This is a genomic window from Spirillospora sp. NPDC048911 (assembly GCF_043198015.1).
Taxonomy (GTDB): domain Bacteria; phylum Actinomycetota; class Actinomycetes; order Streptosporangiales; family Streptosporangiaceae; genus Spirillospora.
The window spans coordinates 1,357,506-1,415,176 of sequence record NZ_JBICUD010000002.1 but is presented as its reverse complement, the minus strand read 5'-3'; the positions used below and the strand labels follow the sequence as shown (position 1 = coordinate 1,415,176).

Below are 57,671 nucleotides of genomic sequence, written 5' to 3'. Positions count from 1 at the left end.
CCACCGCCGCCACGACTGCCGCCACCGCCTCCGGCGGCGACGCGCTGCCGCACGGCGCCACGCCGGGCATCCGGTTCGAGAAGGTCGTCAAGCGGTTCGGCGACAACGTCGTGCTCCGCGAGCTGGACTTCACCGTCGCGCCCGGCGAACGCGTGACGCTGATCGGCCCGAGCGGGTCGGGCAAGACGACGATCCTGCGGCTGCTGATGACGCTGGAGAAGGCCGACGGCGGTGTCATCTGGGTCGGCGACGAGTCGCTGACGCACATGGACCGCGGCGGCAAGCGGGTACCGGCCAACGAGAAGCACCTGCACGAGATGCGCAAGCAGATCGGCATGGTGTTCCAGCAGTTCAACCTGTTCCCGAACATGAACGTGCTGCGCAACCTCATCGAGGGGCCGGTCCGGGTGCTCGGGCTGTCCAAGGACGAGGCCGTGGAACGCGCCCGCGGGCTGCTGGACATGGTCGGGCTGTCGGACAAGATCGACGCGCACCCGTCCCAGCTCTCGGGCGGCCAGCAGCAGCGTGTGGCGATCGCCCGCGCGCTGGCCATGCAGCCCAAGGTGCTGCTGCTGGACGAGGTCACCTCGGCGCTCGACCCCGAGCTGGTCGTCGGCGTGCAGGACCTGCTGCGCGACATCGCCCGCGAGAGCGACCTGACCCTGCTCTGCGTGACCCACGAGATGCACTTCGCCAAGGACATCTCCGACCGGGTCCTGATGTTCGACAGGGGGCAGATCGTCGAGGAGGGCCCGCCGGACCAGATCTTCGGCGAGCCCACCGAGCAGCGCACCCGGGACTTCCTCCAGGCGGTCCTGGCGACCTGATCCCCCGGGCCCGGGCCCCGCGCGTCCCTGTCGCCCCAGGGACGCGCGGGGCCCGATGTCTTCGGTTTCTGGCCCGCTTCCGTCTCGTCCGGGCCGAGCCGTTCTTGCAGCCTGAACCGCATGTCCCTCATCGATCGACCGGTCGCCGCGCCGGTCCGGCGGCCGCACGACCACCGGGCCTGGTGGATCGTCGCCGTGGCCGCGACAGCGATCATGGCCGCCGGCGCCTTCGGTACCCTGCCCGGCCTGCTCGTCGCCCCGCTCCACCACGAGTTCGGGTGGTCGCACGGCACGACCGGCCTCGCCATGTGGGTGAACATGGCGCTCAACGGCCTGATCGCCCCGTTCGCCGCGGCCCTGATGGAACGGTTCGGCCCGCGCCGGATCGCCGCCGCCGCCCTGCTCACCATCGCGGCGGGCGCCGCGCTGACCACGGTGATGACCGCGGCCTGGCAGTTCACCCTGTACTGGGGCGTGCTGATCGGGCTCGGCACCGGAGCGATGGGCGGGACGTTCGCCACGGTCGTCACCAACCGTTGGTTCGTGCGGCGGCGGGGGCTGGCCACGGGAATCCTCACGGCGTCGGGCGTCTTCGGCCAGTTCGTGTTCCTGCCCCCGCTGGCTTGGGTGGTCGAGCACCTGCAGTGGCGTGCCGGGACTGTCACGTTGGCGATGGCCGCGCTGGTAGTGGTCCCCCTCGCCTGGTTCTGGCTACGCGACCACCCGAGCGAAACCGGAACGACCGCCGGGCCGTCCGCTTCCCCGTCCGCTCCGCCACGCGCCCGGCCGTTCCAGGTGCTGCGCGGGGCGGCACGGACGCGGACGTTCTGGTTGCTGGCGGGCACGTTCGCGATCTGCGGCATCTCGACCAACGGGCTGATGTGGACGCACTTCGTGCCCGCCGCGGGCGACCACGGCATGGCCCCGACCACCGCGGCCTCGATGCTGACGCTCATCGGGATCTTCAACGTGGCGGGGACGGTCGCGTCGGGCTGGCTCACCGACCGCTACGACGCCCGGCTGTTGCTGGCCGTCTACTACACGCTGCGGGCGGGGACGCTGTTCGTGCTTCCCCAGCTGCTGGGGCCGTCCGTGCATCCCCCGCTGATCGCGTTCATCATCCTGTTCGGACTGCTCGACGTCGCGACGATCCCGCCGACGATCGCGCTGAGCGCGATCCGGGACCGCTTCGGCACCGAGGAGAGCGCCGTGGTCTTCGGCTGGACGCTCGCCGCCCACCAGCTCGGGGCCGGGCTGATGGCGCTGGCGGGCGGCCTCCTGCGGGACGCGCTCGGCACGTACACCATGGTGTGGATCTTCGCGGGCCTGCTCTGCCTCGTCGCCGCGCTCATGTCGGCGCTCGTGCCGGCGCCCGCGCCGGGGGCGGAGCCGCGCGCACGCTGAGCATCGGTGAAGATCGAAGGCATGGTGATCCATGGCTCCCATCTGGTCGCGGTCCTGGTCCGGCATGGCGTGATGCCGCTCGAACTCGGCATCGTGCACCAGCTGTTCGGCAGCGCGGAGTCCCCTGACGGCACGCCGCTGTACGACGTCGTCACCTGCGCGCCCGAGCCCGGGGACATCCGCACCGACGCCGACTTCACCGTCCGCGTGCCGCAGGGTCCCGACGTGCTGGCGCGGGCGGCCACGGTGATCGTCCCGGCCGCGCACGTGCCCGACGAGACCGAGACGCAGGGGCGCCTGGGCCCGGCGCTCGCCGCCGCGCTCGCCCGGATCCGGCCGGGCACCCGCGTCGCGTCCATCTGCACGGGCTCGTTCGTCCTCGCCGCAGCCGGGCTCCTGGACGGGCGGCGGGCGACGACCCACTGGCGGTCCGCCGCGCACTTCCGCGAGCTCTATCCGCGGGTGCGCCTCGACCCGGACGTCCTCTACACCGACGAGGGCGACATCCTCACCTCCGCCGGAGAGGCCGCGGGCATCGACCTCTGCCTCCACATGATCCGGAACGATCACGGCGCGGCCGTCGCCAACGATGTCGCGCGCCGCACGATCGTCCCGCCGTACCGGGACGGCGGGCAGGCGCAGTACATCCCGCAGCCCGTCGCCGAACCCGCCTCGCCCTCCACCAAGACCGCGCGGGCCTGGGCGCTCCGACACCTCGGCGAGCCCATCTCGCTGCCCGACCTCGCGGCGCTCGAATCGGTGAGCGTGCGGACGTTCACCCGCCGGTTCCGCGAGGAGGTCGGCGTCTCGCCCGCGCAGTGGCTGACCCGGCAACGAGTCGACCGGGCCCGGCAACTGCTGGAGACGACAGATCTCCCGATCGAACGAATCGCGTCCGACGTCGGCTTCGGAACCGCCGTCTCGCTCCGCCAGCACCTGCACGCGGCGGTCGGTGTGTCGCCGCGCGCCTACCGCCGCACCTTCCGCGGCCCAGGCAAGGCAGCGTCCTGAACGCCACTGTGCGCTAGATTCTGGCCATGCATGTCGTCGCCGTCCTCGCTCTCGAGGGCGCCGTCGCCTTCGAGGTGACGGTGCCGTGCCAGGTCTTCGGGTCGTCCATCGGCGACGACGGCGCCCCGCTGTACGAGACGCGGGTCTGCACGGTTCCGGGCTCGGCGATCACCACGGGCGTCTTCGGGCAGATGACGCTCTCGACGCCGTGGGGCCTGGAGACGCTGGCCACCGCCGACACCATCGTGATCCCCGCGCACGACACCTTCCTGGCCGAGCCGCCGGCGGAGGTGCTCAAGGCGTTGCGCGAGGCCGCCGAGCGCGGGGCGCGGATCGCCTCGATCTGTGTCGGGGCGTTCATCCTGGCCGCGACCGGGATGCTGGACGGCCTGCGCGCGACCACGCACTGGATGCAGGCGGCGGAGCTGAAACGCCGCCATCCGCGCGTCGAGGTCGATCCGGCGGTGCTGTTCGTGGACAACGGCTCGCTGCTGACGGCGGCGGGCGTCGCGGCGGGCATCGACCTGTGCCTGCATCTCGTCCGCCGCGACCACGGATCCGCCGTGGCCGCGCGGACCGCGCGCGGCATCGTCATGCCGTTGCAGCGGGACGGCGGGCAGGCGCAGTTCATCCAGCACGAGGACCCGCAGGACACCGGGACGGCCCTGCAGCCGACGATGGCGTGGATGGAGGCGAACCTGCACCGGCCGCTCACGCTGGACGAGATCGCCCAGGAAGCCGCGGTGAGCGTCCGCACGCTGACGCGGCGGTTCCGCGCGCAGGCCGGAACGACGCCGCTGCAATGGCTCCTGCGGGCACGGATCCATCGTGCGCAGCAACTCCTGGAAAGCACCGATCTGCCGGTCGAACGCATCGCGGCGGAGTCGGGCTTCGGGTCGCCGGTGACGCTGCGGGCACACTTCGCCCGCACGGTGGGCGCCTCGCCGCTCGCCTACCGCAACGCCTTCCGCGCCCGCCCCGGGCCCACCACGCCGAATCGCATTCGGTAAAGTAAGCGGTCACCTACTGGCGGAGTGTGACGGCGGTGATCCATGGTTGACGGAGCCGGCATCGTGGGGCTCGGCATGACCGAGCTCGGCCGGGTGTACGGGCGCAGCCCGCGCAGGCTGGCCGCCGACGCGGCCCGGCTCGCGGTCGCCGACGCGGGCCTGTCCCTCGGCGACGTGGACGGCCTGCTGGTCAGCCACGGCATGGGCGGCTCCCCCGGCATCGAGCTCGCCGACACCCTGGGGCTGCGCGACCTCCGGCTGCTCACCAAGATCGACTCTTTCGGCGCGACGGCGGGCGCGATGGTCTCGTACGCGGCGATGTCGGTGCTCAGCGGTGCCGCGTCCACCGTGGTGTGCGTGTTCGCGGACGCGCCGCTCAAGCCCGAGCAGTCGGCGGGCTCCGCCTACCACCGCGACGCGCCCGCGGGATCCGCCGCCGGGAAAGCCGAGTGGTACGGCTTCGGCGGCATGACGGCCGCGCTGGGCTTCCGCAGCGTCAACGCGTTCTACGCGCTCGCGGCGCAGCGGCACATGGCGCACTACGGCACCACGAGCGAGCAGCTCGGCGCGATCGCGGTCAGCACGCGCGAGTGGGCGACCCGCAATCCGCTCGCCCAGATGCGCGAACCCATCACCCTCGCCGACCACCAGAGCTCGCGGTGGGTCGCCGAGCCGCTGCACCTGCTCGACTGCTGCCTCGTCTCGAACGGCGCCATCGCCGTCGTCGTCACCACCGCCGAACGCGCCCGCGACCTCGCCCAGCCGCCCGTGCACGTGTGGGGCTGGGGCCAGGGACATCCGGGCCATCGCAAGGAACGCGGCAGCGAGTTCGGCCTGACGACGGGCGCGGCGACGTCCGGGCCGATCGCGATGAAGATGGCGGGCGTGACCGTCGACGACATCGACGTGTGCCAGCTCTACGACTGCTACACCTACACGGTCCTGGTGTCGCTGGAGGACTACGGCTTCTGCGCCAAGGGCGAGGGAGGCGCGTTCGCCGCGTCCGGCGCGCTGGGCCCCGGCGGGACGCTGCCGACCAACACCGGCGGCGGGCAACTGTCGGCGTACTACATGTGGGGCATGACGCCGCTGTCCGAGGCCGTGATCCAGGCCCGCGGACAGGGCGGCGAACGCCAGGCGGACCGCAACGACGTGATCCTCGTCAGCGGCAACGGCGGCATCCTCGACCACCACTCGACACTGATCGTCAGCCCGCACCCGAAGGGAGCCTGACCGATGGAGACGGGCACGGAAGCGGGTGGGGAGACGGGCATGGAGATCGGCGTCCTGCGGCGCGACGGCCGCACCGACCCGTTCTTCGACGGCACCGCCGCCGGCCGGCTGATGATCAAGCGCTGCGAGTCCTGCGACCTGTGGTTCGGGCCGGACGCGGGCAGCTGCCCCGGCTGCGGCGAGGAGGAGCTGACCTGGTCCGAGGCCGCCGGCGACGCGACGCTGGTCACCTGGACGGTCACGCATGGCCGTCCCGACGCGGACGGGAACACGCCACCGCCCGCCTACCTGGCACTGGTCGAGCTCACCGAGGGGCCATGGCTGCACGCGCGGCTGACCGGCGTGGACTCCGCCGTCCTGCGCGAGGGCCTGCCGTTGCGAGCAACCTTCGGGCATCCGGAGGAGGGAGAGTCATACGTCCTGTTCCAGCCCGCGTAATCGAACAAGAGCTATGGACCGAATGACGTTCGGCCCACTAGCGTCGGGGCATGCGTACCGAGGTGTGTGAGAGGTTCGGGATCGAGTTCCCGCTGTTCGCCTTCAGCCACTGCCGCGACGTCGTCGCCGCCGTCACCAACGCCGGCGGGCTCGGCGTGCTCGGAGCCGTCGCCTACACCCCCGACCGGCTCGAAGAGGAACTGAGCTGGATCGACGACCAGGTGGGCGGCCGTCCGTACGGCGTGGACGTACTCGTCCCCAGCAAGATCGACGAGTCGGCGGAGAAGGCCGGGCGCGGCGAGGCCGGCCTCGACGCCATGCTCGCCGCCGTCCCACAGGAGCACTGGACGTTCCTCTTCCAGCTGTTCGAGAAGTACGGGGTGCCGCTGCCCGACTTCGAGATGGCCAAGAGCACCCGGGACGCCAAGGGCGCGGGCACGCAGGTCACCAAGGAGGGCGCGACCGCGCTCATCGACGTGTCGCTCGCGCACCCCATCGGCCTCATCGCCAGCGCGCTCGGCACGCCGCCGCCCATCATGGTCGAGAAGGCCAAGACCGCCGGGATTCCCGTCACGGCGCTCGTCGGCACCGCCGAACACGCCCGGCGGCAGGTCGCCGCGGGCGTGGACCTCATCGTCGCCCAGGGCGGCGAGGCCGGCGGCCATACCGGCGAAATCTCCACCATGGTCCTGGTGCCCGAGGTCGTGGACACCGTCGCCCCGATCCCCGTCCTGGCCGCGGGCGGCATCGCGACCGGCCGCCAGATGGCCGCCTCGATGGCGCTCGGCGCCGCCGGCGTCTGGTGCGGGTCGGTCTGGCTGACCACCGAGGAGGCCGAGACGCCGCCGCACGTGAGGGCCAAGATGATCGCCGCCGGCTCCCGCGACACCATCCGTTCGCGATCCCGTACCGGCAAGCCCGCCCGCCAGCTGAAGTCGGCCTGGACCGACGAGTGGGAGGGCCCCGCGAGCCCCGGCGCCCTCGGCATGCCGCTCCAGATGATCGTCGCCGAGGGCGCGATGCGGCAGATCAACAAGGTCGCCGAGAGCGGCAACGAGGGCGCCCGCGAGCTGGCCAACTACTTCGTCGGCCAGTGCGTCGGCCTCATGAACACGGTCAAGCCCGCCCGCCAGGTCGTCTACGACATGATCGAGGAGTTCGCCGACGCCGTGGAACGCCTGAACACCATCACCGAGGCGGATTGAGGGGACGCCCCGGCCCCCGGTTGACCTGGTCGATGAAAAGACGGGCGAGCGCCTTATAGCCATTCGCCGTCGGGTGATAACTGCGCTTCTCGGCCGTCAGCGCCGAAAGATCGACCGCCAGCCCGTTCATGTACGGGTCGGCGGTGCCCACCTCATGCCCGGCGAACGCGCTGTAGGCGTCGACGAACTCCACGCTCCCCGGCGCCCGCGCGGCCACGATGCGGGCGTCGGCCTCGATGACCGCCTGCCGGAGGAGCTCGTTGAGATCGCGGGCGCGCCCGTTCAGCCACTGCTGGTCGGAGACGCTGATGTTGTCGCCGTCGGTGCCGGAGGTCTCCTTGAACGCGCGCGGGTAGCCGAGCACGATCACCCGCGCCTGCGGCGCCCGCGCGCGGATCACCTTCAGCACCCCGGGCAGTTCCTGCCGCAACGTGGCCATCCGATCGGCGATGTCGCGGCCCTGCTCCTCGCAGCCCTTGCCCCACGGCAGCTTGATCACGCAACCGGCGAGCACCTTGGAGAAGCCGACGTCGTTGCCGCCGATGCTGATCGTGACGAGGCTGGTGTTCTGGTCGATCCGACCGATCTGCGGCGGCTCACCCGACTTGCCCTGCATCACGTCACTCGTCGTCGCGCCGGAGCAGGCCCAGAACGCGCTCCCCCTGGCGAACCGGAACGCCTTGGCAACCGCGTGATAGTAAGCCTGCCCAGTCCGATGACACCGGTTGAGCGGATTCAGATCGGCCGCGAGATCAGCGCCCACCCCCGCCGAGTACGAATCGCCCAGCGCCACGTACGACCCCTGCACGGCGACCTGGGCGGGAGCGACCTGAGCGACACCCCGCACCGGCTCGGCCCGCGGCTCCTCGAACCGCGCCCGGCAGCCGTTGCCGTCCCCGAACGCCTCGCACCGGACGGCCGGCAACGCCACCAAGGGGACGATCATCGCCACCATCAGACCGACGAGCAGAGCGACCGCGAGCCCCCGATCGCCGAACCGCTCACGCGCCCGCCCGGGAAGCCCCGTCACCAGATCGCGCACGCTCGCCCGGCCGGACACTTCCTCAGGCGCCAGAGTGGAATCGTCCTCCGTCATCGCCCGCCTTCCGTCACCCGATTGTGCAGACGTCCGTTCACCACCCCAGGTTCCCGCCTTTACTTTGTAGATCAATGACTGGGGGAACACCGGCGGGGAATCTCACGTCCAAGGAGAACACGATACTTCGGGGGGATCATGCTGGCGGTTCTGACCGCTCTCGGACTGTCCGCGGCGGCCGGCCTCAACGCCTACATCCCGATCCTGGTGATCGGGCTGCTCGACCGCTACTCCGACGTCGTACACCTGCCCGCCGAGTTCGGCTGGCTCACCAACGGCTGGGTACTGTCGCTCCTCGGCATCCTTCTCGCCGCCGAGGTCATCCTGGACAAGGTCGCCATCGTCGACAGCCTCAACGACGCGGTCCAGACGTTCGTCCGCCCGGCCGCCGGCGGCGCCGTCTTCGCCGCCACCGACGCCGCAAACCAGCTCGACGCCTCCTTCATGGCGGACCACCCGTGGATCGGCTGGATCCTCGGCATCCTGGTCGCCTTCCTCGTCCACCTCACCAAGTCGTCCATCCGCCCGGTCGTCAACGCGGGCACGCTCGGCACCGGCGCCCCCGTCGTCAGCACGGTCGAGGACACCGTCTCCCTCGGCATGAGCGTCCTCGCGGTCCTGGCCCCGATCGTCGCCCTGATCTCCGTCGTCCTGCTGGCGTTCGTCGCCTTCCGCCTGCTCAAACGCGTCCGCCGCCGAACTCAGCCGAAGGTCACATAGGTACGCCAGAAGTCGAGCAACCGCCGATCCCCGAGGACCTCAACACCTTCACTCGGCTTGCGCTGATAAAGCACCAGCAACAGCTCCGTCAGCGGCCCCCGCACCGTCACGGCCGCCTGCCCCTTACCCCGCCGCCATGCAATGACATCGCCGGTGAGATCAACGAACCACGAAGCCTCGGGCGCCTCGAACGCCAGCGTGCGCCCCGGCCCAAGGAGCTCGCGCTTCCGGGGCGTGATCTCGAAGTGCAGCGGATGGGAGTCGAGCTCCATCCATTCGTCGAACGCGTCCACCAGAACATCCGACTCCGCCACGAACTCCACCCCCGCAGCCAGGGCGGCGTCGGCACGGTGAATGAGCGTCTCGTGGGCGAAACGACGGGCCCAGAACGAGGTGGTGCCCTGCCCGAACGGAACCCACAACTCAGCGTCCGGACCAGCAGCACGCAAAGCTTCGGCGAACCGCATGGCCCCCTCCACCAGCCACGCGGCGAGCAGTTCCCCCGAGTCGTCTCCGTCGACCTTGCGCACCTGGTCGTCCGGCAGCCACTCCATCGCCCGCTTACGAACGACTTCTTCGGCCCACCGGTGACCGCCCCCGATGTGCCGCACCAGATTGCCGAGACTCCAGCCAGGGCAGGAGGGCACAGGAGCCCTTAGATCAGCGCCAGCAACCCCGGCGACGAGCAACTCGGTCTGCGTGACGATCTCGGTGCAGTGACGGTAGTAGTCCACGGACCCTCCCAGCGCGATGCGGCCCAGCCACGGCGGCCGGACTCCGCCACACAACAGTCGGAGCCAAAACCGAGATCTCGACACCCCACACCGACCTTCTCCGGCCACCGCCCTCAGGTAGGTAGCGAATCCTCCGGACGGACGTCTGCAAGCTGGAGGCATGCGCCCGCCGCGGCCTGCCTGCGATCCGTAGCGCGCCCGTGGCCTGGGTGGACGGCCGGGGATGGGATTGTCTGAGTGCAGATGCTGGCGTTGCCGTGGCGCAGGTTTGCTCTGGAAGCTTGAACGATCGAGCCCGTTGAGCAGTTGTGGCTGTAGGCGTGCCTATAGGCCCGGTGCGTCGGTTGCGCCGGGCTACAGGCTGGATCTATGGGGTGGGGTCAGGCCGCGTGGTGATCGCCGCGCCACGGATTATCAGCCTGATCAACCAGTCTTCGTCTAGACCGTGCGGCCTTCCCCTTAGGCGGCAACACCCGATAGACGAAGAGCCCGTCCACACCCTCGCTGATCTCTATCTGCTCAGGGTTGGCGTGCTTCCACCGGTTATGCCACCCGCAGCACAACGCCAGCTTGTCGATATCAGTGGGGCTGTGACCCAACGCCCACCCATCGACATGATCGATCTCGCACAAGAACCCTGGCACTTCACAGCCGCGCACCGCACACGTGTCGTACAGGGTCTCCAGCACCTGGCGTTGACCAGGGTTCGCGATCCGAGCGGTGCGGCCCAGATACAGCGGCACCCCCTTCGACCCCAGGATCAGCGTGGAGATACCGGCGTTGAGCGCCAACCGCCGCACCTGCGCCGCCGGAATCGGTGTCCCGTCGCGCAACCGTCCCGGAGTGTCATCGCCGGTCAAGGTCTCCAGGCGGGCGATCACGGTGACGCGACTGTCCTTGTGCCCCTGCGACAACACAGCGGTCAACGCCGCAGCGGTACGTTCGGCCCGGTCCCGCAGATCGTCGCCCCCAGCCGGTTTGGCCAACGGCGCCAGCTTGCCATCGACGATGGCGGAGTCTTCGGGATTGAACCAGCCTTTGACATAACAGCCGCCGTCCAGCGACCGGGTCGCGACCAGCCACGACCGGTCGTACCCGCGCTTGATGTCCTCGGGTGGGGTTTCGGTGCCGTTGGCCTGGTTGATCTGGTCATGGATGGTGGCGGTCAGGTGCGCGAAGTGCCGCGCCGACACACCCCCGTCAGCCGCAGTCAACAAGATCTCTTCACCGTCGGCGCAGTCCTGGTCGCTGTCCAGCCGCTGGACCGCATCAGCGATCGCGGCGGCATACCCATACGACAGCGTCCCGGCTCCCAGCCGCTCCCGCACCCGGTGCAGGCGGTGCAGTTGGCGGGCCAGGGTGAGGCGTTCTTGGGCGCGGCCCTCACGCATCCCCATGTGGCACCGCAACCACGCTCGCGTGGACGCCAGCCCCCACTCTTTCATTTGCCCGGTCCGATCGACCACACCGATCAACTCAGCCAACGGCAATTCGGCGACATCCATGACCGCGGCGAGTGTTTCGGCGAGTTCCATGGCTTCGGCGCCGGTCTGGGTGCGGGGCCGGTGGGCGAGTGCAGTAATGATCGTGGCGGCGGATTCGACCAGTTGCTGGTCGGAAGCGGCCTCCAGGTTGCGGTCTGCCACGATCGAATGCATGCGTTCATTGTATCGCCATTAACGGTGTGTGACAAACCGTTTACATGATCGGTGTGGCTCTTTCTGGCCATTGATTTTTTGGAACCTTGAGGTGGGTTGTCGTCCCACGGTTGTGGCGTGGTTGAGGGCGGGTGGGTCAGAAATTAAGTCGGCTGATCTAGGCCGCTGGTTGAGCGGTGCCGAAATGACCGTTTGCGCACTTGTCTGGCTATTTGGGGGCTGCGGTCACGTTGGTTGCGGTCGCGGGAGTTTTGGCCATGCACAGAGGGGAGAGGCAGGCCGCTACCTGGGGTTGCGCGGAACCCCGCGCTCCGCGCGGCAACGGTTCGAACCTCAGCCACCAGGGCGCCCCACCGTCCGAACGCGCCCCGGCCGCCCCCTCCTTTCTTGTCGATGCCGCTTTTAGATCTCCAGCCCCATCCCACCCGCCAGCCGGGCGGATTGGTGCTTCAGAGGGGTGACCGACGCCGAAAACCCGCAGAGCGGAAAAGTATGTAGCAGTAACAGGAGATGCGCTGACCTGCAGGCAGACACAGACCCCAGGCCCGCAATCTTCTTTCGTCGCCGCCAAGTTCGAACCGAAGGCGCACCAATCCGCAGACGGGTGGCCGCCCCAGCCAAGCCACCCCCCCACGCATCCACGCATCCACCCATCCACCCATCCACCCATCCACCCACCGAAGGGTGAGGCAGACACGGTGCGGGCGCGGCGAAACGGGCAGGGTGAAAGTTTCCCGCCGGTGGCGAAAGTTTCCCGCCGGTGAAGGTACGTCCCTCGCGACTACCGTTTCCTGAGTTCCGCAGTCTCCAGTATCTCGGCCAGCTTTTCGCGGCCGAGCTGCCAGCCGACCAGATCCCAATGCGACCCTTCTGAGAAGACAGCCACTGGGACGCCTGGAGCATGAGCCGTCAAAGCGCTACGCAATCCATCGGCCCAGTACTGCCAGCCCCGCGCCTCCACATGCCAACTGACGGCCATCTCCAACTGCCCATGGGCGAGCTTATCGATAAGTCTCCGAACATCCGCCCGCTCGGAATCCTCAAGGTCTTGACGTTCAAGAGCCCTGTACAGCTTTTCGAGGTAGCGTTCAGGAGATTCCGGCGAGTACGGATGGAGACGCAACCCGACACATCTCACCATCCCCTGCAAGATGAAGGTGCGCCTCGCGAAGAGAACAACCGCGCTAACCTGATCCCACGGACAGAAACGAGGCCCGCTGTCTCCATTCGCGCCAAAATAAACGCCGGCTTCATCAACCCTCAGTGCGATGCCCCCACTTTTCCGCGACCGACGCACATGGATGATCGCCATGATAATAAGAGTCGGCGTCATGGAAACCAAGAGAAACAAGGACACGACAAACTGGCCGCCGTGATCACGTTCGTCCATCACCAGAAAGAGCAACCAGAAGAGAGGTGCCAGGCCAAAGAGGATCAGCAAGACCGCATGACTTCGCTGAAACCTGGCCACATAGTCCATCGAAGATCGCTCCCCCTCCCCGTGCGAGGACCGAGGTGCGAGGTGCAAGACACCAAGCCCTGTTGAGAGGCTCACCTGAGCACCGAGCGCATTAGAAGCACGAGTGTGCGTCAGAACGCTACAACATTCCTCAATTCAAGAACACCACTAACTGCAACCCCGGACATTCGCGAAGTTCACAAAGCCCGAGGCCGGCCACCATGCCTATCGCGCCGCCGAGAGCCCGCTGATCACGGGAGGTTGATGCGGATCTCGCCGCCGAGGCGGGCGCCCATTTCCAGGTCCAGGTCGTCGCCGCTCCAGAAGCGGCCCGGGTCGAACCAGTTGGGGCGGCGCCCCTTGGGCAGCAGACCCATGGACTGGTAGGTCACGGCCACGATCTCCGCGCAGAACGCGGTCTCCAGGTTGGGATCGCGTTCGGATGGACGGCGGAACGGGATCCGGCCGCGCACCCAGCGGGACGCCATCCGTGACGTGGACGGGAACGGCGTGCCGTCGAGCCTCGCGACCGCCCGCAACGCCGCGTTCTCCATCTCACGCGAGGCCGGCGGATCAAGCTGCCGCAGCCACGCGCGCTGACCGTACCGTTGAGCCCACACCATCACCGCGTCGCGCAGGTCATGCAACTGCGCGCCCCTGTGATGACCGCCGGACCACATGTCGGGCAGGGACTTGCCCAGCTCCGCATGCCACATCAGCGGCGGCAGATCATCGACCACGATGGCCATGCCGACATGGTTGACGGGGCTGTTGGTCATCGTCTGGATCGCCCGGTCGGCGACGGAGTGGCCCCGGAAGAGCCAGACGTCGCCGGTACGGGTCAGGTCGACCGCCTTGGCCAGCGGGATGCTCGTGCCGCTCATGGTCGCTAGCCTAGGCATATGCGTTGGTGGAAGGTGCTGGGTGTGGCCGGACTGGCCGGAGTCGCCGCGACCGGAGTCGTGATCGCGCGCAATGAACGCCGCCGTCGCGCCTACACCCCGGACGAGATCAGGCAACGACTGCACGCCAGAGTGAACGAGCCGCCAGAGTCACACTGATCATCGAAGCCCCAAGCACCCGAGCTGCGCCGCTCACCGAGATCCGACATCGCTCACCCGAGGTCCGAGAGCCAGAGCCAGAGAGCTACCGCTCACCCGAGCGCCATTGATCACCGAACCTCCACCCACCAGAAAAGCCCTGATCACCAGAGCGCCGCTGATCACCAGAGCAGAGCGACACCGCGCCGCTCACCCGAGGTCCGGTAACCAGAGCGACGCCACTCACCCGAGCGCCACTGATCACCAGAGCAAGGTTGCGCCGCCCACCCGAGGTCCGATAGCCAGCGCTACACCACTCACCCGAGCGCCACTGATCACCGAAGCTCCGCTCACCAAGGCGGCCCTGGCCACCAAAGCGGCCGTATCACCAGAGCTGCCCAGATCACTCACCAGAACGGCCCTGATTACCAGAGCAGAGCTCCGCCGATCACCCGATTCCGGGGAAGCGCATCCAAACGGTCGTACGGTCGCCGTCCGCCCGCAGACCCCAGCCGAGAGCGAGCGCGTCGATGATGCGCATGCCGCGCCCGTTCTCCGCGAGCGGCTCGTCCCGAAGATGCGGCCGGTGACCACCGGCTCCGTCATCGGTCACCTCGGCCACAAGCTCGCCCCGTTCAGCCGCGAACGTCACGGTGACCTTGCCGCCGCGTCCCGACTCGGTGTGCTCGATGCCGTTGGTGAACGCCTCGTTCACGCATGTCTGGACATCGTCCAACGCGGGATGCCGCTCCCCCAGTGCGTTCCGCGCGAAGCTCCGCACATGCCTCGCCGACCGTTCCAAGCCCGGCAGCGTCAACGTGGCGATGACCATCCGTTCGCTCATACCGCCCAGACTCATCGCGCAAGGCCGCTCCGGTCACACCTTTCGGAGGCCGCGTGACGACCAGTTTCTGGATTTTGAGTGGACGCCCTTTCGCCGACGAGTCCACTCCGGAGCGTGACAATCTGACCACATGTCGGAAGCGCCCCCATCCACCGTGCGCCTTCGCAAGATCGGGAAGGTGCTCCGCCAGCTACGAGAGGAGAACGGCCACACCCTCAAAACCGCCGGTCGCCGGCTTGAACGTTCCGGTTCGTCGCTCAGCCTCATCGAGAACGGCCAGCAGTCCCTACGCGCTCGCGACCTGGCCTTCATCCTCGACGCGTACGGAGTCACCGACCCCCTACGCCAAGGCCTGCTGACCCTCGCCGAACAACAGACACAAACACAGACCGGCTGGTGGAATGCCTTTAAGGACGTCGCGCCGCCACAAGCACTGGACCACGCATCTGTGGAGAGCGCCGCTTGTTACCTCCGCACAGTCGACACTCACTATGTTCCGGGACTCCTGCAGACTGCGGGCTATGCACGCTCGGTCATGCAGGCAGGCATGGTGGATACAGATTCGCACGTCACGGAAAGATTGATCTCGTTCCGCCTTGCACGACAACAGATCTTGCGCGCCGATGACCCTCCTCACCTCCACGTCCTCATAGACGAGGCGGTCGTGTGCCGCAGGTGGTCTGGAGCCCAGGTAATGCGCGCGCAGCTATGGCACCTCTACCGCGCGTCGTTGCAGGAACACATCACCGTTCAACTATTGCCGTTCTCCAGCACTGGCGATCCTGGAATCGACGGAACGTTCAACACGCTCCAGATTGGCAGTCCGGTCATCCTCAGTACGGTGTTGATCGACCATATCGGCGGACGTATGAGCCTGGAGAACGATGCTGACGTCCAGCGCCATCTGGCAGCCTTCGCACGTACCTGCGAGGTGGCGCTTTCACCGGACGATTCCCGAGCCGAGATCGAGAGAATAGCCTCACGTCTATGACCCAACTACACCTGGCTGGCGCCTATTGGCGTAAGAACAGCCACAGCGACAGCGGCGCGGGCACCTGCCTGGAAGCCGCCGCCGTTTGGCGGAAGAGCAGCCACAGCGGCAGCGGCAGCGGCACCTGCGTCGAGGTTGCGGCGGCCGATCGCGTCGTGGCGGTGCGGGATTCGACGGATCCGGACGGGCCGGTGCTGGCGTTGAGTCCGGTGGCGTGGCGGGCGTTCCTGGCCGAGGTTCGCGCGATCTAGCCCTTCTTGGCGTTCCGGATCATGTCGCGGACCTGGTCCATCATGGCCATGGGCGGGCCGGCGAGCATGTTCTTCGTGGCCGACTCGGTGCCGGGGTGCGGGCGCGTGGGCGCCATCGCCTCCGCCGCCCTGACGGCCGCGGCGAGTGAGCGGCGCTCGGCTTCGCTGAATTCGGCCTGGAGCTTCTCGAACTCGTAGCGTTCCTCGGCACGGGCGTGGGTGAGGACGTCCGTGCGCAGCTTGTCGAACTTGGGCATGAACTGCGGGTCGCCGGTGTCCATGCCGTCCAGTTCGGAGAGCAGTTCCTTCGCCGAGCGCTCCTCTTCGAGCCGGTCGGCCACGATCCCGTCGCCGCCGGGAAGGGTACGCCGCGCGGCCGGGTGCACGATCTCCTCTTCGGCGGTCTCGTGGACGGCGAGCAGCCGGACGAGACGTTCGAACGCCTCGCGCCGTTCGCCGGGCGCGCAGGTCCGGACCAGATCGAAGAGGTCGCGGATCTCCCCGTGCTGCTGCCGCAGCACGTCGATGACGTCCTGCTCCATCGCAGTGCTCATGTTTCCCCCGGTGGCTGAGACACACCGGGCCTACCCATGCCATACAACGGCCAATCTCTCGGCCAGGAATGTGCATATTTCTTGAGCTGCACGTGAATGAGCACGCGCGTCGGGTACGCGAGGGAGCAGTCATGCAAGTCATGCAAGTCATGCATGCGGAGAAGGGCCGGGGGAGCAATGTCTTTCAATCCGCTCGAACACAGGGGCATTCCGCTGGAACGCCAGGTGCGCAACTGGCGGGAGCTCGACGTCGAGCCGGTCGATCCGGATCGGAGCGATCCGTACACCAAGTGCCGGATCATCACGATGAACGGCATCGAGGTGGAGGCGATCATGTTCAGCCACCACTTCAACCGGATCTGCCCCGACCCTGAGATCAAGCGGCAGATGGCCGAGGTGCGCTACATCGAGCAGCAACAGCAGAAGGTCGTGAACTGGCTGCTGCCCGGCCAGGCCTCCGTCCTGGAGACGACGATCTCCTACGAGCAGGTCGCCGTCGACCTCACCGCGTGGATCGCGCGGATGGAACCCGACGCCTACCTGAAGCAGGCGTACGAGTTCGGCGTCCTCGAAGACTTCGACCACCTCTACCGGTACGCCAACCTGTACGAGATGATCGAGCACCGCAAGGCGGAGAAGATCGTCGGTGAGCTCACCGAGATCATGCCCGGCCGGCCGACCGTCGTGGAGCACCGGCATCCGGCCGACAACCTACGCGATCCGTATGACAAGAACACCGCCGAGCCGCTGTCCAAGCTGCATGCCTTGACCGTCATGTCGGCCGAGCAGCAGACGATGAACTTCTACATGAACGTCGGCCCGATGTACATGGAGCCGATCGCCCGTCAGCTCTACCAGGAGATCGGGCTCATCGAGGAAGAGCACGTCACGCATTACGAGTCGCTGGTCGATCCGGGTGAGACCTGGTGGGAACGACTGGTCAACCACGAATACAACGAGTGCTACCTCTACCACTCGTTCATGGAGACCGAGACCGACCCCAAGGTGAAGGCCATCTGGGAACTCCACCTCAACATGGAACTCGAACACCTCCGCCTGGCCTGCGACCTCATGCGCCGCCACGACGGCCGCGACCCCGAGAGCATCCTCGCTCCGCATCTGCCGCCGCCCGTGAAGTTCGAGCCCAACAAGGATTACCTGCGGGAGCTTTTGGCCACTCAGATCGACATAACGACTCTCGGCGCCGGTTATGTGCGCGAGGCCCACGAGCGGTTCGAAAAGATGCAGCAGGAGCTCATGGGCGGGGAGAAGCCGCCGAGCGAACGAGTCATCGACGACCACCGCCAGATGTTCGGCCACGAATACCGTTCCGAGCCCGAAGGCCCGCACCCGGTAAAGAGCCTGCGCGAGACCGCAAGCGTCTAACGCGCGTCACGTCCGGCCGCCGCTCCGAGCGTACGCGTTCGCGACCGGCCGTCCCTCGCCGCTACCGGCCGAAGAGCACGCTCGCCGACGTGTCGTTCGGAATGCCTGCCACTCCCACGTCGGCCGTCGAGTACTTCTGCCTGCTGAGGGCTGCGGTCGCCGTCCACCCAGGCCCCATACACAACGAAGACGCCGCCGCCGACTTTCCGGGCACACCCCGACGGCGTGGTCACCCCAAACCCTCGACGATCGGATCAAGGGTGGGCCCGAACGGGACGCGCGCCGTGCTCGGCCAGCTCGTCGCTCGCCTCACATAACCATCGGTTATGACGACAACTCTTGGACGCCACCGGCGACCGGTACCGATACTTCCCGCAGACGAAGGGAAGCGGAATGAAGATCGCAGTGCTGGGCACCGGCGAGGTCGGGCGACGGCTGGCCGGGAAGCTCATCGAGGCGGGCCATGAGGTGACCCTCGGGTCGCGGACCGCCGGCAACACGGCGGCGGTGGCGTGGGCCGCCGAGACGGGCGGGCGGCACGACGCGTTCGAGGGCGCCGCCGCGTCCGCCGAACTGATCGTCAACGCCACGCCCGGCCAGGTGTCGGTCGAGGCCCTGACGGCCGCGGGTGCAGCCAATCTGGCGGGCAAGGTACTGCTGGACGTGGCCAACCCGCTCGACTTCTCTGACGGGCCGCGTGCCGTTACGTTCGAGAACGGGATCAGCCTCGCCGAGCACATCCAGCGGACGTTCCCCAGCGCGCGGGTGGTCAAGTCGCTGTGCACCGTGAACAACGCCGTGATGGCCGATCCGTCGCGTGTCCCAAGCCCCCATCACATCTTCGTGAGCGGCGATGACGACGAGGCCAAGGACGTGACGAAGCGCCTGCTCGGCGACCTCGGCTGGGGCCCGGATCAGATCCTCGACCTCGGGCCGCTCACCACGGCGCGTCCGATCGAGCAGTACGTTGTGCTCTGGGTGGCGCTCGCTCAGGCCCTCGGCACCCAGGACTTCAACATCGCCGTCCAGCGCGCAGCCGGATGAGCTAGGACGCCGGGCAGCCGCCCAGGCGAGCGGTGATCTTCTGAGCGGCGGTGGTGAGGGCGGGAAGCCAGGTGGTGAGGTCGCCGTCCCGGCTCACCGGGACCACGACGCTGAGGGCGGCCTCGACTCCGGCGGGTGAGAAGACGGGGGCGGCGACGCCGCTGACACCGGCGCGGAGCTCGTCATGGGAGTGGTCGTGGCCGGTGCGGCGGATCTCGGTGAGCCGGGCGGGGTCGTCGGCCGGGACGGGGGGCGGGTCGAGATGGGCCAGGATGGCGCGTCCGGCGGCCCCGGCGGTGAGGGGACGGCGATGGCCGGGCTGGTAGTCGACCTTGACGAGGTGGCGGGTGCCGAGGACGCGGTCGGCGACGACGATCTCGTCGCCCTCGCGGACGTGGAGCGTGATCGTCTCGCCGGTCGTGGTGCTGAGCTCCGCCATGATCGGGCGGGCGGCGGCCAGGAGGTCGTTCTCCACGGAGTCGGCCAGGTGCCGCAGAACCATGCCGAGGCCGTAGCCGCGGGCATGGCGGCGGACGAAGCCGCGACCTTCGAGGGTGGCGAGGAGGCGGTGCGTCACCGTGCGATGCATGCCGAGGCGCTCGGCCAGCTCGGCGGCCGTGCCGGGGCCGTGCTCCGCCACGTTCAGCAGGAGCGCCAGCGCCTGGTCGGCGGTCTTGGATATCTCCGGCATCCGTTCCCCTCATTGACGTGACCGGCGTTGACGTGCCTGGGCCCAAGCCCGTGCACCGTGCCCCGAGCCCGCGTGCCCGAGCCCGAACACGAGCCCGCGTACCCGAGCCCGCGTACCCGAGCCCGTGCACCGTGCCCGCGTACCCGAGCCCGCGCACCGGGGCCCGCGCACCGTGCCCTGAGTCCGCGTACCCGGTCCACGTCGCCGACTTTGGCGCGGCGGGCGTTGATGCGCCCGGCCTCTCGTACCCGGCATTGACGTGAGCGGGCCCACCTTCGTAGGCTATCCGATAATCGGGTAGCCGAATCCGATTATCGGACTTCTGAGTCGAACGCCAAGAAGTCGGACACAGAGGAGGTCGGGTCGTGGCCTACTACCGGCGGGTCGGGAACGTACCGCCCAAGCGCCACACGCAGCACCGCACCCCGGAGGGGGGCCTGTACTTCGAGGAGCTCATGGGCGAGGAGGGCTTCTCGTCCGACTCGTCGTTGCTCTACCACCGGCACATCCCGTCCGCGATCGTGGACGCGCAGCCGTGGGAGCCACCGAGCCTGGAGGTCACCCCCAACCATCCGCTGCGCCCCCGGCACCTGAAGACGCACGACCTCACGCAGGACTGGAAGGCTCAGGACGCGGTCACCGGCCGGCAGTTGCTGCTCGGCAACGACGACGTGCGCCTGTCGTACGTGGCGGCTGGGGAGTCCTCGCCGCTCTACCGCAACGCGCTCGGCGACGAGTGCGTCTACGTCGAGTCGGGCGCGGGGACGGTGGAGACCGTCTTCGGCGCGCTGCCGGTGGGTCGGGGCGACTATGTCGTCCTGCCGCGCGCGACGACCCACCGATGGGTGCCGGAAGGCAACGAGCCGCTGCGGCTCTACTGCATCGAGGCGAGCAGCCACATCACGCCCGCGCGGCGATACCTGTCGAAGTTCGGGCAGCTCCTGGAGCACGCCCCTTACTGCGAACGCGACCTGCACGGGCCCGAGGGGTTGCTGGAGGTCGACGGCGAGGACGTCGAGGTGCTGGTCAAGCACCGCGGCGCGCGAGGCGGGATCACCGGGACGCGGTACGTCTACCCGCGGCACCCGTTCGACGTCGTCGGCTGGGACGGCTGCCTCTACCCCTACACGTTCAACATCGCCGACTTCGAGCCGATCACCGGCCGCGTGCATCAGCCGCCGCCCGTCCACCAGGTCTTCGAGGGCAACAACTTCGTCATCTGCAACTTCGTGCCGCGCAAGGTGGACTACCACCCGCTGTCGATTCCGGTGCCCTACTACCACTCGAACGTCGACTCCGACGAAGTGATGTTCTACTGCGGCGGCAACTACGAGGCGCGCAAGGGCTCCGGCATCGGCCAGGGCTCCATCTCGCTGCACCCCGGAGGGCACGCGCACGGGCCGCAGCCCGGCGCGTACGAACGCAGCATCGGCGCCGAGTTCTTCGACGAGCTGGCCGTCATGGTCGACACGTTCAGGCCGCTGCAGGTCGGTGAGGGCGGGCTGGCCTGCGAGGACGAGGCGTACGCCTGGACGTGGGCAGGCGGCCGCCGTTGACGCCATCGAAGACACAGGCAACGCCGCAGCCTGGCGGGTTGCTGGACGCGCTGGTGGACGACGCGGGGCTGTTCCCGCCCACCGCGCTCGACATGGCCGATGCCGTGCGGCGGCACATCGACGACCAGGCCGGGCGGCATCCCATGCTCAGCCACCGGTTCCTGTGCCCGGCGAGCCGGCTGGGCGAGCTGCGCAGCCGCTTGAACGGGGGCCATCGGCTCCGGGTGGGGCTCATCGCCGATACCGGGACCGACGGCCTCGCCGACGCGCTCGCCGAGATCGACATCGACCCCCGCCTGGAGATCGCCCTCCTGGAGGTGCCGCTCGCCGCGATCCTCGGACACAGACCGACGGACCACGCGACAAACAGGGCGCTGGCCGACGCGACGGACGCAGCATTGCGCGACACGGCTGACGTAGCGATGCGCGACGCGGCGAACACAGCGATGCGCCACGCAACGATCAGGGCGGAGACGGACGGGGCGGCGGCGGACGGAGCGATGCGCGACGCGGCGGATGATGCGGCAGCGGACGACGCGGCAGCGGACGATGCGATAGACGACGCAGCGGCCGGGCCAATGGGCGGCGCGACGAACGCGGCGGACGACGCGATAGATGACGCAGCCGGCAGGGCGACCGACGGGGCGGCGGACGTCGCACCGGCCGGAGCTGCGGCGGACGACTCGGCCAGGGCGACGGTGCCCAGGGCGGCGGCAGGGACAACGGCGGTCGGGATGACGGTCGGAGCGACGGCGGACGGGACGGCGACGGCCGGGGCTGCGGCGGACGACTCGGCCGGGACGACGGCGGTCGGAACAGCGGTTGGGGCGGCGGTGGTCGGGGGGATCGAGGACGCCATGGCGATCGTGCGGAAGGTCGCTCGGGGCTCGGTTCCGATCTTCTTCGAGCCCGCCTCGTACGAGCGGGTTCCCGAGACCGTCCGTGCCCTCCAGGAGAACGAAGGGTTGAAGCTGCGCTGCGGCGGTCTCCGGGCCGAGCTCTTCCCGAGTCCGTCAACGCTGGCCGGCGCGCTGGTCACGGCGGTGGCGGCCGGGGTGCCGGTCAAGGCGACGGCGGGACTGCACGAGGCTGTGCGGCACCGCGACCCGACGACCGGCTTCACCCATCACGGCTACCTCAATCTCCTGCTGGCCACGGCCGAGGCGGTCGCCGGTGCCGAGACGTACGACGTGCGGACGGCGTTGGAGATCACCGATCCGGCCGAGCTGACCGGCTGGCTCAAGGCACTGGACGAGCGGGCCGTCGACCGGCTGCGGCGAACGTTCGTCAGCTACGGCTCGTGCAGCACGCGCACACCCATCGACCAGGCCCGGGACCTCGGCCTCGGCCTTGAGGAAGGACGGCAATGACCGACGGCTTCGGGCTCGGCAACCTCCCGTACGGCGTGTTCTCCATCGCCGGTGACGCGCCCCGCGTCGGCGTCCGGTTCGGCGACGAGGTGCTCGACCTCGCCGCCACGCTCGGCGACCCCATCTTCGCCACGCCGTCCCTCAACCCGTTCATGGCCCAGGGACGCGCCCGCTGGACCGAGGTCCGCGAGCGGATCACCGACATCCTGGGCAACGGCCACCAGGCGACGCTCCATCCCCTCGGCGCCGTACGTCTGCACATGCCGTTCGAGGTCGCCGACTACGTCGACTTCTACGCGTCCGAGGAGCACGCGACCAACCTCGGACGGATGTTCCGTCCCGACTCCGCGCCGCTCCTGCCCAACTGGAAGCACCTTCCCGTCGGCTACCACGGCCGTTCCGGCACCGTCGTGCCGTCCGGCACCGGCATCGTCCGGCCCACCGGCCAGCGCAAACCGCCCGACCAGGAGACTCCCGGCTTCGGCCCCTCCCGGCGCCTGGACGTCGAGGTGGAGGTGGGCTTCGTCGTCGGCGCGCCGTCCCCCCTCGGCGAGCCCGTGCCGACCAGTGCGTTCGCCGATCACGTCTTCGGCGTGTGCCTGGTGAACGACTGGTCCGCCCGCGACATCCAGGCCTGGGAGTACGTGCCGCTCGGCCCGTTCCTGGGCAAGTCGTTCGCCACCTCCATCTCCCCCTGGATCGTCCCCCTGGACGCCCTGGCCGGTGCCCGCGTACCCACACCCGCCCAGGATCCGCAGCCCCTCCCCTACCTGCGGGAGGAGGAGCCATGGGGCCTGGATCTCTCCCTGGCCCTTCGGTTGAACGGCCACACCGTCTCCCGGCCCCCGTACGCCGCGATGTACTGGTCACCGGCCCAGATGCTCGCCCACATGACCGCCAACGGCGCGTCCCTCCGCACCGGCGACCTCTACGCCTCGGGCACGGTCTCCGGCCCCTCCCCCGACCAGCGCGGCTCGTTCATCGAGCTCGCCTGGGGCGGCCAGGACCCGCTCAAGCTCCCCGACGGCAGCACCCGCACCTTCCTGGAGGACGGCGACGAGGTCACCATCAGCGGCTCCTGGGGCGACGTCTCTCTGGGCGAGGTGACCGGCCGCGTCCTCCCACCCAGGCGATGACCTTCGGCGAGGCAGCGGCTCACAGTCAAGCGGTCATGAGCGGCATTCCAGGGCGATGATGGGCTCGATCGACGTCAGGGCGTAGCCACGACAGCTGTCGAAGATCTGCACAGACGGCGGCTGGTCACCCGCCCGCCGCGCCCCCGAGCCCCGCCGTGTGCCTGAGCAGATGGTGCACGGTGTGGAACGGCAGGACGTCGTGAATTGCTCTTCGTGCGGGTGGGAAGCCAAACGAGAAATGAGTCATCGCGACTAAGTGGTTCGGCGCAGTTTCAGCTAGGCCCGTGGCACTGTTTCGAGATTAGTGCCACGGGCCCTATTTGAAGCTTCTTGAAAGATCACATAATCGCCAACCATGACCCAAACCCCCCGAATTGCGGCGCTCATCGGCGCGGCCGTCCTGGCTCCACCTCTGCTCGGCGTCGTCGCCGCTCCGGCGCACGCCGCACCGGCCCATCCCGTCATTTCGACGGCGCCCGCGCCGCCCGCGTCCGTCCTGGCGACCAAGAAGGTCTCCATCAAGGTCCAGAAGCAGCAGCGCAGCTACTGGTGCGCCCCGGCGGCCGGACGGGCGCTGCTCTCCCGCCTGATCAGCAGTGGCCTGCCCAGCCAGAGCAAGATCGCCGGGTACATGGGCACCAAGTCGAGCGGCACCACGGGCGCCGGGCTGCGCAATGGCTTGCGCAAGGCCCTCAGCACCTATGGAAGCGGTCAGTACGACGTGGTCGCGCTGCGTCCGGGCTCGCAGAACGCGTTCCTCACCAACATCAAGGCCGGTGTCGGCTCCAAGAAGGTGGCCCTGATCTACCGGGTCTACTTCGGCTACAAGCCGTGGGGCGGCCAGGTCAACGACAAGACGGGCCACTTCATGGTCGTCCGCGGTTACACCACCGGATCGAGCCCGAAGGTTCTCTGGTGGGACCCGTGGGACAACACCTACCACACCGCGTCCCTGGCCAAGTCCTGGGCGAGCGTCAAGAAGGCCGGCCGTCACGGCCACGTGGCCTCCAAGGCCTGATCGGCGCGCACCCCTGGCACTACGGCAAGTTGGTGCCAGGGGCCCTGATGCCCGGCCGCCGAAAGATCACATAATTCCCGAGTATGACGCGAACCCCCCGAATGACGGCGCTCATCGGTGCCGCCATCCTGGCACCGCCGCTGCTGGCCGCTGCCACCGTCGCTCCGGCCCACGCAGCGCAGACCGCGCCGCGGGCCGCGGTCGTCGCCCCGGCGCCCTCCGCCGAAGTCGCGGCGACCAAATCAGTCAGCATCAAGGTCCAGAAGCAGCAGCGCGACTACTGGTGCGCCCCGGCGGCCGGACGGGCCCTGCTCTCCCGCCTGATCAGCAGTGGCCTGCCCAGCCAGAGCAAGCTGGCCGGGTACATGGGCACCAAGTCGAGCGGCACGAGCAACCCCGGTTTCCGCAACGGGCTGCGCAAGGCCCTCAGCACCTACGGGAGCGGCCAGTACGACGTGGTCGCGCTGCGTCCGGGCTCGCAGAGCGCGTTCCTCACCAATGTCAAGGCCGGTGTCGGCTCGAAGAAGGTCGCGCTGGCGTACCGGGTCCTCTTCGGCTACAAGCCGTGGGGCAGCCAGGTCAACAACAAGACCGGCCATCTGATGGTCGTCCGCGGCTACACGACGGGCTCCGGCACCAAGATTCTCTGGTGGGACCCGTGGGACAACACCTACCACACCGCGTCCCTGGCCAAGTCCTGGGCGAGCGTCAAGAAGGGCGGCCGCTACGGCACCGTCGCCGCCAAGAGCTGACCCCAAGCGCTGACCCCAAGCGCTGACGCCGCGCGCGAAAGACCGGCCCCGCCATTGGCCCCTCGATGGCGGGGCCTTTCGCGTGCGAGCAAGGCCTGCCCGGTGCCCGGCAGGACGTCGCCGGACGAGCGCCAGAGACCAACTCATTGTGCGGGAGTGGCCCGTTCCCTGGCCGGACAGCGAGGCGAGCCGGATCCTGGAGTGAAATCCCTCCATATCGCAGGGGCTCGGCGCAAACGGGAGCGGCCACGCAAGATCCCGGAGCCGGGCAGGTGTTCGAGCCGGGCGACCGCGGTGCCGCGCACGTCCTCGGCGAGCGTCATCTGCTCCCAGGCCTGCCGTCAGGCGCCGAGGCCGTCGGCGGGAAGGCCGCAGGCTGGACGAACGTCAGCAGGACGACCTGGCTGGGTATGCGCTTGCCGGACAACATGTCGGCGGCGGTGGAGCGGGCCAGATGGTGTCCGCCGCGGTCGGCCGCGCGTTTCTCCATAGATACGCCATGTGCGTCCGTGGGGACGGAAGCGAAGGACCGCCGGTTACTTGACGCCGGCCTCCTTCATGTCGCGCAGCTCACGCTTGAGCTCCTTGATCTCGTCGCGGAGGCGGGCGGCGAGCTCGAACTGCAGGTCGGTGGCGGCCTGGTGCATCTGGGCGGTCATCTGCTCGATGAGCGACTCCATCTCCTCGCGGGGGCGCTCGCCGACGAGGTCGGCGGCGTGGCGGCCGGCCTCCTTGCGGCGGGACGCCAGGCCCGGGACGGGGGCCTTGCCGCGGCTCTGCTGGCGGCCGGCGCCGCCGATGAGGGTCTCGGTGTCGGCGTCCTCGCGGGCGAGCGAGTCGAGGATGTCGGCGATCTTCTTGCGGAGCGCGGTGGGCTCGATGCCGTTCTCTTCGTTGTAGGCCTGCTGCTTGGCGCGGCGGCGGCTGGTCTCGTCGATCGCGCGGGCCATCGACGGGGTGACCGTGTCGGCGTACATGTGGACCTGGCCGGAGACGTTACGGGCGGCGCGGCCGATGGTCTGGATGAGGCTCGTCTCGGAGCGGAGGAAGCCCTCCTTGTCGGCGTCCAGGATCGAGACGAGGGAGACCTCGGGCAGGTCGAGGCCCTCGCGCAGGAGGTTGATGCCCACGAGGACGTCGAACTCGCCGGCGCGCAGCTCGCGGAGCAGCTCGATGCGGCGCAGCGTGTCGACCTCGCTGTGCAGGTAGCGGACCTGGATGCCGAGCTCGAGGAGGTAGTCGGTGAGGTCCTCGGACATCTTCTTGGTGAGGGTGGTCACCAGGACGCGCTCGTCCTTCTCGGTGCGCAGCCGGATCTCGTGGATCAGGTCGTCGATCTGGCCCTTGGTGGGCTTGACGACGATCTCGGGGTCGATCAGGCCGGTGGGGCGGATGACCTGCTCGACGACGTCGCCCTTGACCCGGTTCATCTCGTAGGAGCCGGGCGTCGCCGACAGGTAGACGGTCTGGCCGATGCGCTCCAGGAACTCCTCCCACTTGAGGGGCCGGTTGTCCATCGCGGAGGGTAGGCGGAAGCCGTGCTCGACCAGCATGCGCTTGCGGGACGCGTCGCCCTCGTACATCGCGCCGATCTGCGGGACGGTCTGATGGGACTCGTCGATCACGAGGAGGAAGTCTTCAGGGAAGAAGTCGAGCAGGGTGTTGGGCGCGGTGCCCGCCGAGCGGCCGTCGATGTGGCGGGAGTAGTTCTCGATGCCGGAGCAGGTGCCGACCTGGCGCATCATCTCGATGTCGTAGGTGGTGCGCATGCGCAGGCGCTGGGCCTCGAGCATCTTGTTCTGGCGCTCCATGGTGGCCAGCGTCTCTTCGAGCTCGGCCTCGATGCCGCCGATCGCGCGCTCCATGCGCTCGGGCCCGGCGACGTAGTGGGACGCGGGGAAGACGTAGAGCTCGTCGTCCTCGGTGATCACCTCGCCGGTGAGCGGGTGCAGGGTGGCGAGCTTCTCGATCTCGTCGCCGAACATCTCGATGCGGACGGCGAGCTCCTCGTACTGCGGGATGATCTCGACCGTGTCGCCGCGGACCCGGAACGTGCCGCGGGTGAACGCCAGGTCGTTGCGCGTGTACTGCATGCCGACGAGCTGGCGGAGGAGGTCGTCGCGCTCGATCTGCTGGCCGACGCGGAGCTGGACCATGCGGTCGACGTACTCCTGCGGGGTGCCGAGGCCGTAGATGCAGGAGACGGAGGCGACCACGACGGTGTCGCGGCGGGTGAGAAGCGAGTTGGTCGCCGAGTGCCGCAGCCGGTCGACCTCGTCGTTGATCGAGGAGTCCTTCTCGATGTAGGTGTCGGTCTGCGGGATGTAAGCCTCAGGCTGGTAGTAGTCGTAGTACGAGACGAAGTACTCGACCGCGTTGCGCGGCATCATCTCGCGCAGCTCGTTGGCGAACTGGGCGGCCAGCGTCTTGTTGGGCTGCATGACCAGGACGGGCCGCTGGAGCTTCTCGGTGAGCCAGGCGATCGTGGCGGTCTTGCCGGTACCGGTGGCGCCCAGCAGCACCGCGTCCTTGTCGCCCCGCCCGATGCGCTCGGCCAGCTCGGCGATCGCCTGCGGCTGGTCGCCGGACGGCGTCATCTCCGTGACGACCTCGAACGGCGCCACCTTGCGCTGCAGGTCAGTGATCGGCCGCATGCCTTCAATCTCCCTGATCAAACCCCGGCGGGCCAGGTCGACCCGCTTCCCCCAACTCTATGCAGGGGCTACGACAATCTGCCGCCTCGCGGTATTTCCGGGTCAGGAGGCGGGGTCCGCGGGCGGCCCGGCCGCGGACATCCGCCGGTCAGGCCGCGGACATCCGCTGGGCGGGCGGCCAGGCCGCCGAGATCCGCCGGTCAGCCGCCGAAACCCGCGGGTCGAGCGCCAGGATCCGTCGGTCAGTCCGCCGGGTCCCGGCTCGGCTCAAGCGGCGGGCAGGGGGAGGCGCGCCCGGACGGAGTAGCCGCCGTTCGGGCAGGGGCCCGCCTCGAACGTCCCGCCCAGCGCCAAGACCCGTTCGCGGAGGCCCACGAGGCCGTTGCCGCCGCTGGGGAGGCCGTGCTGGGGCACGCTCTCCGCGGCGGCGTTCTCGATCTCCACCTCGACCGCCTCCGGCAGCATCAGCAGGCCGATCCGTGTGTCGGCGTCGCCGGCGTGCTTGTGGACGTTCGTGAGGCCCTCCTGGATCAGCCGGTAGACCGTCCTGCCGACCGCTGGGGGGATGGCACGTTCCTCTCCGTGGACGCGCAGATCGGCGCGGAGCCCGGCGGACGTGGACTGGCCGACCAGGGCACGGAGATCGTCCAGCGTCGGCGAACTCTGCGGCAGCGCCTGCTCGCCCTGCCGCAGGACCCCGATGACCTGCCGCAGCTCGTCCAGCGCCTGGCGGCCCATGTCGCCGATCACCGCGGCCGTCTCGGCGGCCCGCTCGGGATCGCGTTTGGCCACGGCCTTGAGCGCCCCGGCGTGGACGACCATCACGCTCACCCGGTTGGCGACGACGTCGTGCATCTCGCGGGCGATACGGGTGCGTTCCTCGGCCTTGGCCTTGTCGGCGAGCAGGTGCACCTCGCGCTCCAGCCGCCGGGTCCGCTCCTGGAGGGTGGCGATCAGCTGCTTGCGGGCGCCCATGTAGAGGCCCAGGACCACCGGCAGCGCCGTGAACGCCACGCCGAACGTCGCCCGCGCGAGGAAGGGGTCGTCGGTCGCGGTCGGGCCGGGAAGGATCAGGAACGAGGCGCAGCCGGCCAGCGCGATCATGATCCCGGTACGCCGCGACGCCGCGTACGCCCCCAGCGAGTACAAGATGATCAAGGGGCTGACGATGCCGGCGCCCATCACCGTGCCGAACGCCACCATGAACACCGAGAGCCCGACGGGATGGCGGCGCCGGACCACCAGGCCGAGGGCCATGATCACGCTGCAGATCGAGACCACCTGGTGCGGCAGCCAGAACTCCTGCGGCGCAAACCACAGCACGACCCCGTCGAAAACCGCCGTACCGGCGGCCAGGGAGAGGTCGAGCGCACGAGACCGACGTGTCGGCCACAGCGCCGACCACCAGTTCCGAAAGCGCATAAGACGAGCCTATAGCGCGGCATTGCCCGACCAGGCCAGGTGCATACCGCTGCGTATCCCTTTCCGCCGGCCCGTCACCGGCCGTCGCCGCCACGCCGCCGACCCGCCGCCGCCACGCTGCCGCCGCGCTGCCACCCCTACTGCCGCCACGCCGCCCCCCTGCTGCCGCGACGCCACCGCCACGCCGCCAACCCCGCCGCCGCCACCTCCCGCGACGTGTATCGAGTGGCCTGCCACCGGCACTCTGGTTACGATGACGGCGCCGCCAAGGGAACGGGGAATTAGCCCACGATGACCCGATTCGCCATCTGGCTCGGGAAGAACCTCGACGCCGTCATCGCGCTCACGATCGCCATCGTCGTCGCCGTGATCAGCCTCGGCCTGAAGATCCCCGACGAGAGCCAGGTGGTCAACAGCGCCATCCTGGCGGTGATCGGACTGCTGGCGTCCTCGATCCTGCGCGACCGCGGGCGGCGGATCCCGGTCGAGGCCGAGGTCCGCGACACGCTGCGGGCGTCCTCGGCCACGCTGGACGGGCTCGGCGAGCGACTGGAGCGCATCGAGCGCTTCGAGGGTGTGATCTCCGACACCAAGCGGGCGCTCGACGAGACCGCCGTCGTCCGGGTGATCAGCGGCGCGCAGGTGGGCCAGGTCCTCGCCGAGGCGCGGCGCGACACCGACCGCTGGTTCTTCAAGGGCGGCACCGGCACCTACATCCGCGCGCGGACGCTCCCCGAGTGCGTGGCGGCGGCCCGGCGCGAGCGGCGCACCCTGCTGTTCCGGGTGGAGATCCTCGACCCGACCAACGTCGAGGTCTGCGAGGCCTACGCGCGGCACCGCCGGTCGGTCTCCGAAGAGCCCGACGGCACCGGCGAGCAGTGGACCACCGAGCGCACCCGCAAGGAGGCGTACGCGACGATCCTGGCGGCGTGCTGGCACAAGCAGCGGTTCGGCATGCTCGACATCGACATGGGCCTGTCCCAGACGATGACGACCCTGCGTTACGACCTGTCCAAGTCGTGGGTGGTGGTGACGCGCGACGACCCGCGCGGCGAGGCGCTCGTGATCGCCGCCGACAAGTTCTACTACGGCTGGTACAGCGCCGAGCTCCAGGTCAGCCTGGACCAGGCGCGCCGCGTCCCGATCGAGCAGGCCCGGCTGGCGCCGCTCGACGACGAGCCGACCGTCGAGGAGGCGCGCAAGCTCTTCGAGGTCCTCGGCATCGAGCTGGCGCGGGGCTACACCGACCGGGACGTCGTCGAGATCATCCGCAAGGCCCTCCGGGCCAAGGATCCCTTCGAATGATGCGGCACGACTGATGCGGTACGACGACATCCACAGAGCCCTGGTGGCGGGCACGGCGGCGGAGGTGCTCCCGGCGTGGGCGCACCGGCTGCTCGACGACGTCGCCGCCGGCCGGCTGGCGGTCGCGGCGGTGCGGCACCCGCTGGGCTTCCTGTGCCTGCCGGTGGAACGCAGCGGCGACCTCGGCGTCTGCCTGCACATCTGGTCCCCGGAGGTACCGGCGGCCCCGGCGACCACCTCGCCGGTGCACTGCCACAGCTGGGATCTGATCAGCTTCGTCCTGTACGGGACGGTGCGCAACGCCCGCGCCGACGTCACCGAGCCACCGGAACCCACCGCGCCCCAGCACACCGTCCCCGGGCACACCACGTCCGAGCACACCACTCTTGAGCAGCGAACAGACCAGCACGGCACGGCCCAGCAGCGTATCTTCCAGGTCGTCAGCCGGGACGGGATCGACGAACTGCAGGCCACGCCCCGCACGGTCAGCTGCACCCCCGGCGACTCGTCCATCCACCGGACGGGCGACACCTATACGCTCCCCGCGGGCGTCTTCCACAGCACGTTCGTCGAGGGCGGCCCGGACGCGGCGACGGTCGCGCTGGGACGCCGGACTCCCGGCGGCGGCGATCTCTCCCTCGGGCCCCTCGACGTCCCCACTCACCGCACCCATCGCGAACCCTGCGCGCCCGACGAGGCGACCCGGGCGGCCCGCCGGGCCGCACGGCTCCTGGCACGCGCTCACACCGGCACGGCTCACCCTGACACGGCACCCGACGACGTCCATCCTTCGGCACGACTCTGACCGCACGTACGGAGAAGGCCCGATGAGCTCATCGCACCCCGCCCCGGCCCCTCTGGTCGATCTCCGCCGAGCAGGACGCGTCGCCGCCGAGGCGGCCGAGGCCGCCGGAGACCTTCTGCGGTCCCGGATGACCGGCCCGCTGGAAATACGCCTCAAGGACGCGGACGTCGACGTCGTCACCGATCTCGACCTGGCCTGCGAGGAACTGATCCTGGAACGGATCGGCGCGGCCTTCCCCGAGCACCGGATCATCTCCGAGGAGGCCGGCACCGTCGGCGCGGGCGGCGGCGACTTCACCTGGTTGGTCGACCCGCTCGACGGGACCAACAACGTCGCGATCGGCATGCCCGTGTGCGCCGTCGGCCTGGCGCTCTGCGCGGGGTCGCTGCCGGTGCTGGGCGTCGTGCACGAGCCGGTCAGCCGCCGGACGTGGCGGGCCGTCCGGGACGAGGGCGCGGTCGGCCCGGACGGGGCGCGGCTGCGGCTCCCCGCCGGGCCTCGTCCGGGCCGCGCCGACAAGCCGGTGCTCGCCTGGATCCAGGGGCATGACGTGGGCCGCGACGACGCGGTGGCGGTGCCGCTGAAGGCGATGCTGGAGCTGCGCGGCGGCCGCCTGCTCCAACTGTGGGCGCCGCTGGTCGCGTGGGTGATGCTGGCCCGCGGCGACATCGACGGCATCGTGGGCTACCGGCCCGAGCTCGTCGACCTGCCCGCGGGGGCCCTCCTCGCCCGGGAGGCGGGCGCCGAGCTCCGCGCGCTCGACGGCGGCCCGTACCGGCCGAGCATCGACCTCCCCCCGGAAGAGCGCGGTTTCGTGGCGGCGCGTCCCGAGCTGCTCGACCGCCTGCTCCACACGACCGGCACCATCCTCGGCGCAGCCGCAGGCATCCCCGTCCCCCGGTAACGACCAACCACTCAGCCGGTCACGAGCAGGGCGGCCACGGACGCTGCGCATCCCAGCACTGCCAGGGCCGTGCCGGTCAGCGCGAACTTGCGCATCGGGACGCGGACGTCCCAGCGCCTGCACCACTCGAACCACAGCAGGGTCGCCAGCGAACCCCACGGCGTGATCACCGGGCCGACGTTCGTCCCGATGAGCAGCGACAGCAGCTGATCCTGGTTGCCCTCGGGGACTGCCGACTCGCCCGCCACGTACGCGGGCAGGTTGTTGAGCACGTTGGACAGGCCGCCCCCCGCGAACGCGGCGCGCATCGCCCCGGCCAGCCCGTCGTCGTCGCCGACGAGCGCCCGCATGACCTCGTCCAGCCCGTACCGCTCCAGCGTCGGCACCACCAGGAACAGCCCGGTGACGAAGATCATCAGCTGCCAGGGGATCAGTGCTGGCCCCAGCGAGTCACGGTCCCGCACCGCGAACGCGGCCACCGCCACCACCGCCGCCACGGTCGCCGCGATGCCCAGCTGGATCCCGGTGTGGACGCCCGCGAGGATCGCCGCGATGAACAGCAGGCAGGCCAGCCCGGTCGCCCCGAACAGCACCCGGTCCCGCACCGGCTCGGGCGCGGGCGGCTCGTACCGGTCCGCGTCCGCGCCCCGCATCGAACGGCGCCAGAAGAAGACCCACAACAGCACCATCGTCACGGCGAGGGCCGCCAGTTGCGGCGCCCACATCCGCTCGGCGAACGCGGGTGTCTCCAGGCCCACGCGGTCCGCCGCGAGCAGGTTGGTCAGGTTGGAGACGGGCAGCAGCAGGCTCGCCGTGTTGGCCAGCCACACCGTCGTCATCGCCAGTGGCAGCGCCGCGATGCCCGCCCGTGCCGCCAGCGCGAGCATGACGGGGGTGAGCAGTACGGCCGTGGTGTCGAGGTTGAGGAAGACGGTGTTGACCGAGGCGAACGCCACGCACAGCAGGAACAGCGCGAAGTAGTCGCCGCGTCCCCACCGGGCGAGCCGCTGCGCGATCGCGTCGAAGACCCCGGCCTCTTTGGTCAGCTCGGCCAGCACGATGACGCTGAAGAGGAACAGCAGCAGCGGGGCGATGCGTTCGATGCTCGCCTTGGCCTCCGCGCGCGGCAGCAGGCCGGTGGCCACGAAGAACAGCCCGAGCGCCAGGACGCCGACGCGGATCCAGTCGAGCACGCCCATGCCGCCCGCGGCACGGCGGAGGACCTGTCCGGGACCTGACACGGCGAACATGATCCCATATACGTCATGCCGTGCTGCGCCCGCTGTGCGGGCCACGCGATAATCCAGACATGACACCCCCCGGTCCGTCTCGCCAGGAACGCCCGACCGATTTCTTCATCAGCTACTCCCCCGCGGACGAGCGATGGGCGTCCTGGATCGCCTGGCAGCTGGAGGCCGCCGGGCACCGGACGATGATGCAGGCCTGGGACTTCGTGCCGGGGACGAACTTCATCGACTTCATGGACCGGGGCCTGTCGGAGGCGAAGGTCGTGGTGGCGGTGCTGTCGCGCAACTACCTGCGTTCGCGATACGGCCGGTGGGAGTGGATGACGGCGCTGCGCGCCGACCCGGACAACCCGGCCAACAAGCTGGTGACGGTGCGGATCGAGGACTGCCCGATCGACGGGCTGCTGTCCACCATCACCTACGTCGACCTCGTCGGAATCGACGACCCGGACGAGGCGCGCGGCCTGCTGATGCGCCGCATCGAGGAGGCGCTCGCGGGCCACGCCATGCCGATGGCCGGCCCCGGCTTCCCCGGCGGTCCGGGTGGCTCCACCGGTTTCAGCGGCCCCGGCGGTCCGGGCAGCTCAGGCGGCCCCGGCCCCGGCTCCGCCGGTCGTGGCTCCGGCTCCGGCGGGTCTGGCGGTTCCGGTGGTTTCGCCCGCACGCCGCTCACCGGTCAGGTCGAACGCGACGACACCGGGCATCACCACACCGGCCTCAGCAACGGCGACACCGGCGCTGGACGTCCAGGCGGTTCTCGGTTGCCTGAGCAGACCGGTGAACGCCAGGCCAGGCGCGCGCCCGTCGCCGCGCCGTTGTTCCCTGCCATGTCCAGCGCGGACCGGGAACCGCGCGAGCACATCGGCATCCTGCACGTCGCGGGGCCGCGGTTCGGCCGTACGCTCGCCGACCCGGACGAACCCACCACCGCGACCGAACTCCAGGACCGCATCTGGAGCGATGTCACGCGGCTTACGGACGCGGAGGTCCCACGACCGGACCTACTAGTCGTCACCGGCAACCTCACCCATTCCGGGAGCCGCAAGGAGTTCGCCGAGGCCCTCTCGTTCCTCACCAGCCTCCGCGCCCTGCTCGGCCTGGAGGCGCAGCGCGTGGTGATCGTGCCGGGCACCCATGACGTCAACCGCGCGGCCTCGCAGGCCTACTTCTCCAGCTGCGAGGCCGACGACATCGACCCGCAGCCCCCGTACTGGCCCAAGTGGCGGCATTTCGCCGGGCTCTTCAAGGAGCTCTACCAGGGGCTCGACAGCCTGGTCTTCGACAGCGCCCAGCCGTGGACGCTCTTCCCGGTGCCCGATCTCAAGGTCGTGGTGGCGGGACTCAACTCCACGCTTCCGCAGACCCATCGCCAGGACGACCGGTACGGGCAGGTCGGCCAGGCGCAGGCGGCGTGGTTCACCGAGCGGCTGCGCCATTTCGAGGACGAGGGCTGGCTGCGCCTCGGCGCGGTCGAGCACACCCCCATCGCCGGTGAGCCGGGCGCGCTGCGCGATCCCGACCCCGCCACCGTCGACACGCTCCTCGGCGGCCACGTGAACCTCTTCTTCCAGGGCACCGAGCCCGACTTCGGCGGCGGCATCCCGCAGCTCCCGTCCGGGCCGCCGTGCGTCCCGGCGCTCGGTCCCGGCCGCCACCAGGTCGTGGTCGTGCGGCGTGACGGCCTGGAGCGCTGGATCCCGGCGGAGGCGACGCGGCGCGGCCCCGACCGGCTCGCCCGCGAGTGGCTCCGGGTCGGCGGAACGTTCCCGGCGCCGCGGGCGGAGGCTCCCGCCGAGATCCCGGCCGGGCCGACGCCGGAGCTCGGGCCCCGCCGGCCGGAGGTCGAACCGGCGCCCGACCCCACCGCCGAGTTGCTGGACCGCATCGCCGAGGCGTGCGAGACGCGTTTCGAACGCGCGACGATCCGGCGCATCGACGCCGACCCCCCGCACCTGCTGCTGACGCACCTGGAGGACGGGTTCGTCCGGCAGTACCGCATCGGCGCGCACGTCGGCGCGCTCTCGGCGGAGGACGTCGACGCGTTCGTCCGGCACGTCCACGCCGACGGCGCCGACCACGGCTCCGAGCTGGTCTACCTGGGCACGCCGCCGCCGCGTTCGCTGCGCGAGGACGCGCTGCGCCGCGGCATCAGGGTGCGCAGCCTCACCGAGTTCCAGGGGCTGCTCGACCTGTCGGAGTACGTGAGCGGGCAGTCGCGGCGGCTGGCCTCGGGCGGCCTCTACCCGCCCTCGCTCTACGTGCCGCAGCGCTACCGCGACCTCGACCGTCCGGCGGCGGCCCCGGAGGTCCACGAGGACCTGGTCGGCGAGATGCTCCGGCTGCTGGCGGCCGACCACGGCCGGTTCCTGCTGCTGCTCGGCGACTTCGGGCGCGGCAAGACGTTCGCGCTGCGGGAGCTGGCCCGGCGCATTCCGGCCGAGCTGCCGCACGTGATCCCGATCCTCATCGAGCTGCGGGCGCTCGACAAGGCGCACTCGGTCGACGGCCTGGTGGCCGCGCATCTCGCCAACCACGGCGAGGAGCTGATCGATCTGAAGGCGTTCCACTACATGTTGCGGCAGGGCCGCATCGTGCTGCTCTTCGACGGCTTCGACGAGCTCGTCACGCGCGTGACGTACGACCAGGCCGCCGACCATCTCGACACGCTGCTGCAGGCCGCGCAGGACAAGGCCAAGATCGTGGTGGCCAGCCGGACGCAGCACTTCAAGTCGCAGGCGCAGGTGCTGACCGCGCTCGGCGAGAAGGTCGGCGTGCTCCCGCACCGGCGGGTGCTCGGCATCGAGGACTTCACGCCCGCGCAAGTCCGCTCGTACCTCGTGCACCGGTACGGGGACGAGGAGGTCGCCGAGGCACGGCTGCGGCTCCTGTCGGGCATCGAGGAACTGCTCGGCCTGACCAGCAACCCGCGCATGCTGAGCTTCATCGCCGACCTGCCCGAGGAACGCCTGCGGGCGGTGGCGCAGGCACGGCACACCGTCAGCCCGGCGGACCTCTACCGCGAGATCCTCACCTCCTGGCTCACCCACGAGGCCGACCGCGTGCGCGGCTCCGGCGGACCGTCCGGGCTGGAGAGCTCGGACATGTGGCAGGCGGTCGGCACGCTCGCGCTGCGGCTGTGGGAGACGAACGAGTCGTTCCTGCGGCTGAATGAACTCTCGGACGTGGCCGACACGCTCACCGACCTCACCGAAGGACGGATGTCGCCGCACCAGGTGACGCACGCGGTGGGGGCGGGCAGCCTCCTCGTCCGGACGGCGGAAGGACTCTTCGGGTTCATCCACAGTTCGGTGATGGAGTGGCTCGTCGCGCGGCACATCGCCGACGAGTTCGCGCGCGGCGCCGGATCCACGAACGGCACCGGATCCACCCACGACACCGGGGCCGCCCACGGCGCCGGATCCACCCAGGGCGCCGGGCCGCGCGCACTGTCGCTGCGGGCGCTGTCGCAGCTGACCGTCGACTTCCTGTGCGACCTCGCCGACAGCCGCGCCCTCCAGGACTGGGCCGCGAACGTGCTCGCCGACCCCGACCACCACGATGTCGCCCGCGCCAACGCCATCAAGGTCACCACGCGCCTGCGCACGCCCGCCCGGGCCGACCTGCGCGGCGCGAACCTCCAGGGCGAGGACCTGTCGTACCGCGACCTCCAGGAGGTCGACCTCACCGGCGCCGACCTCACCGACGCGCAACTCGTCGGGGCCAACCTCTCGCGGGCGATCCTGCGGGACGCCTCGCTGGTGGGCGCGCGCCTCGACGACGCCCGGCTGACAGGTGCCGACCTGCGCGGCGCCGACCTCAACCGGGCGCGCCTGGCCAACGCCGATCTGCGGGACGTGGCCGTCGAGGGCAGCCGCTGGACGCGCGCCGCGCTCATCAGCGCGTCGGTGCCGGACCGGATCGCGCAGGCGCCCGAGCTCCGCGAGGCCGCCATCGCGCCGGGCCGTCCCATCGACGTCCAGGTCGCCCCGGCGGCGGTGGGCGTGCCGTACGGCTTCCACTTCCAGACCAGCCGCCTTCCGCAGCCGCTCGCGTACAGCCCCGGCGGCTCGGTCCTCGCCGTCGGCAGCGAGGACGGCGGCGTGCTCATCGTCGACGCCGTCACCGGCACCCCGCTGCGCACCCTGGAGGGGCACCGCGACCGGGCCTACGCGGTCACGTTCGACGCCGACGGCAACCTCCTGGCCACCGGATCGGCCGACGGGACCGTCCGGCTCTGGGACCTGGCGACCGGGCGGTGCGCGCACTCGCTGACCGTCCATCCCGAGGGCGTCTGGCCGGTCGTCGTCGGGCCCCGCGACAGCGCCCTGGTGGCGGCGAGCGCGGCCGACGGCACCATCCGCGTCTGGGACACCCGGACCGGCGATCTCAAGCACGAACTGCCCGGCCACACCGCGCCCGTCTACACGGCGGTCTTCGACCCGAACGCGCCCCACATGGTGACCGGCGACGCCGGCGGGACGCTCCGCGTGTGGGATCTGGAGACCGGCGAGCTGCGGCGGACCCTCACCGGCCACCGGGGCGCGGTCTACCGGGCGGTCTTCCACCCGGACGGCTCGCTGCTGGCCGCGGGCGACGAGGCCGGTGTCGTCCGGCTCTGGGACATCCGCACGGGCGAGATCCGCCAGGAGCTCCTCGGCCACACCGGGCGCGTCTACGCCATCGCGTTCCACCCGGACGGCGAGCTGCTGGTCACCGGCGACACCGACGGCTCCGTGCGGGTCTGGGCCGACGGTCGGCACACGCTGACCCTCTCCGGCCACGGCGGGGCCATCTACCAGGTGACGTTCAGCCCTGACGGCGGCCGCCTCGCGACGGCCGACAGCGCGGGCTCGGTGCGCCTGTGGGACCCCGCGACCGGACGCCAGCGGCTCGAACTCGCCGGGCACCGCGGCGCGGTCTGGCCGTTCGCCTTCCGGCCCGACGGCGCCCAGCTCGCCACCAGCAGCAACGACGGCACCGCCCGCGTGTGGGACGCCGAGACGGGCCACTGCCGGGTGGTGCTGCGCGGCCACGGGCGGCGCGTCACCACCGTGGCGTTCAGCCCCGAAGGCGGGCTGCTGGCGAGCGCGGGCAACGACGGCCTCGTCCGGCTGTGGGAGCCGCGCACGGGACGCCTCGTCCGCGAGCTGCGCGGCACCGCCGACAACCTCACGTCCGCCGCGTTCAACCCCCGCGGTTCGCAGCTGGCGACCGCCACCAACGACGGCGGCGTGCACCTGTGGCAGGCGGGCACCGGGACGTTCGAACGCGAGCTCAACGTCGAGACCGACCACGTCTGGGCGCAGGCGTTCAGCCCCGACGGCGACGTGCTGGCCACCGCCAACGACGACGACAGCGTCCGGCTCTGGTACTGGACGACGGGCCGCGAGACCGTCAACCTCGCCGACCACCGGGGCCGCGTCCGGTCGATCGACTTCAGCCCCGGCGGCGAGCTGGTGGCCACCGGCTGCGACGACGGCGTCGTCCGGATCTGGGGAACCCACAGCGGCGAGATCGTACGCGAGCTGCGCGGCCACACCGACCGCGTCTACCGGGTGGTCTTCCACCCCAATGGCGAGATGCTGGCCAGCGCGAGCAACGACGGCACCGCCCGCGTCTGGGACCACCGGACCGGCGAGGGACGCCACGTCCTGACCCGCCACACCGGCCGGCTCTGGACCGCGGCGTTCCATCCCGCGGGCACGCTGCTGGCGACCGCGGGCGACGACCTCGTGATCCGCCTCTGGGACCCGTCCACCGGACGCCACCTGCACACCCTCACCGGGCACACCCGCCGCGTCTGGTCGCTGGCCTTCGCGCCGGACGACGGCACGCTCGCGAGCGCGGGCGACGACGGCGCGGTCATCCTGTGGGACGTGAGCGACCCGGCGGCACCGGCACGGAAGGCCACCCTGCTGGGGCTGGCGGAGGGCTGGGCGGCGCTCACCCCGGACGGGCGCTACAAGTGGGAGGGCAACGCGACCGCCGAGTTCTGGTACGGCATCGGAATGTGCCGGTTCGAGCCCGGAGAGCTCGACCCGTACCTGCCGGAAGTCCGCCGCCTAGCCCTAGACGCAGACCTCTGAGGACCCTTCGGGCGAAGCCCCGGCGGCTTCGGGGCCCACCCCCAGGGGAGGCTCTGAGGTCCCTTCAGGCGAAGCCCCGGGCGCCTGGGAGCCCACTCCGGGAGGAGACTCTGACAGCCCACAAAGGCCGGACACGCTGGTTCGGCCACCGGACGCGGCCTCCTCGGGAGTGAGGACGCGGCCCCGGGCGAACTCGGCCTCGAACGTGTCGTCGTCCAGTGCGGCGCGTACGGCGGCCGTGACCCGAGCGTTCTCGTCCAGGCCCGTACGGCTGGGGCCTTCGGCGGGGACGCAGCTCCGGTGGGGGTCTCCAGGGTCGGCCGCCTCGCGGAGAGCGGCGGCCGAGCCGAGCAGCCGGGCCGCCTCGCGGGCCTGTCCCTCGATGAGCCGGATGCCCGCGAGCCCTTCAAGAAGAAAGGCACGCCTGCGAGCGTCCTGATCGCCCAGATCGCCGTTGTCGTCATGGCCGCCGTGGCCGTTCTGAAGGGCGGCGCGATGCTGGGATTCAGCCTGGACCAGCGCCCCGGACAGGGAGCGGCACGCCTCGTCCAGGCTGCCGGTCTGGATCCAGTACCAGGCGAGCGCGCCGGTGAGGCGGACGGCAAGCTCGGTGTCGCGGCGGCTCAGGACGCTTTCGAGCGAGGCGCGCAGGTTGGCGGTCTCGGCGGCGAGCCGCTCGGTCCACCGGATCCGGGCAGGGCCGAGGCGATAGACCTCCGCGCACTCGGCGAGCATCGTGTAGTAGAGGTCGCGGCGCCGCAGCGTCCGGTCGAGCTCGCCGGACTCGCGCAGGCGTTCCAGGCCGTAGGCCGCGATCGACTCCAGGAGCAGGTAGCGGCCGGTCTTGCCGCGCATGACCAGCGAACGGTCGACGAGGCCAGCCATGAGAGCGGGCACTTCCTCCTCGTCCACCCCGGCGCCCGCGCAGACCTCCTCGGCCGCCTCAAGAGTGATACCGCCGGGATGGGCGGCGAGACGGCGGAGAAGGACACGTTCGGGCTCGGTCAGCAGTTCCCAGCTCCACTCGATCGTCGCGCGCAGCGTGCGCTGGCGGTCGGGAGCAACTCGGCGGCCCGCGGAGAGGAGCCGGAAACGGTCGTCCAGACGCGCGGCCAGCTCCGCCACGCCGAGACCGTTGACGCGGGCGGCGGCGAGTTCGAGGGCGAGCGGCAACCCGTCCAGCCGCCGGCAGATCGTGGCGACGGCGGCCTCGGTGGCTGGCCCTGGAGCAAAGTCCGGTGCGGCGGCCGACGCCCTGGACACGAACAGGCGGACGGCGTCGGCCTCCGCCAGCGGCGGAACCATGCGGACGACCTCGCCGGAGACGCCGACGGGCTCCTGGCTGGTGGCGAGGACATGGAGGCCGGGCACGGACTTCAGGAGGCGGTCGGCGAGCTTGGCGACCGCCTCGATGACGTGTTCGCAGTTGTCCAGGAGGAGCAGCGCGCGGGCGCCGGAGAGGGCCTCTGCCGGATCGGTGTCGCCGAGGCCCAAGGCGGTGGCGACGGTCTCGGTCACCTTGTCCTCAGCGGCGCCGGGGGTAAGCGGGGCGAGCTCGACGAGGTGCGCGCCGCCCGGGAACGGGGCGGCGGCTTCAAGGGCAAGGCGGGTCTTTCCCACTCCCCCAGGGCCGGTGAGCGTGACCAGCCGTTCCTGTGTGATCAGCAGGCGCAACTCCGCGACAAGATCCGCACGCCCGACCAGCTCAGTGAACGGAACAGGCAGCCGAGCGCCAGGCAACCCCACCGGCCCAGGCGGGCCCAACCGGCTGGGCGAGCCCAGCGGACCACCCGGCGAACTCAGCGGACTTACGGAGCCGGGCGGACTCAGCGGGCCGGGCATGCCCACCGGGCCAGTCGAACCCAGCGTGCCGAACTGGGCCACCGGACTGGGCTGGTCGGGTGGGCTCAGGGAGGCGGGCGGGCTGAGTTGGCTTAGGGGATGGGGCGGGGTCAGCGGGCGGGGACGGGGGCGGGGTGGGGCTAGGGCGGGGTCTTGGGTGAGGATCGCCTGGTGTAGGGCGGTGATCTCGGGGCCGGGGGTGAGGCCTAGGTCGTCGGCGAGGCGGTCGCGGAGGGCTCGGTGGACGTCGAGGGCCTCGTTCTGCCTGCCCGACCGGTAGAGCGCCAGCATGAGAGCGGCGTGGAAACGTTCCCGCAGCGGATGCCGGTCGACGTGGTCGGCGAGTTCGCCGATGAGCGCGCTGTGCTCGCCGAGCTCCAGGCGGGCCTCCGCGAGATCTTCCTGGGCGGTCAGCCGCTGTTCGTCCAGGCGGGTGATGGTGCTCCGCGTGAACGCCTCGTCCGCGAAATCGGCGAACGCGGGACCGCGCCAGAGCCGGAGCGCCTCGGTCAGGAGGTGCGCCTTGGCGGCGGGCCCGTCGGCCGCACGCGCCGTGGCGGTGAGCTCCTCGAAGTGGCGGGAGTCCACGGCGCCGGAGGCGAGGAGGTAGCCCGGCGGCCGGGAGAGCACGAGGTCCGGCCCGTCCGGCTCGGCCTCGCGCAGGACGCGGCGCAGCTGGGACACCTTGGCGCGCAGGGCGGCCAGCGGCTTGCCGGGCAGGTCGCGCGGCCACAGGTCCGCGATGAGCCGGTCGGGTGAGACCGGACGCCCCTCGTTCACCAGCAGATCCGCGAGCAGGGCGCGGACCTTCAGCTCAGGTACCCGGACCGGGCTTCCGTCGTCCGCCCGGACCTCCAGCGGACCGAGCACCCCAAAACGCATGGGTCCCACGCTAACCGGTCCATAACCCGACCCGAATCTCTCCATAACGCGCTCGGCACATGGTGGAGGCCCTGAAAGGCCGCTGGTCGGCCGTTCGCGAACGTTCGAGAAGGGCTCTGTCATGTCATCGACCGCACCCCGCGCCGGGGCCAGAGAGTGGGCCGGGCTCGCCGTCCTGGCACTGCCGGTCCTGCTGCTGGCGCTGGACAACAGCGTGCTGTTCCTCGCTGCCCCGCATCTGGGCGCCGATCTGCGCCCGTCCGCCACCCAGCTGTTGTGGATCATGGACGTCTACGGCTTCATGGTCGCCGGTTTCATGATCACAATGGGCACGCTGGGCGACCGGATCGGCCGCCGGCGGCTGCTGCTGACCGGCGCGGCGGCGTTCGCCGGCGCCTCCGTGCTGGCCGCGTACGCCGCGAGCCCCGAGATGATGATCGTCGCCCGGATGCTGCTGGGCGTCACCGGCGCGACGCTGGGCCCGTCGGCGCTCGCGCTGATCGGCATGATGTTCGCCGACCCGCGCCAGCGGGCCATGGCGTTCGGCATCTTCACCGCGTGCTTCATGGGCGGCGCCGCGCTGGGGCCGGTCGTCGGCGGCGTCCTGCTGGAGTCGTTCTGGTGGGGGTCGGTGTTCCTGCTGGGCGTTCCGGTGATGGCGATCCTGCTGGTGGCCGGGCCGCTGGTCCTCCCCGAGTACCGGGACACCGCGGCGGGCCGGGTGGATCTCGCGAGCGTCGGCCTGTCGCTCGCCGCGATCATGCCGGTCATCTACGGGCTCAAGGAGATCGCGGACGAGCCCGCACGGGCGGTGCCGTACGCGGCGGTCGTGGTCGGCCTGGCGTTCGGCCTGTGGTTCGTGCGGCGGCAGCGGTCCCTGGAGACACCGCTGCTGGATCTGGCGCTCTTCAAGGGACGTGGCTTCGCCGCCGCGCTGGCGATCCTGCTGCTCACGGGAATCGTGCAGAGCGGCCTCTACCTCTTCGTCAGTCAGTACCTGCAACTGGTCGAGGGGATGGCGCCCCTCAAGGCGGGCCTGTGGCTAGTTCCGCCGACCCTGGCGCTGGGAGTCGGATCGGTGCTGGCACCGGTCGTCGCCCGCCGGTTCCGTTCCTCGCACGTCATGGGCGCGGGCCTCGGGCTGGCGGGAGCCGGGCTCCTCGCCATGGCGGCGGCCGACGGCCTGGGGCTGCTCATGACCGGCGTCGTCATCGGGTTCTTCGGCACCGCGCCGGTGAGCGTCTTCGTCTTCGACCTGATCGTGGGGGCGGCACCGGTCGAGAAGGCGGGCTCCGCGTCGGCCATCGCGCAGACCTCCGGGGAGTTCGGGATCGCGCTCGGCGTCGCGACGCTCGGCAGCCTCGGGACCGCCGTCTACGGCAGCCGGATCGACGTCCCCGGCCAGGTGCCCGCAGGTGCCCGGGAAACCGCCGCCGACTCGCTGAGCGGGGCCGTGGAGGCCGCCGCGGACCTTCCCGCCGCCGTCGCCGCCGATCTCCTGCGCGCCGCGCACGCCGCGTTCAGCGACGCTCTCGCCGCCGTCTCGGTCACGAGCGCGGCCCTGGTCCTCGCCCTCGCCGCCGTCTCGCTCGTCGCCCTGCGCTCGGTGGCCCTGGCCGGGGAGGACGCGGGTAAGAAGGCGAGAGGGGACGCGGGTGAGACGGCGGAAGGGGACGCGGGTGAGAAGTCGGGAGAGGACGTCCCTCAGCCCGCCGCTGAGGCCCATCCCGAGAAACTCGCCATCCCCGACGCGTGACCACCGCACCGCCGAACGGCGAGACCAGACGGCCGGGCGGCGAGACCGGGCCGCCGGGCGGCGGGATCAGGACGGTGGGCGGGTCATAGGGTGACGGTGACCACGGTCGCGTCATCGTGGATCTTGTTGCGGGGCCAGCGGGCGCCGTCCGGGTCGGTGCGTTCGGCGTCGCGGGTGCGTCCGATCAGCCCGGCGGGGCCATGCTCGTCGATCATGCCGATGAGCCCGGGCCAGTCGGTGCGGCCGAACCCGTCGACCAGCCGGGTGGCGCCGTCGGTGAGCAGGAAGGCGCGCCGCAGGTCGCGCCGCGGCATCGTGCCGGTGATGGCGTGCTCGGCCGCGGCGGGGTCGGCCGCGGCGTAGACGTGGCCGCCGGTGATCTCCTGGAGGATGTCCGGGCCGTCGAGCAGCAGGGTCGAGTCGGCGAGGACCAGGTAGTCGACCACGTCCCCCCGCACGCGCAGGGCCAGGACGGTGGCGGCGGGCGTCGTGGCGCGGCGCAGGTCGCAGGTGGAGCGGTGCGAGGCCGCGACGTCGGAGATGGCCCCGGCGAGCCTGGCCGCGAGGGGACGCCGGGACGGCCGGTGGGCTCCCTCGGGCGGCCCGACGGGCGGGCCCGCCTGCGGCGCCTCGCCCAGGCCGTCGGTCAGCCGCGCCAGCAGCCGGGTGCCGAGGGAACGGGCATACCAGGCGGTGCCGTGGACGCAGCCGAGATCGGTGCCGAGCGGGAGCCCGCACCCGTCGAGGACCACCACGGCGCCGAGCGCGGCGGCCACGAAGTCCTCGTTGCGCCGTTCGGGCGAGCCCTGGTCGGTCGCCCACGCCACCTGCATCATGCGTCCTCCAGCGGGGCTCAGGCGCCGTGGCTGCGCTCCGCGGCGGCCTGGGCGCGGCGGGTCAGGTCTTCCCAGAGCTCGTCGACCTGGACCTTCAGGTCGTCGAGCGAACCGGAGTTGTCGATCACGTGGCCGGCGATGGCGCGGCGGGCCTCGCGGGTGGCCTGGGCGGCGATCCGGGCCCGCGCGGCCTCCTCGGTCATGCCGCGCCGGGTGGTGAGGCGGTCGAGCTGGATCTCCACGGGGGCGTCGACGACCACGACGACGTCGTAGAACCCGGCGAGGTCGTTCTCGGTGAGGAGCGGGACGTCGTAGACGACGATCGCGTCGTCCGGGGCGGCGTCCATCAGCTCCTGCATGCGGTCCCCGACGAGGGGATGCACGATGGCGTTGAGCGCCTTGAGCCGGTCGGCGTCGCCGAACACGATCGTGCCGACCTTCTCGCGGTCGAGCCCGCCGTCCGGAAGCAGGACGTCCTCGCCGAACTCCGCCACGACCGCGGCCAGGCCGGGCGTGCCCGGCTCGACCACCTCGCGGGCGATCTTGTCGGCGTCGATGACGACCGCGCCGTGCCCGGACAGGCGCCTGGAGACCTCGCTCTTGCCCGAGCCGATCCCGCCCGTCAGTCCCACTCTCAGCACTGCGTCCCCACTCTCAGCAACATGTCGGGATCAGGCCTCCTGGGCGGCGGGCACGAGCGGCTTGCGCATGTGCACGAGGGTGAGGTGCGCGGCGACCCGTTCACGGTGGGTCTCGGCGTAGCCCAGCCGGCGGTAGAGCCGCAGGTTGCCGTCGCTGAGGTGCCCGGTGAACAGCACGCACGCGTCGGCGCGGGCGATGACCTCGCGTTCGAGCGCCTCCATGAGCCGCCGGCCGATGCCGCGGCCCTGCATGTCGGGCACCACCACGAGCCGGCCGATCAGGCACGTGTGGTCGCTGAACTGGGCGCGCACGGCTCCGACCAGCCGCTGTCCCGCCACGGCCTTGAGCACCACCGAGTCGGCGCCCAGCATCTTGCGGAGCTGCTCCTGCGACTCGACCAGCGGCGGGATGAAGGGGTCGCCGTACAGCTGCGCCTCGCTGACGTACGCGGCCCGCTGCACGGTCAGGATCTCGCCGGCGTCGGCGGGCTCCGCAGGCTCGATCCTGACGTCCTCTGCGTTCATGAGGCGACCTTACCGGGGCTCCCGCCGCCGGTCTGCTCAGCGCCCGATCCGGACGGTCACTCCGACGGGATAGTGATCGGACGCGTCGGAACGGCCCACCGAGTAGTCGTCGAACACCAGGTCGTCGGTGCCGATGATCCAGTCGATCCGCTCGCCGTCGGCCGTCGTCGCCGTGGAGTCGCCCATCGCGGCGCTGCGCAGCTCGGCGCTGCCGCCGTTGCCCTCCAGCAGCCGGCTGATCTCCGGGCTGCCCGGCTGGGCGTTCATGTCGCCGCCGATGATCGTCCGGGGCGCGCCACCCCAGCTCCGCAGCAGCGCGCTCACCTCGCGGATGCGCTCGTCGCTCTGGTCGGCGCCGCCCTCCAGATGCGTCGACCAGACGTCGATCGAGGTGTCGCCGACGCCGAGGCGCGCCCACACGAACCCGCGGATCTGCGACCAGTCGCCCTTGGACATCCGGCCGGTGCCGGACTTCTTCACGGGCAGCGAGGTGAGGATCGCGTTGCCGAACTGGCCGTCGGCGGCCGGGCCCCACAGCAGCTTCATGCCGAGCCGGCGCGACAGCCAGACGCCCACGTCGGTGGTGCCCGACAGCAGGGAGCCCCGGCTGGCCTCCTGGAGCAGGACGACGTCGGCCTTCTGCGCCTCGATGGTCGTGGCGATGCCCTCGGGGTCGAGCCGGCCCTTCTGGCTGACGGCGTCGTGGATGTTGTAGGTGACGACGCGGACCTGGCCGGGAGTGGCCGCGCGGGCCTCCTTCTTCGGCGTGGCGACCGCGAAGATCGCGGTGCCCAGCAGCAGGCCGAGCGAGGCGGCGCCGGCGGTGACCGCCCGCAGCGGCGCGCGGGCGGGCAGCGGGCCGCCGCGCGCGGCGGCGATCGCGGCGAGCGCCCCCAGCAGGATCCCGGCCAGACCGGGCATCACGTTGTTGGGCAGCGGCAGCGGCGTGACGGCGCTGACCTGGTACGGAATGAGGATCAGCGCGATGAGGAGGCCGCCGATGGCCGCGCCGGCGTCGATCCGCCACACCGGCCCGCCGGCGCCCGCGCGGCGCAGCGGGGCCCGGCAGGCGACCGCGAGCAGCCACGCCGCCAGCACCTGGCCGACGATCACAACGGGGACGATCTCGATGCCGGCGACCGCGTACGTGCCGGCGATCGCCCCGGCGCCCACCCCGAGCAGCGTGCCGCCGAGCACGCAGACGCCGCCCGGGACGGCACGTACCGCGAGACCGGAAGCCAGGAACGCCAGCGCCAGCCCCTGGCCGGCGACGATCACGGCGTGCGCGCCGACGAGCGACTGCCAGCCGGAGGACGCGACGAACGCCGGGCTCGACAAAATAAGGATCTGCAGCGCCAGGAACGGGCCGAGCGCCGCCGCGCCCATCGCGTCCCGCCAGGAGATGCCGGGCGCCGCCACTGGGCCGGACGACATCTCGCGGTAGAGCGCGAGGGCGCCCAGGCCGACGTAGAGCACGCAGGCCAGCCATGGCCAGACGCCCGAGCGCCAGGCCGGATCCCAGGTCGCGAACGCCATCCGGACGGCGGAGTCGACCGCGAGGCCCGCGACCGCCGCCGTGGCGAAGCCGACGCCCGACAGCCCCCGGGCGCCCTCGTACAGCGCCGCCATCGCGATCATGCCGATGGCCGTGCCGAGGAACGCCAGCCACAACTGCGGCGTCAGGGCCTGGGCGAGCAGCCGTACGGCGAACAGCCCGCCGACACCCACCAGCAGCAGGCCCTGCGGCCCGGCCGCCCGCCGGATCAGCGGGCTGAGGAAGCCCGCCAGATAGACCAGCACCACGACCGCGGCGGCCGCGCCGGTGCCCGCGGTGTCGGCGAACCGGTCGAGCTGGGGAAGCGAGAAGCGCAGGGTCTGGGCGAGCACGGCGACCGTGATCGCGATCAGCGCGAGCCGCGCCGGGCCCTGCGGAACGATCGAGGGACCGGCCGGCTGCGTGGGGCCACCGGTCTTGGTTCCAACGTCTGTACTGGCCAAGGGAAACAGCTGCTCCGGACGACGGGCGGGTACGAGGGGCCGGGCCCCGGGATCGGCCCCGGGATCGGGGGCCGCGGATCACGAGACCGGAACCCGAGGGTATCGGCAACCACCACGACGGGTCGAAAAGCGCGCCGACCAGCCCGCCAGGACAAGCCCCAAAACAGCCACCCCGACAAGCAGCACGCAACAAACCACCCCGCGCCAGACCGGCACGCAACAAAAGCAGTGCGCCAGAGCAGCTCACAGCAAAGCAACGCGCAGCAAGGCGGCGCCTGTGGCCAGCAGCACACAGCAGGACAGCGCGCAAAGGGCGGCGCGCGGCAAAGCACCACATAGCAGGCGGCATGTGGCAGAGCAACGCGCAGCACGACGGCGCCCCTGGCGAGCGGTACACAGCAGAGCTCCGCGCAAAGGGCGGCAGAACAGGGCGCATCAGAGTGGCGCCCATGGCGCGCGGCGCGCAACAGGGCGCCGCGCGGCAAGCAACGCGCAGCACAGCGGCGCCCGAGGCGAGCGGCACACTGCAAGGGCGGCGGCCATGGCGAGCGGCGCGCAAAGGGCGGCACGTAGCAGAGCGGCACACTGCAGGGCAGCGTGCAAAGGGCGGCGTGTGGCAGAGGGGCGAGTGGGGCGGGGCGGCTTGGGGCGGAAACGCGTCACGGCCGGAGGGGGATCCTGGGGATCTCCCTCCGGCCGTGATTTCAAGTCACCGACCGGCGCTTGGCCGGGTGGGGGTTTGGGCCCCCGCCCGGCTTACTGGCCGCCGGAGAGCTTCTCGCGCAGTGCCGCGAGGGCCTCGTCGGTGGCGAGGGCGCCACCGGCGGTGTCGGCGTCGTCGCCGCCACCGGAGTACGAGGTCTCGCCGCCGCCGCCGACCGTGGTCGTCCCGCCGGTGGCCTCGGCCTCAGCCTCGGCCTTGCGGGCGTCCTCGATCTGCTTGCGGTGCGCGTCGAACCGCGAGCGGGCCTCGGCGTACTGCCGCTCCCAGGTCTCGCGCTGCTCGTCGAAGCCCTCGAGCCACTCGCCGGTGTCGGCGTCGAAGCCCTCGGGGTACTTGTAGTTGCCCTGGTCGTCGTACTCGGCGGGCATGCCGTACAGGGTCGGGTCGAACTCCTCTTCCTCGACGACGACGCCCTCGTTGGCCTGCTTGAGCGACAGGCTGATGCGGCGCCGGTCGAGGTCGATGTCGATGATCTTCACGAAGATCTCGTCGCCGACCTGGACGACCTGCTCGGGGATCTCCACGTGGCGCTCGGCCAGCTCGGAGATGTGCACCAGGCCCTCGATGCCCTCCTCGACGCGGACGAACGCGCCGAACGGCACCAGCTTGGTGACGCGGCCGGGCACGACCTGGCCGATCTGGTGGGTCCGGGCGAACTGCTGCCACGGGTCTTCCTGGGTCGCCTTGAGCGACAGGGAGACGCGCTCGCGCTCCATGTCGACGTCCAGGACCTCGACCGTGACCTCCTGGCCCACCTCGACGACCTCGGACGGGTGGTCGATGTGCTTCCAGGACAGCTCGGAGACGTGCACCAGTCCGTCGACGCCGCCCAGGTCCACGAACGCACCGAAGTTGACGATCGAGGAGACCACGCCCTTGCGGACCTGGCCCTTCTGGAGGGTGTTGAGGAAGGTCTGGCGGACCTCGCTCTGGGTCTGCTCCAGCCAGGCGCGGCGGGACAGGACCACGTTGTTGCGGTTCTTGTCCAGCTCGATGATCTTGGCTTCGAGCTCGCGGCCGACGTAGGGCTGCAGGTCGCGGACCCGGCGCATCTCCACGAGGGAGGCGGGCAGGAAGCCGCGCAGGCCGATGTCGAGGATGAGGCCGCCCTTGACGACCTCGATGACGGTCCCGGTGACGATGCCGTCCTCGTCCTTGATCTTTTCGATCGTGCCCCAGGCCCGCTCGTACTGAGCGCGCTTCTTGGACAGGATCAGACGGCCTTCCTTGTCCTCCTTCTGGAGGACGAGGGCCTCGACGTGGTCTCCGACGGTGACGACCTCGTTGGGGTCGACATCGTGCTTGATGGAGAGCTCGCGAGAGGGAATGACACCCTCGGTCTTGTAGCCGATGTCGAGGAGGACCTCGTCACGATCGACCTTGACGACGGTGCCTTCGACGATGTCGCCGTCGTTGAAGTACTTGATGGTCTCATCGATCGCTGCGAGGAATGCTTCCTCGGAACCGATGTCGTTGACCGCTACCTGCGGGGTGGTCGAGGTGGCCTCGGTGCTGCTCGTCATGTGTCGGCTGACTCCGGATACGGACATGCGTAGGTGTCATGATGCGCGGAGGGCCTTATATCCGCCCTGCCGAGGACCGGGAAGGGACGCAGCCTGAGCTACGCCGGTGAACCGAACCGAAGTCAACGACCTGACCGAGCGCGAGCCTGCTCTGTCTGAAGCACGTGCAAGCCCACAGCGCAGCGATCAGGATATGGGACGAGACACGTGGGGTCAATCGGAGGGGGCGGGGTCAGGCCCCGCAGCCACCCGAAACTCAGTAGGAACGCCCATAAATCCGGTATTCCTTGGCGAGCGACCTCTCGTCCGACGCCGGGAACGAAATGGTATTCGGATCGCCGTCCGATGTGTACCGCGTGTCAGGATCTTTGTCGAGCCGGTCCAGCCAGGCGGTCGAGCAGTACTCCCGGCAGTCATTCTCCTTGATCTTGCCCTCCGAGCGCACCCTCAAGATCGCGAACCGGTCGAAGTCCTTGTCGAACGGCGAGTCCGAGGGCTTCCAGCCGGCCAGGAGGACGCCCTTGAAGTCGTACTCCCCGTCCTGCTTCTGCGCCCAGGACCGCTTCTCGGGCACCGCGCCGAACGGGTAGGCGAAGGTCGTCGTGTGCGTCCCCGTCAACGAGAGGATCGTGCTCTCCATCCCGCCGATCTCCTTCTGGACCTCCTTCTTGGAGAGCTGCGAGAGATCCGGATGGCTCACCGTGTGGTTGCCGAGCTCGAATCCGTGCTGCTGGAGCCACTTGAGCCCCGCGCCCGCCTGGTCCCCCATCTGGAAGAGGTCCTCGTTCAGATAGAACGTCGCGACCGGCCGGAACCCAGGGAACTTCGCCGCGACCTCCAGCAGGATGGCCACCGCCGTGTCGGGCTTGGGATTGCCCCGCTCGTCCAGCCCGAAGTGACCGGGCGTGCTGTCGTCGAACGTCAGCACCACCGGATGCTTGCCCAGCGGCACGTCGATCCGCCCGCTCACCAGCTCGGCCGCCGTGATGGGGACGTAGCCCTCCTCGGCGAGCCGGGTCAGCTCGTCCCGCAGCTCCTTGGTCGACCGGTCCAGCGACAGCTCGGCCTTCTTCATGATCCGGTGGTACATGAGCACCGGGATCTCGCCCAGCTCGTTGGCCTTGGCCGACACCGCCGCCGGACTCGCCGCCCCGATCTTGACCGGCCCCGTGGCCGTCGGCGAGGGAGACGGAGACGCACTCCGTGTCCCCGCGGGCGCCGCACTGGCCGTGGCGGTGGCCGTGACCGTGGCGCCTTGCGAGGCCTTGGCCCGCTGCGCCGCCTGCGTAGCATCCGCCCGGGGTCTCTCGTCCCGCTCGGGGAGAGTGAGCCCGAGGACCACCGCACAAACGATCAGAAAACCGGCGAGCTTGTGGAGGGTTGGCACGAGCCTCCCGTCGATCGGCACGGACACGACCAGAACCAGCCTAGGCCCGCAGAACCCCCCACGCACAAGGGGCCCGGGGCCGCAACCCGACAGCCGCCGCCTGCCCCTCACTCACCACCGCCAGGGCACCGTGGCAGCCCGCTCAGCCGTCACGCGAATGCGTTAACGGGTCGTGAAGCCAGCCGAAGGCGAAGCTTCACGAGAGATCGCGAAGCGATGCGCATTCCCTCCCACTGCACCCCCCGCCCAGCCGCCCTTTCAAGGGACAAGCCTCGCTTGGCCGCAGCTTTTGCGGTTTGGCCCCCGAGCCGCCAGGCTCGGGGGCCAAGGCCGTAAAAGAATTAATTAATGTGCAGCGTCTTGCCAGGTGCGGCCGGTGCCGGTGGAGATCTCCAGGGGGGCCTTGAGCTCGTAGGCGCCGGTCATCTGCTCGCGGACGAGGGCCTGGAGCTCGTCCTGCTCGCCCGCGGCGACCTCGAAGACGAGCTCGTCGTGGACCTGGAGGAGCATGCGGGACGCGAGGCCGTGGGCGCGCAGGGCGCGGTCGACGTTGAGGCTCGCGACCTTGACGATGTCGGCCGCGGAGCCCTGGATGGGAGCGTTGAGGGCCATGCGTTCGGCCATCTCGCGGCGCTGGCGGTTGTCGGAGTTGAGGTCGGGCAGGTAGCGGCGGCGGCCGAGGATGGTCTCGGTGTAGCCGTCCTGGCGGGCCTTGGCGACGACGTTCTGCAGGTAGTCGCGGACGCCGCCGAACTGCTGGAAGTACTCCTCCATGAGGCCGCGCGCCTCGTCGGGCGAGATGCGCAGCTGCTGCGACAGGCCGAAGGCGGAGAGGCCGTAGGCGAGGCCGTAGTTCATCGCCTTGATGCGGGCGCGCAGCTCGGAGTCGATCTGGTCGGCGGGCAGGTCGAACACCCGGGACGCGGTGATGGTGTGGAAGTCGGCACCGGAGGAGAAGGCGTCGAGGAGCGCCTGGTCCTCGGAGAGGTGCGCCATGATCCGCAGCTCGATCTGGCTGTAGTCGGCGGTCATGAGCGACTCGTGGCCGGCGCCGACGACGAACGCCTCGCGGATCTGGCGGCCCTCGGCGGTGCGGATCGGGATGTTCTGCAGGTTGGGGTCGGTGGAGGACAGCCGGCCGGTGGCGGCGACCATCTGGTTGAACGTGGTGTGGATGCGCCCGGCGTCGTCGGCCATCGGGATGAGCGAGTCGACGATGCTCTTGAGCTTGGCCACCTCGCGCCAGCGCAGGATGTGCTCCAGGACGGGGTGACCGTCCTTGGCGAGCAGGTTGGTCAGCGCCTCGGAGTCGGTGGTGTAGCCGGTCTTGGTGCGCTTGGTCTTGGGGAGCGACAGCTCTTCGAACAGCACCTGCTGGACCTGCTTGGGCGAGCCGAGGTTGAACTCGTGGCCGACCGCGTCGTGGGCCTGCTGCTCGGTCTCCTTGACCTGGCCGCCGAGGGAGGCGGAGAGGTTCGCCAGGTGGTCGGCGTCGACGGCGATGCCCGCTCGCTCCATGTCGGCCAGGACGCGGACGAGGGGCAGCTCGACCTCGTGCAGGAGGCGGGTGGCGCCGCGCTTCTCGAGGTCCTTGTCGAAGACGTCGGCCAGCTCCGCCACGGCGCGGGCGCGCACGGCCAGGTCGTTGGCGGCCTCTTCCTCGCCGGAGCCGTCGAGGGTCAGCTGGCCGGAATCCTCGGTCTCGCTGCGCAGCTCGCGGTGGAGGTAGCGCAGGGCGAGGTCGGCCAGGTCGAACGTGCGCTGGCCGGGCAGCGCCAGGTAGGCGGCGAGCGCGGTGTCGCTGGTGAGGCCCTCGAGGGTGAGGCCACGGGCGTGGAAGGCCAGCATGGGGCCCTTGGCCTCGTGCATGGCCTTGGGACGGGACGGGTCGGCCAGCCAGCCGGCGAGCGCGCGCTCGTCGTCCTCGATCAGCTCGGCCGGGTCGAGCGAGACCGCCGGGCCCTTCTTGGAGGCGAGCGCCAGGGCCGTCAGCTCGCCGGTGCCGCGGCCCCAGGTGCCGGTGACGGCGATGCCGAGGCGGTCGGCGGTCGTCGCGTTGTCGTGCAGCCAGGAGCCGAGGGCGCCGGGCTCCAGCTGGGCGAGCTCGATCTCGAAGCCCTCGTCGGCCTCCGGCTCGGGCGCCGAGAGGGAGGAGTAGAGGCGCTCGCGCAGCACCCGGAACTGCAGCGAGTCGAAGAGGGCGTGGATCTCGTCGCGGTCCCACTGGCCCATCGACAGCTGCGGCGGGGTGAGTTCGAGCCCGACCTCGCAGTCGAGCTTGTTGAGCTGCTGGTTGCGCAGCACGTCACCGAGGTGCTCGCGCAGGTTCTCGCCCGCCTTGCCCTTGATCTCGTCGACGTGCGCGACGAGCTCGTCCAGGCCGCCGTACTTGGCCAGCCACTTGGCGGCGGTCTTGGGCCCGACGCCGGGCACGCCCGGCAGGTTGTCGCTGCTCTCGCCGACGAGCGCGGCCAGCTCACGGTAACGCTCGGGCGGGACGCCGTACTTGGCCTCGACCGCGGCCGGGTCGTAACGGCCCAGCTCCGACACGCCCCGGATCGGGTAGAGGATCGTGACGTCGTCGTTGACCAGCTGGAACGCGTCGCGGTCACCGGTGACGATGAGCGTCTTCATGCCAGCCGCGGTGGACTGGGTGGCGAGCGTGGCTATGACGTCGTCGGCCTCGAACCCCGCCACCGACAGGCGCGGGATGCGCAGCGCGTCCAGCACCTCGTGGATGAGGCTGATCTGGCTGCGGAACTCGTCGGGGGTCTTCTGCCGGCCGGCCTTGTACTCGACGTACTGCTCGTGCCGGAACGTCGGCTCCGACCGGTCGAACGCCACCGCGATGTGCGTCGGCTGCTCGTCGCGCAGCACGTTGATCAGCATCGAGGTGAAGCCGTAGACCGCGTTGGTCGGCTGCCCGTCGGTCGTCGAGAAGTTCTCGACGGGGAGCGCGAAGAACGCCCGGTAGGCCAGGGAATGCCCGTCGAGAAGGAGGAGCCGCTTGTCAGGGGTCGATGGTTCGTTCGCCACACCAGGACTCTAGTCTGCCCGTACGACAGTTTGAGGGAGGCATACGTGACTGACACCGGCGATCAGCGGGCGAAGTTCCTGAACGAACGCGGGATCGACGCCCACGGCGATCTGGCGCAGGCGATGGGGGTCGAGTACCTCGAAGCCACGCCGGAGCGCGTCGTCGGCCGCATGCCGGTCAAGGGCAACACCCAGCCCTACGGCCTCCTGCACGGCGGGGCCTCCTGCGTCCTGGCCGAGTCGGTCGGCTCGGTCGGCGCCGCGCTCAGCGCGGGCGAGGGCCGGATCGCCGTCGGCATCGAGATCAACGCCACCCACCACCGCGGCGCCACCGAGGGCTTCGTCACCGCCGTCGCCACCCGGGTCCACGTCGGCCGCACCCTCGCCACGTTCGACATCGCGATCAGCGACGAGCAGGACCGCCGGGTCTGCACCGCACGCCTCACATGCATGCTCCGGGACGCCCCCGCGTCCTGACAGCCGATCTTTCCCGGGTCAAGTCCGCACTTCCTTTGCGGTCGGCCCTGAACCGTCGGTAGCGTGGATTGGAACGGCCCGGGATCACTGAGTAGACAACGTGCGCGTCCGGGGAAGACCCGTACGGCCCCAAAGGTGATCCCGGGCCCGAACCATGTTCGGCCCGGGGTGGCTCCACTGTTCAGCCCGGGTGGCGGCACGTTGAGCCGGAGTGGCGGCATGTTCAGCCCGGGAGACACCGTGGGTCGCCGTCCGGATAGCAGGTGGGCAGCGGGTCGAGGTCCCGCCCGCTCGGCGGAGTCTCCAAGGTGACCGTGTCGCTGCTGTCCGACAGCGGCCCGCTCGACTCGAAGACGCCCAGGCGCAGCGCGCGGGGCCGCCGCGGCCCCCCGTCCATCGCCTCCTCCGGAGTCGGCATGGCGCTGTCGGGGACGGTGGCCCATGTCTCCAGGAGCACCGTCGTTCCGCGAGGCACAGGAAGCAAGGCCTCCGTGTCCTGCCCCTTCCCTCCCAGGCAGGGCAGCATGCGGTGGTACGGGCCCGTGTTCTCCCCCTCGACCGAGATGTTGAGATCGGCGAACGCCTCCTGGTAGTTGTTGCATGCCAGGCGCAACCTGAGCGGCTCGTCCACGCGGCGCACCCGCATGGACGAGGTCCCGCCCCGCGGCCAGGTGATGATCGCCGAGGCCAGCAGGCGGCCCGGCCCCGCCCCGAACGCGGGCGCCGCCGCCGCGGTCGAACGATCGGCCGCGTCCCGCTGCGTGAGCGGCAGCACGACCGCGCCCGCCACTCCGAGCAGCGCGAGCGAACCGGCGACGCCGGCGGCGGCCCGACGCCGGCGTGCGCGCCGGATGCGCCCCCGCACTTGGAGCACCCGGTCCGCGTTCGGCGCGGGCGCGTCGCCGCGGCGATCCTCGAACGCCCTGCGCAGCAGTTCCTCCTCGGTCGTCGCCATCCGGCTCAGGCCCCCTCGATGACGGGAACGGGAACGATCGAGTCGTCCGCCCGGAGCTTGGCCAGGGCCTTGCTCGTCTGGCTCTTGACGGTCCCCTCCGTACAGCCCAGGATCTCCGCCGCCTCCGCGCACGTGAGGCCCTCGTAGTAGCGGAGCACCAGGACCGCGCGCTGCCGGCGCGGCAGCCTGCCCACCGCCCGCCAGATCGCGTCGCGGTCGTCGTAGCCGCGGTACGCGTCGAGGCCGTCCATCCGTTCGGGCAGGTCGTCGGAGGGACGCTCGCCGCCCCACCGGCGCCACCAGGAGATGTACGTGGTCACCACCACCTTGCGCACGTACGCGTCGGGCGACTCCGTCAGCCTCGGCCAGGCCCGCCACGTCTTCACCAGCGCCTCCTGGAGCAGGTCCTCGGCGGTCGCCCAGTCGCGCGTCAGCAGGTAGGCGGTCAGCAGGAGGGCCTCCCCGCGCGAGGCAACGAACTCCGGATAGTCAGACCGGTCCGCCACGTCCCGCCCTCCCCGTCCGCCGGTTCTCGGGATCTATTACGCCGACCGGCGCCCGGGGGTTGCCCGGCGGGTGCCGCTTTTTTCACTGTGACCGGCTATGGACGGTCACCGGTTGCGGTTCGGTTGCAAAAGGGTCTCCGGTGTTCCTGCCTGAACCGGACGCTGCCTACCGTCGCGTCATGCGCTTGATCGCTGCTGCGGCGGCCCTCGGAATCGTGCTGGCCTCGACCGCGGGATGCTCCGGGGACGACGACTCCCCCGAGTCGGCTCCCACGTACGAGCTGTCACCGCGGCCGGTGCGGCCCGACGAGAAGGCGCTGAAGCTCGCCCCGGTGTCGGACGGGGACACCTCGTTCAGCGTGATCGGGTTCACCGTCATGCCGGAGATCACCGGCAGTCACGCCAACGTGAAGGCCCGGGGCAAGTTCGTGCGGGTCCGGCTCGTGATGGTCAACAACGGCCGCACCACGACGCTCGTGGACGTGAACAAGCAGCGGCTGCTCTCCTCGGACGGGGCGAGCAGCAAGCCGGACTACGACGCGATGATCGTCAAGCGGCAGCCGTTCAAGTTCGACCTGGGCGCCGCGATGCGCGTGGAGTTCGACCTCTGGTACGACATCCCGGCCGCCGCCAAGCCCACGGCGCTGCGTCTCTACGGCGGCTCCACGCTCACCGACATGAAGGACGAGGAAGGCACCGACCTCCGCCTCCCCTGACCGGCCTCCACCTGCC

47 protein-coding genes (1 of these 47 only partly in view) are annotated in these 57,671 nt (G+C 70.5%); 25 read left to right on the top strand and 22 right to left on the bottom strand.

The features are described from left to right. The 7 genes from ehuA to ACGFNU_RS13840 form a co-directional block, all read left to right on the top strand. Window positions 1-827: the 3' portion of an ectoine/hydroxyectoine ABC transporter ATP-binding protein EhuA gene (gene ehuA / locus ACGFNU_RS13870; protein ID WP_392593317.1), read on the top strand. The gene continues 16 nt to the left of window position 1, outside the view; the window shows 827 of its 843 coding nt (coding positions 17-843); the start codon falls outside the window, past its left edge; the stop codon is at window positions 825-827. A gap of 120 nt (window positions 828-947) precedes the next feature. Then, entirely contained in the window at window positions 948-2,231 is a 1,284-nt protein-coding gene (locus ACGFNU_RS13865; protein WP_392593315.1) for an MFS transporter, read from the top strand. 21 nt (window positions 2,232-2,252) lie between these two features. Beyond that, entirely contained in the window at window positions 2,253-3,242 is a 990-nt protein-coding gene (locus tag ACGFNU_RS13860) for a GlxA family transcriptional regulator (RefSeq protein WP_392593530.1), read from the top strand. A gap of 26 nt (window positions 3,243-3,268) precedes the next feature. Next, window positions 3,269-4,252, top strand: a complete 984-nt coding sequence (locus tag ACGFNU_RS13855) for a GlxA family transcriptional regulator (RefSeq protein ID WP_392593313.1) — start codon at window positions 3,269-3,271, stop codon at window positions 4,250-4,252. Window positions 4,253-4,294: 42 nt separating this feature from the next. Further along, window positions 4,295-5,485: a thiolase family protein gene (locus ACGFNU_RS13850; protein ID WP_392593312.1), complete on the top strand. Its 1,191-nt coding sequence runs from the start codon at window positions 4,295-4,297 to the stop codon at window positions 5,483-5,485. Window positions 5,486-5,488: 3 nt separating this feature from the next. Then, window positions 5,489-5,923, top strand: coding sequence for a Zn-ribbon domain-containing OB-fold protein (locus tag ACGFNU_RS13845; RefSeq protein WP_392593310.1), 435 nt, complete (start codon window positions 5,489-5,491; stop codon window positions 5,921-5,923). 50 nt (window positions 5,924-5,973) lie between these two features. Next, on the top strand, window positions 5,974-7,128 hold the full coding sequence (locus ACGFNU_RS13840) for an NAD(P)H-dependent flavin oxidoreductase (protein WP_392593309.1): 1,155 nt from the start codon (window positions 5,974-5,976) through the stop codon (window positions 7,126-7,128). Here ACGFNU_RS13840 and ACGFNU_RS13835 read toward each other — a convergent pair. Then, window positions 7,112-8,224 (bottom strand): SGNH/GDSL hydrolase family protein, encoded by a 1,113-nt coding sequence (locus ACGFNU_RS13835; protein ID WP_392593307.1) that lies wholly within the window; start codon window positions 8,222-8,224, stop codon window positions 7,112-7,114. The genes ACGFNU_RS13840 and ACGFNU_RS13835 overlap by 17 nt on opposite strands. Before the next feature lie 138 nt (window positions 8,225-8,362). Between ACGFNU_RS13835 and ACGFNU_RS13830 the strand changes: the two genes are divergently transcribed. Then, complete coding sequence (locus ACGFNU_RS13830; protein ID WP_392593305.1) at window positions 8,363-8,944, top strand: DUF4126 domain-containing protein; 582 nt, start codon at window positions 8,363-8,365, stop codon at window positions 8,942-8,944. Here ACGFNU_RS13830 and ACGFNU_RS13825 read toward each other — a convergent pair. The 4 genes from ACGFNU_RS13825 to ACGFNU_RS13810 form a co-directional block, all read right to left on the bottom strand. Further along, window positions 8,926-9,678 (bottom strand): maleylpyruvate isomerase family mycothiol-dependent enzyme, encoded by a 753-nt coding sequence (locus ACGFNU_RS13825; protein ID WP_392593303.1) that lies wholly within the window; start codon window positions 9,676-9,678, stop codon window positions 8,926-8,928. The two genes, ACGFNU_RS13830 and ACGFNU_RS13825, sit on opposite strands and share 19 nt — an antisense overlap. Window positions 9,679-10,058: 380 nt before the next feature. Continuing rightward, on the bottom strand, window positions 10,059-11,336 hold the full coding sequence (locus ACGFNU_RS13820) for a DUF222 domain-containing protein (protein WP_392593301.1): 1,278 nt from the start codon (window positions 11,334-11,336) through the stop codon (window positions 10,059-10,061). 781 nt (window positions 11,337-12,117) lie between these two features. Then, window positions 12,118-12,816: a hypothetical protein gene (locus ACGFNU_RS13815; protein ID WP_392593300.1), complete on the bottom strand. Its 699-nt coding sequence runs from the start codon at window positions 12,814-12,816 to the stop codon at window positions 12,118-12,120. A 230-nt stretch (window positions 12,817-13,046) separates the two neighbouring features. Further along, on the bottom strand, window positions 13,047-13,679 hold the full coding sequence (locus tag ACGFNU_RS13810; protein ID WP_392593298.1) for a hypothetical protein: 633 nt from the start codon (window positions 13,677-13,679) through the stop codon (window positions 13,047-13,049). An 18-nt stretch (window positions 13,680-13,697) separates the two neighbouring features. Here ACGFNU_RS13810 and ACGFNU_RS13805 point away from each other — a divergent pair, with 18 nt between their 5' ends. Continuing rightward, entirely contained in the window at window positions 13,698-13,856 is a 159-nt protein-coding gene (locus ACGFNU_RS13805) for a hypothetical protein (protein ID WP_392593297.1), read from the top strand. Window positions 13,857-14,283: 427 nt separating this feature from the next. Here the strand turns inward: ACGFNU_RS13805 and ACGFNU_RS13800 are convergent, their stop codons facing one another. Then, a complete protein-coding gene (locus ACGFNU_RS13800) occupies window positions 14,284-14,679 on the bottom strand; it encodes an ATP-binding protein (protein WP_392593295.1) in 396 nt (131 codons plus the stop codon). A 130-nt stretch (window positions 14,680-14,809) separates the two neighbouring features. Between ACGFNU_RS13800 and ACGFNU_RS13795 the strand changes: the two genes are divergently transcribed. After that, on the top strand, window positions 14,810-15,670 hold the full coding sequence (locus ACGFNU_RS13795) for a helix-turn-helix domain-containing protein (protein WP_392593293.1): 861 nt from the start codon (window positions 14,810-14,812) through the stop codon (window positions 15,668-15,670). Then, window positions 15,667-15,921: a DUF397 domain-containing protein gene (locus tag ACGFNU_RS13790; RefSeq protein ID WP_392593291.1), complete on the top strand. Its 255-nt coding sequence runs from the start codon at window positions 15,667-15,669 to the stop codon at window positions 15,919-15,921. Before ACGFNU_RS13795 ends, ACGFNU_RS13790 begins: the two co-directional genes overlap by 4 nt. Here ACGFNU_RS13790 and ACGFNU_RS13785 read toward each other — a convergent pair. Further along, window positions 15,918-16,475 carry a hemerythrin domain-containing protein gene (locus ACGFNU_RS13785; protein ID WP_392593289.1) on the bottom strand — a complete coding sequence of 186 codons (558 nt, stop codon included), beginning with the start codon at window positions 16,473-16,475 and terminating at the stop codon, window positions 15,918-15,920. The genes ACGFNU_RS13790 and ACGFNU_RS13785 overlap by 4 nt on opposite strands. 177 nt (window positions 16,476-16,652) lie before the next feature. Between ACGFNU_RS13785 and ACGFNU_RS13780 the strand changes: the two genes are divergently transcribed. Together ACGFNU_RS13780 and ACGFNU_RS13775 are read left to right on the top strand one after the other, a co-directional pair. Further along, entirely contained in the window at window positions 16,653-17,861 is a 1,209-nt protein-coding gene (locus tag ACGFNU_RS13780) for a hypothetical protein (protein ID WP_392593287.1), read from the top strand. Window positions 17,862-18,254: 393 nt separating this feature from the next. Next, entirely contained in the window at window positions 18,255-18,905 is a 651-nt protein-coding gene (locus ACGFNU_RS13775) for an NADPH-dependent F420 reductase (RefSeq protein WP_392593285.1), read from the top strand. Between the two features lies 1 nt (window position 18,906). Here the strand turns inward: ACGFNU_RS13775 and ACGFNU_RS13770 are convergent, their stop codons facing one another. Beyond that, complete coding sequence (locus tag ACGFNU_RS13770; protein WP_392593284.1) at window positions 18,907-19,596, bottom strand: IclR family transcriptional regulator; 690 nt, start codon at window positions 19,594-19,596, stop codon at window positions 18,907-18,909. A 365-nt stretch (window positions 19,597-19,961) separates the two neighbouring features. Between ACGFNU_RS13770 and ACGFNU_RS13765 the strand changes: the two genes are divergently transcribed. From ACGFNU_RS13765 to ACGFNU_RS13745, 5 genes are all read left to right on the top strand, one after another. After that, window positions 19,962-21,152, top strand: coding sequence for a homogentisate 1,2-dioxygenase (locus ACGFNU_RS13765; RefSeq protein ID WP_392593282.1), 1,191 nt, complete (start codon window positions 19,962-19,964; stop codon window positions 21,150-21,152). 38 nt (window positions 21,153-21,190) lie between these two features. After that, window positions 21,191-22,522 (top strand): hypothetical protein, encoded by a 1,332-nt coding sequence (locus ACGFNU_RS13760; protein WP_392593281.1) that lies wholly within the window; start codon window positions 21,191-21,193, stop codon window positions 22,520-22,522. Continuing rightward, entirely contained in the window at window positions 22,519-23,658 is a 1,140-nt protein-coding gene (fahA, locus tag ACGFNU_RS13755; protein WP_392593279.1) for a fumarylacetoacetase, read from the top strand. The genes ACGFNU_RS13760 and fahA overlap by 4 nt, the downstream gene beginning before the upstream one ends. 355 nt (window positions 23,659-24,013) lie before the next feature. Beyond that, window positions 24,014-24,676 (top strand): C39 family peptidase, encoded by a 663-nt coding sequence (locus ACGFNU_RS13750; RefSeq protein WP_392593277.1) that lies wholly within the window; start codon window positions 24,014-24,016, stop codon window positions 24,674-24,676. Between the two features lie 83 nt (window positions 24,677-24,759). Next, on the top strand, window positions 24,760-25,428 hold the full coding sequence (locus tag ACGFNU_RS13745) for a C39 family peptidase (protein WP_392593275.1): 669 nt from the start codon (window positions 24,760-24,762) through the stop codon (window positions 25,426-25,428). Window positions 25,429-25,747: 319 nt separating this feature from the next. On the opposite strand, the gene ACGFNU_RS13740 is transcribed toward ACGFNU_RS13745, so the two are convergent. From ACGFNU_RS13740 to ACGFNU_RS13730, 3 genes are all read right to left on the bottom strand, one after another. Further along, a complete protein-coding gene (locus ACGFNU_RS13740; protein WP_392593273.1) occupies window positions 25,748-25,918 on the bottom strand; it encodes a hypothetical protein in 171 nt (56 codons plus the stop codon). A 46-nt stretch (window positions 25,919-25,964) separates the two neighbouring features. After that, window positions 25,965-28,082: an excinuclease ABC subunit UvrB gene (gene uvrB, locus ACGFNU_RS13735; protein ID WP_392593272.1), complete on the bottom strand. Its 2,118-nt coding sequence runs from the start codon at window positions 28,080-28,082 to the stop codon at window positions 25,965-25,967. A gap of 267 nt (window positions 28,083-28,349) precedes the next feature. Beyond that, window positions 28,350-29,504, bottom strand: coding sequence for a sensor histidine kinase (locus ACGFNU_RS13730; RefSeq protein WP_392593270.1), 1,155 nt, complete (start codon window positions 29,502-29,504; stop codon window positions 28,350-28,352). Between the two features lie 291 nt (window positions 29,505-29,795). Between ACGFNU_RS13730 and ACGFNU_RS13725 the strand changes: the two genes are divergently transcribed. Genes ACGFNU_RS13725 through ACGFNU_RS13715 form a run of 3 tightly spaced genes read left to right on the top strand, consistent with a single transcriptional unit; the run spans window position 29,796 to window position 32,518 of the window. Then, on the top strand, window positions 29,796-30,809 hold the full coding sequence (locus ACGFNU_RS13725) for a hypothetical protein (RefSeq protein ID WP_392593268.1): 1,014 nt from the start codon (window positions 29,796-29,798) through the stop codon (window positions 30,807-30,809). 13 nt (window positions 30,810-30,822) lie between these two features. Further along, window positions 30,823-31,614 (top strand): hypothetical protein, encoded by a 792-nt coding sequence (locus ACGFNU_RS13720; RefSeq protein WP_392593267.1) that lies wholly within the window; start codon window positions 30,823-30,825, stop codon window positions 31,612-31,614. Between the two features lie 22 nt (window positions 31,615-31,636). After that, window positions 31,637-32,518 carry an inositol monophosphatase family protein gene (locus tag ACGFNU_RS13715; protein ID WP_392593265.1) on the top strand — a complete coding sequence of 294 codons (882 nt, stop codon included), beginning with the start codon at window positions 31,637-31,639 and terminating at the stop codon, window positions 32,516-32,518. 11 nt (window positions 32,519-32,529) lie between these two features. Here ACGFNU_RS13715 and ACGFNU_RS13710 read toward each other — a convergent pair whose 3' ends face one another. Further along, on the bottom strand, window positions 32,530-33,759 hold the full coding sequence (locus ACGFNU_RS13710; RefSeq protein ID WP_392593263.1) for an SLC13 family permease: 1,230 nt from the start codon (window positions 33,757-33,759) through the stop codon (window positions 32,530-32,532). A 68-nt stretch (window positions 33,760-33,827) separates the two neighbouring features. On the opposite strand from ACGFNU_RS13710, the gene ACGFNU_RS13705 reads away from it, so the two are divergent. Then, a complete protein-coding gene (locus ACGFNU_RS13705) occupies window positions 33,828-39,851 on the top strand; it encodes a TIR domain-containing protein (protein WP_392593261.1) in 6,024 nt (2,007 codons plus the stop codon). Here ACGFNU_RS13705 and ACGFNU_RS13700 read toward each other — a convergent pair. After that, complete coding sequence (locus ACGFNU_RS13700; protein WP_392593260.1) at window positions 39,834-42,575, bottom strand: BTAD domain-containing putative transcriptional regulator; 2,742 nt, start codon at window positions 42,573-42,575, stop codon at window positions 39,834-39,836. The genes ACGFNU_RS13705 and ACGFNU_RS13700 overlap by 18 nt on opposite strands. Window positions 42,576-42,696: 121 nt before the next feature. On the opposite strand from ACGFNU_RS13700, the gene ACGFNU_RS13695 reads away from it, so the two are divergent. Then, the gene (locus ACGFNU_RS13695) at window positions 42,697-44,331 is read left to right on the top strand and encodes an MFS transporter (protein WP_392593258.1); all 1,635 of its coding nucleotides are present in this window, start codon (window positions 42,697-42,699) and stop codon (window positions 44,329-44,331) included. An 83-nt stretch (window positions 44,332-44,414) separates the two neighbouring features. Here the strand turns inward: ACGFNU_RS13695 and ACGFNU_RS13690 are convergent, their stop codons facing one another. The 7 genes from ACGFNU_RS13690 to polA form a co-directional block, all read right to left on the bottom strand. Beyond that, on the bottom strand, window positions 44,415-45,167 hold the full coding sequence (locus ACGFNU_RS13690; protein ID WP_392593256.1) for an integrase: 753 nt from the start codon (window positions 45,165-45,167) through the stop codon (window positions 44,415-44,417). A 17-nt stretch (window positions 45,168-45,184) separates the two neighbouring features. Further along, the gene (gene coaE / locus ACGFNU_RS13685) at window positions 45,185-45,808 is read right to left on the bottom strand and encodes a dephospho-CoA kinase (protein WP_392593254.1); all 624 of its coding nucleotides are present in this window, start codon (window positions 45,806-45,808) and stop codon (window positions 45,185-45,187) included. A 30-nt stretch (window positions 45,809-45,838) separates the two neighbouring features. After that, the gene (locus ACGFNU_RS13680) at window positions 45,839-46,333 is read right to left on the bottom strand and encodes a GNAT family N-acetyltransferase (RefSeq protein WP_392593252.1); all 495 of its coding nucleotides are present in this window, start codon (window positions 46,331-46,333) and stop codon (window positions 45,839-45,841) included. Window positions 46,334-46,369: 36 nt separating this feature from the next. Beyond that, window positions 46,370-48,331, bottom strand: coding sequence for an endonuclease/exonuclease/phosphatase family protein (locus tag ACGFNU_RS13675; RefSeq protein ID WP_392593251.1), 1,962 nt, complete (start codon window positions 48,329-48,331; stop codon window positions 46,370-46,372). Window positions 48,332-49,087: 756 nt separating this feature from the next. Further along, window positions 49,088-50,578 (bottom strand): 30S ribosomal protein S1, encoded by a 1,491-nt coding sequence (gene rpsA, locus ACGFNU_RS13670; RefSeq protein ID WP_392593249.1) that lies wholly within the window; start codon window positions 50,576-50,578, stop codon window positions 49,088-49,090. A 256-nt stretch (window positions 50,579-50,834) separates the two neighbouring features. After that, window positions 50,835-51,710 (bottom strand): polysaccharide deacetylase family protein, encoded by an 876-nt coding sequence (locus ACGFNU_RS13665; RefSeq protein WP_392593247.1) that lies wholly within the window; start codon window positions 51,708-51,710, stop codon window positions 50,835-50,837. 600 nt (window positions 51,711-52,310) lie between these two features. Next, a complete protein-coding gene (polA, locus tag ACGFNU_RS13660) occupies window positions 52,311-55,001 on the bottom strand; it encodes a DNA polymerase I (RefSeq protein ID WP_392593245.1) in 2,691 nt (896 codons plus the stop codon). Window positions 55,002-55,124: 123 nt separating this feature from the next. Between polA and ACGFNU_RS13655 the strand changes: the two genes are divergently transcribed. Next, the gene (locus ACGFNU_RS13655; RefSeq protein WP_392593529.1) at window positions 55,125-55,478 is read left to right on the top strand and encodes a PaaI family thioesterase; all 354 of its coding nucleotides are present in this window, start codon (window positions 55,125-55,127) and stop codon (window positions 55,476-55,478) included. A gap of 223 nt (window positions 55,479-55,701) precedes the next feature. On the opposite strand, the gene ACGFNU_RS13650 is transcribed toward ACGFNU_RS13655, so the two are convergent. Together ACGFNU_RS13650 and ACGFNU_RS13645 are read right to left on the bottom strand one after the other, a co-directional pair. Further along, on the bottom strand, window positions 55,702-56,433 hold the full coding sequence (locus ACGFNU_RS13650) for a hypothetical protein (RefSeq protein ID WP_392593243.1): 732 nt from the start codon (window positions 56,431-56,433) through the stop codon (window positions 55,702-55,704). 5 nt (window positions 56,434-56,438) lie between these two features. Then, window positions 56,439-56,939 carry a SigE family RNA polymerase sigma factor gene (locus ACGFNU_RS13645; protein ID WP_392593241.1) on the bottom strand — a complete coding sequence of 167 codons (501 nt, stop codon included), beginning with the start codon at window positions 56,937-56,939 and terminating at the stop codon, window positions 56,439-56,441. A 179-nt stretch (window positions 56,940-57,118) separates the two neighbouring features. Here ACGFNU_RS13645 and ACGFNU_RS13640 point away from each other — a divergent pair, with 179 nt between their 5' ends. Next, window positions 57,119-57,655, top strand: coding sequence for a DUF4352 domain-containing protein (locus ACGFNU_RS13640; RefSeq protein WP_392593240.1), 537 nt, complete (start codon window positions 57,119-57,121; stop codon window positions 57,653-57,655). Window positions 57,656-57,671 lie beyond the last annotated feature (16 nt).

Excerpts from the sequence above, each read along its gene's own strand:
- ACGFNU_RS13700 (WP_392593260.1), bottom strand. The coding sequence starts at position 42,575 with ATGCGTTTTGGGGTGCTCGGTCCGCTGGAGGTCCGGGCGGACGACGGA.
- ACGFNU_RS13790 (WP_392593291.1), top strand. The coding sequence starts at position 15,667 with ATGACCCAACTACACCTGGCTGGCGCCTATTGGCGTAAGAACAGCCAC.
- ACGFNU_RS13785 (WP_392593289.1), bottom strand. The coding sequence starts at position 16,475 with ATGAGCACTGCGATGGAGCAGGACGTCATCGACGTGCTGCGGCAGCAG.
- rpsA (WP_392593249.1), bottom strand. The coding sequence starts at position 50,578 with ATGACGAGCAGCACCGAGGCCACCTCGACCACCCCGCAGGTAGCGGTC.
- ACGFNU_RS13815 (WP_392593300.1), bottom strand. The coding sequence starts at position 12,816 with ATGGACTATGTGGCCAGGTTTCAGCGAAGTCATGCGGTCTTGCTGATC.
- ACGFNU_RS13860 (WP_392593530.1), top strand. The coding sequence starts at position 2,253 with ATGGTGATCCATGGCTCCCATCTGGTCGCGGTCCTGGTCCGGCATGGC.
- ACGFNU_RS13820 (WP_392593301.1), bottom strand. The coding sequence starts at position 11,336 with ATGCATTCGATCGTGGCAGACCGCAACCTGGAGGCCGCTTCCGACCAG.
- ACGFNU_RS13780 (WP_392593287.1), top strand. The coding sequence starts at position 16,653 with ATGTCTTTCAATCCGCTCGAACACAGGGGCATTCCGCTGGAACGCCAG.
- ACGFNU_RS13830 (WP_392593305.1), top strand. The coding sequence starts at position 8,363 with ATGCTGGCGGTTCTGACCGCTCTCGGACTGTCCGCGGCGGCCGGCCTC.
- ACGFNU_RS13655 (WP_392593529.1), top strand. The coding sequence starts at position 55,125 with ATGGGGGTCGAGTACCTCGAAGCCACGCCGGAGCGCGTCGTCGGCCGC.
- ACGFNU_RS13850 (WP_392593312.1), top strand. The coding sequence starts at position 4,295 with ATGGTTGACGGAGCCGGCATCGTGGGGCTCGGCATGACCGAGCTCGGC.
- fahA (WP_392593279.1), top strand. The coding sequence starts at position 22,519 with ATGACCGACGGCTTCGGGCTCGGCAACCTCCCGTACGGCGTGTTCTCC.
- ACGFNU_RS13640 (WP_392593240.1), top strand. The coding sequence starts at position 57,119 with ATGCGCTTGATCGCTGCTGCGGCGGCCCTCGGAATCGTGCTGGCCTCG.
- ACGFNU_RS13715 (WP_392593265.1), top strand. The coding sequence starts at position 31,637 with ATGAGCTCATCGCACCCCGCCCCGGCCCCTCTGGTCGATCTCCGCCGA.
- ACGFNU_RS13865 (WP_392593315.1), top strand. The coding sequence starts at position 948 with ATGTCCCTCATCGATCGACCGGTCGCCGCGCCGGTCCGGCGGCCGCAC.
- ACGFNU_RS13745 (WP_392593275.1), top strand. The coding sequence starts at position 24,760 with ATGACGCGAACCCCCCGAATGACGGCGCTCATCGGTGCCGCCATCCTG.
- ACGFNU_RS13835 (WP_392593307.1), bottom strand. The coding sequence starts at position 8,224 with ATGACGGAGGACGATTCCACTCTGGCGCCTGAGGAAGTGTCCGGCCGG.
- ACGFNU_RS13840 (WP_392593309.1), top strand. The coding sequence starts at position 5,974 with ATGCGTACCGAGGTGTGTGAGAGGTTCGGGATCGAGTTCCCGCTGTTC.
- ACGFNU_RS13650 (WP_392593243.1), bottom strand. The coding sequence starts at position 56,433 with ATGGCGACGACCGAGGAGGAACTGCTGCGCAGGGCGTTCGAGGATCGC.
- ACGFNU_RS13750 (WP_392593277.1), top strand. The coding sequence starts at position 24,014 with ATGACCCAAACCCCCCGAATTGCGGCGCTCATCGGCGCGGCCGTCCTG.
- ACGFNU_RS13795 (WP_392593293.1), top strand. The coding sequence starts at position 14,810 with ATGTCGGAAGCGCCCCCATCCACCGTGCGCCTTCGCAAGATCGGGAAG.
- ACGFNU_RS13775 (WP_392593285.1), top strand. The coding sequence starts at position 18,255 with ATGAAGATCGCAGTGCTGGGCACCGGCGAGGTCGGGCGACGGCTGGCC.
- ACGFNU_RS13770 (WP_392593284.1), bottom strand. The coding sequence starts at position 19,596 with ATGCCGGAGATATCCAAGACCGCCGACCAGGCGCTGGCGCTCCTGCTG.
- uvrB (WP_392593272.1), bottom strand. The coding sequence starts at position 28,082 with ATGCGGCCGATCACTGACCTGCAGCGCAAGGTGGCGCCGTTCGAGGTC.
- ACGFNU_RS13810 (WP_392593298.1), bottom strand. The coding sequence starts at position 13,679 with ATGAGCGGCACGAGCATCCCGCTGGCCAAGGCGGTCGACCTGACCCGT.
- ACGFNU_RS13800 (WP_392593295.1), bottom strand. The coding sequence starts at position 14,679 with ATGAGCGAACGGATGGTCATCGCCACGTTGACGCTGCCGGGCTTGGAA.
- ACGFNU_RS13720 (WP_392593267.1), top strand. The coding sequence starts at position 30,823 with ATGCGGTACGACGACATCCACAGAGCCCTGGTGGCGGGCACGGCGGCG.
- ACGFNU_RS13730 (WP_392593270.1), bottom strand. The coding sequence starts at position 29,504 with ATGCGCTTTCGGAACTGGTGGTCGGCGCTGTGGCCGACACGTCGGTCT.
- ACGFNU_RS13805 (WP_392593297.1), top strand. The coding sequence starts at position 13,698 with ATGCGTTGGTGGAAGGTGCTGGGTGTGGCCGGACTGGCCGGAGTCGCC.
- ACGFNU_RS13725 (WP_392593268.1), top strand. The coding sequence starts at position 29,796 with ATGACCCGATTCGCCATCTGGCTCGGGAAGAACCTCGACGCCGTCATC.
- ACGFNU_RS13740 (WP_392593273.1), bottom strand. The coding sequence starts at position 25,918 with ATGGAGAAACGCGCGGCCGACCGCGGCGGACACCATCTGGCCCGCTCC.
- ACGFNU_RS13705 (WP_392593261.1), top strand. The coding sequence starts at position 33,828 with ATGACACCCCCCGGTCCGTCTCGCCAGGAACGCCCGACCGATTTCTTC.
- ACGFNU_RS13695 (WP_392593258.1), top strand. The coding sequence starts at position 42,697 with ATGTCATCGACCGCACCCCGCGCCGGGGCCAGAGAGTGGGCCGGGCTC.
- ACGFNU_RS13680 (WP_392593252.1), bottom strand. The coding sequence starts at position 46,333 with ATGAACGCAGAGGACGTCAGGATCGAGCCTGCGGAGCCCGCCGACGCC.
- ACGFNU_RS13845 (WP_392593310.1), top strand. The coding sequence starts at position 5,489 with ATGGAGACGGGCACGGAAGCGGGTGGGGAGACGGGCATGGAGATCGGC.
- ACGFNU_RS13855 (WP_392593313.1), top strand. The coding sequence starts at position 3,269 with ATGCATGTCGTCGCCGTCCTCGCTCTCGAGGGCGCCGTCGCCTTCGAG.
- ACGFNU_RS13690 (WP_392593256.1), bottom strand. The coding sequence starts at position 45,167 with ATGATGCAGGTGGCGTGGGCGACCGACCAGGGCTCGCCCGAACGGCGC.